43 protein-coding genes, 1 tRNA gene and 1 pseudogene are annotated in these 51,604 nt (G+C 63.1%); 23 read left to right on the top strand and 22 right to left on the bottom strand.

The genetic code is table 11. The features are described 5' to 3' along the window. Positions 1-275: pseudogene (locus tag U0L91_RS00725) on the top strand (hypothetical protein); the annotation flags it as partial. 26 nt (positions 276-301) lie between these two features. Here U0L91_RS00725 and U0L91_RS00730 read toward each other — a convergent pair. From U0L91_RS00730 to ppdK, 4 genes are all read right to left on the bottom strand, one after another. Continuing rightward, positions 302-1,039, bottom strand: coding sequence for an LEM-3-like GIY-YIG domain-containing protein (locus tag U0L91_RS00730; RefSeq protein ID WP_330044017.1), 738 nt, complete (start codon positions 1,037-1,039; stop codon positions 302-304). Positions 1,040-1,053: 14 nt separating this feature from the next. Next, on the bottom strand, positions 1,054-1,338 hold the full coding sequence (locus U0L91_RS00735; RefSeq protein WP_330044019.1) for a hypothetical protein: 285 nt from the start codon (positions 1,336-1,338) through the stop codon (positions 1,054-1,056). A 68-nt stretch (positions 1,339-1,406) separates the two neighbouring features. Beyond that, the gene (locus tag U0L91_RS00740; protein WP_481804511.1) at positions 1,407-2,096 is read right to left on the bottom strand and encodes a ParB/RepB/Spo0J family partition protein; all 690 of its coding nucleotides are present in this window, start codon (positions 2,094-2,096) and stop codon (positions 1,407-1,409) included. Positions 2,097-2,406: 310 nt separating this feature from the next. Continuing rightward, the gene (gene ppdK, locus U0L91_RS00745; protein ID WP_330044021.1) at positions 2,407-5,073 is read right to left on the bottom strand and encodes a pyruvate, phosphate dikinase; all 2,667 of its coding nucleotides are present in this window, start codon (positions 5,071-5,073) and stop codon (positions 2,407-2,409) included. Between the two features lie 286 nt (positions 5,074-5,359). On the opposite strand from ppdK, the gene U0L91_RS00750 reads away from it, so the two are divergent. Further along, positions 5,360-6,091, top strand: coding sequence for a UDP-N-acetylglucosamine diphosphorylase (locus tag U0L91_RS00750; RefSeq protein WP_330044023.1), 732 nt, complete (start codon positions 5,360-5,362; stop codon positions 6,089-6,091). 69 nt (positions 6,092-6,160) lie between these two features. Beyond that, on the top strand, positions 6,161-6,754 hold the full coding sequence (gene pth, locus U0L91_RS00755) for an aminoacyl-tRNA hydrolase (RefSeq protein WP_330044025.1): 594 nt from the start codon (positions 6,161-6,163) through the stop codon (positions 6,752-6,754). A 58-nt stretch (positions 6,755-6,812) separates the two neighbouring features. Here the strand turns inward: pth and U0L91_RS00760 are convergent, their stop codons facing one another. Continuing rightward, entirely contained in the window at positions 6,813-7,829 is a 1,017-nt protein-coding gene (locus U0L91_RS00760) for an acyltransferase family protein (protein ID WP_330044026.1), read from the bottom strand. 118 nt (positions 7,830-7,947) lie between these two features. On the opposite strand from U0L91_RS00760, the gene mfd reads away from it, so the two are divergent. Together mfd and U0L91_RS00770 are read left to right on the top strand one after the other, a co-directional pair. Beyond that, the gene (gene mfd / locus U0L91_RS00765; protein ID WP_330044029.1) at positions 7,948-11,406 is read left to right on the top strand and encodes a transcription-repair coupling factor; all 3,459 of its coding nucleotides are present in this window, start codon (positions 7,948-7,950) and stop codon (positions 11,404-11,406) included. Positions 11,407-11,490: 84 nt separating this feature from the next. Beyond that, on the top strand, positions 11,491-12,294 hold the full coding sequence (locus U0L91_RS00770; protein ID WP_330044031.1) for a YhfC family intramembrane metalloprotease: 804 nt from the start codon (positions 11,491-11,493) through the stop codon (positions 12,292-12,294). A gap of 55 nt (positions 12,295-12,349) precedes the next feature. Here U0L91_RS00770 and U0L91_RS00775 read toward each other — a convergent pair whose 3' ends face one another. Together U0L91_RS00775 and U0L91_RS00780 are read right to left on the bottom strand one after the other, a co-directional pair. Continuing rightward, on the bottom strand, positions 12,350-13,678 hold the full coding sequence (locus U0L91_RS00775) for a 2-hydroxyglutaryl-CoA dehydratase (RefSeq protein ID WP_330044034.1): 1,329 nt from the start codon (positions 13,676-13,678) through the stop codon (positions 12,350-12,352). A gap of 36 nt (positions 13,679-13,714) precedes the next feature. Continuing rightward, a complete protein-coding gene (locus U0L91_RS00780) occupies positions 13,715-16,654 on the bottom strand; it encodes an acyl-CoA dehydratase activase (protein ID WP_330044036.1) in 2,940 nt (979 codons plus the stop codon). A 328-nt stretch (positions 16,655-16,982) separates the two neighbouring features. On the opposite strand from U0L91_RS00780, the gene U0L91_RS00785 reads away from it, so the two are divergent. After that, entirely contained in the window at positions 16,983-18,143 is a 1,161-nt protein-coding gene (locus U0L91_RS00785; protein ID WP_330044038.1) for an MFS transporter, read from the top strand. Between the two features lie 87 nt (positions 18,144-18,230). Here the strand turns inward: U0L91_RS00785 and aroF are convergent, their stop codons facing one another. Continuing rightward, positions 18,231-19,253 (bottom strand): 3-deoxy-7-phosphoheptulonate synthase, encoded by a 1,023-nt coding sequence (gene aroF, locus U0L91_RS00790; protein ID WP_330044040.1) that lies wholly within the window; start codon positions 19,251-19,253, stop codon positions 18,231-18,233. 149 nt (positions 19,254-19,402) lie between these two features. Here aroF and ybaK point away from each other — a divergent pair, with 149 nt between their 5' ends. From ybaK to U0L91_RS00845, 11 genes are all read left to right on the top strand, one after another. After that, positions 19,403-19,897: a Cys-tRNA(Pro) deacylase gene (gene ybaK, locus U0L91_RS00795; protein WP_330044042.1), complete on the top strand. Its 495-nt coding sequence runs from the start codon at positions 19,403-19,405 to the stop codon at positions 19,895-19,897. Next, complete coding sequence (locus tag U0L91_RS00800; RefSeq protein ID WP_330044088.1) at positions 19,897-20,622, top strand: pseudouridine synthase; 726 nt, start codon at positions 19,897-19,899, stop codon at positions 20,620-20,622. The genes ybaK and U0L91_RS00800 overlap by 1 nt, the downstream gene beginning before the upstream one ends. 161 nt (positions 20,623-20,783) lie before the next feature. Next, positions 20,784-21,956: a LegC family aminotransferase gene (locus U0L91_RS00805; protein WP_330044043.1), complete on the top strand. Its 1,173-nt coding sequence runs from the start codon at positions 20,784-20,786 to the stop codon at positions 21,954-21,956. A gap of 25 nt (positions 21,957-21,981) precedes the next feature. Then, on the top strand, positions 21,982-23,022 hold the full coding sequence (locus U0L91_RS00810; protein ID WP_330044090.1) for a nucleotidyltransferase family protein: 1,041 nt from the start codon (positions 21,982-21,984) through the stop codon (positions 23,020-23,022). Between the two features lie 16 nt (positions 23,023-23,038). Next, a complete protein-coding gene (neuB, locus tag U0L91_RS00815; RefSeq protein WP_330044045.1) occupies positions 23,039-24,034 on the top strand; it encodes an N-acetylneuraminate synthase in 996 nt (331 codons plus the stop codon). After that, positions 24,024-25,214, top strand: coding sequence for a UDP-N-acetylglucosamine 2-epimerase (neuC, locus tag U0L91_RS00820; protein WP_330044047.1), 1,191 nt, complete (start codon positions 24,024-24,026; stop codon positions 25,212-25,214). The genes neuB and neuC overlap by 11 nt, the downstream gene beginning before the upstream one ends. Continuing rightward, the gene (locus tag U0L91_RS00825) at positions 25,211-26,191 is read left to right on the top strand and encodes a Gfo/Idh/MocA family protein (RefSeq protein WP_330044049.1); all 981 of its coding nucleotides are present in this window, start codon (positions 25,211-25,213) and stop codon (positions 26,189-26,191) included. The genes neuC and U0L91_RS00825 overlap by 4 nt, the downstream gene beginning before the upstream one ends. Positions 26,192-26,203: 12 nt before the next feature. Further along, positions 26,204-27,154 (top strand): Gfo/Idh/MocA family oxidoreductase, encoded by a 951-nt coding sequence (locus U0L91_RS00830; protein ID WP_330044051.1) that lies wholly within the window; start codon positions 26,204-26,206, stop codon positions 27,152-27,154. Next, the gene (locus U0L91_RS00835; protein WP_330044053.1) at positions 27,151-27,912 is read left to right on the top strand and encodes an acylneuraminate cytidylyltransferase family protein; all 762 of its coding nucleotides are present in this window, start codon (positions 27,151-27,153) and stop codon (positions 27,910-27,912) included. Before U0L91_RS00830 ends, U0L91_RS00835 begins: the two co-directional genes overlap by 4 nt. Beyond that, the gene (locus U0L91_RS00840; protein ID WP_330044054.1) at positions 27,905-28,663 is read left to right on the top strand and encodes a threonine/serine exporter family protein; all 759 of its coding nucleotides are present in this window, start codon (positions 27,905-27,907) and stop codon (positions 28,661-28,663) included. Before U0L91_RS00835 ends, U0L91_RS00840 begins: the two co-directional genes overlap by 8 nt. Beyond that, positions 28,660-29,142 (top strand): threonine/serine exporter family protein, encoded by a 483-nt coding sequence (locus tag U0L91_RS00845; RefSeq protein ID WP_330044057.1) that lies wholly within the window; start codon positions 28,660-28,662, stop codon positions 29,140-29,142. Before U0L91_RS00840 ends, U0L91_RS00845 begins: the two co-directional genes overlap by 4 nt. Positions 29,143-29,200: 58 nt before the next feature. Here U0L91_RS00845 and U0L91_RS00850 read toward each other — a convergent pair whose 3' ends face one another. The 4 genes from U0L91_RS00850 to U0L91_RS00865 all read right to left on the bottom strand — a co-directional run bounded on the left by U0L91_RS00850 (position 29,201) and on the right by U0L91_RS00865 (position 33,713). After that, the gene (locus U0L91_RS00850; protein ID WP_330044058.1) at positions 29,201-29,647 is read right to left on the bottom strand and encodes a hypothetical protein; all 447 of its coding nucleotides are present in this window, start codon (positions 29,645-29,647) and stop codon (positions 29,201-29,203) included. An 81-nt stretch (positions 29,648-29,728) separates the two neighbouring features. Then, positions 29,729-30,529 (bottom strand): GGDEF domain-containing protein, encoded by an 801-nt coding sequence (locus tag U0L91_RS00855; RefSeq protein WP_330044059.1) that lies wholly within the window; start codon positions 30,527-30,529, stop codon positions 29,729-29,731. 136 nt (positions 30,530-30,665) lie between these two features. Further along, a complete protein-coding gene (gene malQ, locus U0L91_RS00860; protein ID WP_330044060.1) occupies positions 30,666-32,351 on the bottom strand; it encodes a 4-alpha-glucanotransferase in 1,686 nt (561 codons plus the stop codon). 33 nt (positions 32,352-32,384) lie between these two features. Further along, positions 32,385-33,713, bottom strand: coding sequence for a hypothetical protein (locus U0L91_RS00865; RefSeq protein ID WP_330044062.1), 1,329 nt, complete (start codon positions 33,711-33,713; stop codon positions 32,385-32,387). A 139-nt stretch (positions 33,714-33,852) separates the two neighbouring features. On the opposite strand from U0L91_RS00865, the gene U0L91_RS00870 reads away from it, so the two are divergent. The 3 genes from U0L91_RS00870 to U0L91_RS00880 are packed head-to-tail and all read left to right on the top strand — an operon-like array spanning position 33,853 to position 36,724. Beyond that, complete coding sequence (locus U0L91_RS00870; protein ID WP_330044064.1) at positions 33,853-35,025, top strand: alanyl-tRNA editing protein; 1,173 nt, start codon at positions 33,853-33,855, stop codon at positions 35,023-35,025. Then, positions 35,025-35,768, top strand: a complete 744-nt coding sequence (gene trmB, locus U0L91_RS00875; RefSeq protein ID WP_330044065.1) for a tRNA (guanosine(46)-N7)-methyltransferase TrmB — start codon at positions 35,025-35,027, stop codon at positions 35,766-35,768. Before U0L91_RS00870 ends, trmB begins: the two co-directional genes overlap by 1 nt. Beyond that, entirely contained in the window at positions 35,765-36,724 is a 960-nt protein-coding gene (locus tag U0L91_RS00880; RefSeq protein WP_330044066.1) for a putative ABC transporter permease, read from the top strand. Before trmB ends, U0L91_RS00880 begins: the two co-directional genes overlap by 4 nt. Positions 36,725-36,774: 50 nt before the next feature. On the opposite strand, the gene U0L91_RS00885 is transcribed toward U0L91_RS00880, so the two are convergent. The 6 genes from U0L91_RS00885 to U0L91_RS00910 are packed head-to-tail and all read right to left on the bottom strand — an operon-like array spanning position 36,775 to position 44,419. Further along, positions 36,775-38,460, bottom strand: a complete 1,686-nt coding sequence (locus U0L91_RS00885; protein WP_330044068.1) for a hypothetical protein — start codon at positions 38,458-38,460, stop codon at positions 36,775-36,777. A 3-nt stretch (positions 38,461-38,463) separates the two neighbouring features. Further along, a complete protein-coding gene (locus U0L91_RS00890) occupies positions 38,464-39,297 on the bottom strand; it encodes an ABC transporter permease (protein ID WP_330044069.1) in 834 nt (277 codons plus the stop codon). Continuing rightward, the gene (locus U0L91_RS00895; protein WP_330044070.1) at positions 39,285-40,811 is read right to left on the bottom strand and encodes an FHA domain-containing protein; all 1,527 of its coding nucleotides are present in this window, start codon (positions 40,809-40,811) and stop codon (positions 39,285-39,287) included. The genes U0L91_RS00890 and U0L91_RS00895 overlap by 13 nt, the downstream gene beginning before the upstream one ends. 39 nt (positions 40,812-40,850) lie before the next feature. Then, a complete protein-coding gene (locus U0L91_RS00900; protein ID WP_330044071.1) occupies positions 40,851-41,330 on the bottom strand; it encodes an FHA domain-containing protein in 480 nt (159 codons plus the stop codon). Positions 41,331-41,343: 13 nt separating this feature from the next. Next, on the bottom strand, positions 41,344-43,047 hold the full coding sequence (locus U0L91_RS00905; protein ID WP_330044072.1) for an FHA domain-containing protein: 1,704 nt from the start codon (positions 43,045-43,047) through the stop codon (positions 41,344-41,346). A gap of 22 nt (positions 43,048-43,069) precedes the next feature. After that, the gene (locus U0L91_RS00910; RefSeq protein WP_330044074.1) at positions 43,070-44,419 is read right to left on the bottom strand and encodes a coiled-coil domain-containing protein; all 1,350 of its coding nucleotides are present in this window, start codon (positions 44,417-44,419) and stop codon (positions 43,070-43,072) included. 378 nt (positions 44,420-44,797) lie between these two features. On the opposite strand from U0L91_RS00910, the gene U0L91_RS00915 reads away from it, so the two are divergent. Both U0L91_RS00915 and U0L91_RS00920 read left to right on the top strand, forming a co-directional pair. After that, positions 44,798-45,481 carry a phosphatase PAP2 family protein gene (locus U0L91_RS00915; RefSeq protein WP_330044076.1) on the top strand — a complete coding sequence of 228 codons (684 nt, stop codon included), beginning with the start codon at positions 44,798-44,800 and terminating at the stop codon, positions 45,479-45,481. A 125-nt stretch (positions 45,482-45,606) separates the two neighbouring features. Then, positions 45,607-46,809: an FprA family A-type flavoprotein gene (locus U0L91_RS00920; protein ID WP_330044078.1), complete on the top strand. Its 1,203-nt coding sequence runs from the start codon at positions 45,607-45,609 to the stop codon at positions 46,807-46,809. A gap of 64 nt (positions 46,810-46,873) precedes the next feature. Here the strand turns inward: U0L91_RS00920 and U0L91_RS00925 are convergent, their stop codons facing one another. From U0L91_RS00925 to U0L91_RS00940, 4 genes are all read right to left on the bottom strand, one after another. Beyond that, the gene (locus tag U0L91_RS00925) at positions 46,874-48,118 is read right to left on the bottom strand and encodes a 5-bromo-4-chloroindolyl phosphate hydrolysis family protein (RefSeq protein WP_330044080.1); all 1,245 of its coding nucleotides are present in this window, start codon (positions 48,116-48,118) and stop codon (positions 46,874-46,876) included. Positions 48,119-48,154: 36 nt separating this feature from the next. Further along, a complete protein-coding gene (locus U0L91_RS00930) occupies positions 48,155-49,405 on the bottom strand; it encodes a GDSL-type esterase/lipase family protein (RefSeq protein WP_330044082.1) in 1,251 nt (416 codons plus the stop codon). 102 nt (positions 49,406-49,507) lie between these two features. Further along, positions 49,508-50,674, bottom strand: coding sequence for a hypothetical protein (locus U0L91_RS00935; RefSeq protein ID WP_330044084.1), 1,167 nt, complete (start codon positions 50,672-50,674; stop codon positions 49,508-49,510). Positions 50,675-50,695: 21 nt separating this feature from the next. Next, positions 50,696-51,040, bottom strand: coding sequence for a hypothetical protein (locus U0L91_RS00940; RefSeq protein ID WP_330044086.1), 345 nt, complete (start codon positions 51,038-51,040; stop codon positions 50,696-50,698). 473 nt (positions 51,041-51,513) lie between these two features. Here U0L91_RS00940 and U0L91_RS00945 point away from each other — a divergent pair. After that, positions 51,514-51,590: transfer RNA gene (locus U0L91_RS00945), tRNA-Asn, on the top strand. Positions 51,591-51,604: the final 14 nt, after the last annotated feature.

Genomic DNA, 51,604 nt, shown 5'->3' on the forward strand with positions numbered 1-51,604 from the left:
AAGTGATGCAGTTGGATGCCTATGACCTGGTGTCCGAGCTGCTGGCAGAAGAGGCTGGTGAGCCCTATGAGTTTGACCGAGAGAATGTGGCAGCCTATGATTTTCCGGTGATGGACCGGGAGGACCGGGACAGCACAGAGTTCCGCAACTACTGGCTCTATATGCCCCAGTTCCGGGTCTTAGATCAAAACGATTTTGTTACCACCATGGCCGTATTCCTTATGCTTTTCATACATTGTCAACATTGGAAGGCGTTCGACCGTTTGGCCAATTAGGCATGAATACTTACTTTTCCTGTTCACTAGTACTCATCTTGTCTCCGGCTATGATACAAGACCGGTGATGCCAACCCCTTTTTTCGATACCGTTCTGGGATTCTTTTATTCAAAAAGTACACCATTAACTCGTTCGGCGCCGGTTTGCCCACAAACTCCAAACGTCCGTCTGCTCTGCCCTGAGGTTTTCTCCAATGATCTACCGCAAATACCCCGCGGACAATCCCATGTACTACTCCCAATACTATGGGGTAATGTCTCACTTTTTCCATGCGAACTTTCCAATATCGGCGAACCGCGTCATAAACACTACCGTTATTTGCTTCCACGGATTCCTTGCTGACTTTTATGATTAAATAATCTAAATCTTCTCGCTCTTGGAACTCTTCGCAAGATAATTCTCTTTGGAGCACGTCCGCATTACATACTCCCCTGTCGTCTCCATGCCCTCGCTGTAAGTTTGTCAGCCCGGGGAAGCAGTCAATCAAGGCAGCTTCCACCTCATAGGCCTCTTTTTCAGTCAGACCAAAGCGCTGAATCACATGGATCACTGAAAGCCCTGCGGCATGAATATCTCGGATTTGCTGAATCTTAGCCGAGACCTCATCTTCCTCTTCTTCCCAGAATCCTTTTAGCGCCCCTTGCACATGGGCGAACACTCGGTTTCCCTTTCCCTTGCCAATATAAAATGTCTGGCCATTTCTGGGATCAATCAAGCGGTATACATAGTATTGCAGCTGTTGCTGTACATCCACTGTAAACATATTCTGATCTTCCTTTAGTCTTCGATATGCCAGATTTCCTTCAACCGCCGCACGGTAAAGTTCCATTTTTCCGTTTGTGGACGGCACACCGTATTTTGATTGCCAAAGAAACCAGTCTCCTTTACAGCCTTGGCAACTGACACAGTTTTCAGCCAATGCACTTTCACTATGTACTCTGCTTTTTCAGGGTCGCCAGCATTATATAGATATTGTCCCTTAAGCGGTAACTCTGCCACTCCTTTTTCTTGACCTTCCACCTGAAAGCGGATATCTTTTGCCAGAGCGGCCGGCTCATCCACGATACCTACACCTACAAACCCAGTTTGAGGAATGTTGACCCATACGCGGTCACCTGGTTCTAACATATTCAGTGTCTGACTGTACCAAGCGCCTCCGCCACCAGAGATAAAACCGTATTGCTGTGCATCTTCCCAACGACGGGAGCCCGCGCCGAAAGATACATAGTATGCTCCTCGGTCAGGTAGGAGATCTCCACCGCTGGATTGAAGGCGATCTGGTATTCGTCCACCATCTGGAGGATGGGAGGGATCAGGTAGGTCAAACGGATATATCGCTTTACTTGATTCCGGCTATCACCAGCCGCTTGTCCTACTATTTCACTGCTCAACCTCGGCCCAAGTTGGGCCGAAGTTAGCTCGGGCCTTTTGCCCTGATGTTTTATGGCTTCCATCTTCATCTTATAGGCAAACGCCTTTTCGCTGGGCAGAATATGCTCCCGCTGGATGTTGCTGTCCACCATCAGGATCACCGCCTCGTCGTCAGTCACATTCCGGACCAGCACCGGCAGTTCGGTGATGCCCAGAGCCTCGCAGGCGGCCTTGCGGCGGTGTCCGCTGACAATCTCGTAGCGGCCATCCCCACGGGGGCGGACCAGCAGCGGTGAGAGGACACCGTACTCCCGGATACTCTCCTTCAGTTGTTCCATCTCCTCGCCGCTGGCCACCCGGAAGGGATGCCCCTGAAAGGGTTCCAGCAGACTGGCTGAAAGAGCGATTACTTTTTCAGCCGGTGGTTTTTGGACTTGGTTTTCTGCCATGACAATACGCTTCCTTTCTTGGTAAAAATAAGGCTTGCAAGAGGCGTTTTGTGCCCAAAAATGTATACGAAAAACCGGGTACATTTTAAGAATTTCCAGATTTTCCGGTTCCAAAATCGTCTTTTGAACAAAAAGTAGGCATAAAAAATCCCCCTGCAACTGAAATCAGTAGCAGGGGGGATTGGCGTATTACAGGTAGATTTCCAAGTCGATATCACGCCATCGGCTTGGTTTTATCACGCTGTTGTGTGCTTTTTGAAATGCTTGCGCATCCTCTAAGCTGAGCGTGAGCTCCAAGAGTCCGACGGAATTACTTCCGAGGATTCTTGATTGCTGCCTGAGCAGCGGCCAGGCGAGCGATGGGCACACGGTAGGGAGAGCAGGAGACGTAGTCCAGGCCAACGTTGTGGCAGAACTCGACACTGCTGGGGTCGCCGCCGTGCTCGCCGCAGATGCCCAGACCCAGGTTCGGGTTGGTCGCACGGCCATCCTCGGCAGCCATCTTGACCAGGCGGCCAACGCCGATCTGGTCGAGGTGCTGGAACGGATCGCTCTCGTAGATCTTGTTGTCGTAGTAAGCGGTCAGGAACTTCGCAGCATCGTCACGGCTGAAGCCGAAGGTCATCTGGGTCAGGTCGTTGGTGCCGAAGCTGAAGAAGTCAGCTTCCTTGGCGATCTGGCCGGCGGTCAGAGCAGCACGCGGGATCTCGATCATGGTACCGATCTGGTACTTCATGTCAACACCGGCCTCGGCAATCAGCTTGTCGGCCGTCTTGACAACGACATCCTTGACGAACTTGAGTTCCTTGACTTCGCCCACCAGAGGAATCATGATGTGCGGGGTGATCATCTTGCCGGTCTCGGCAGAGACTTTCAGCGCAGCCTTGATGACGGCGTTGGTCTGCATCTCGGCGATTTCCGGATAGGTGACGCACAGACGGCAGCCACGATGGCCCATCATGGGGTTGAACTCATGCAGGCTGACAACGACGTTGGTCAGCTCTTCGGTGCTCATGCCCATATCCTTGGCCAGAGCCTCGATCTCCTCGGGCTTGGTGGGCAGGAACTCATGCAGAGGCGGATCCAGATAACGGATGGTCATCGGACGGTCGCCCATGATGCGGTACATGGCGGTGAAGTCGGCTTCCTGATACGGCTCAACCTTGGCCAGAGCAACCTTGCGCTCTTCCACGGTACGGGCGCAGATCATCTCACGCACGGCCTTGATACGGTCCTCAGCGAAGAACATATGCTCGGTACGGCACAGACCGATGCCTTCGGCGCCCATATCGACAGCGTTCTGCGCGTCGCGCGGGTTGTCGGCGTTGGTCAGGACCTTCATCTGGCGGGCAGCGTCGGCCCAGGCCATGAAGCGCTTGAAGTTGGCGTTCTCGGTGGAGGCGACGGTCGCGATCTGGCCTTCGTAAATGTTGCCGGTAGAGCCATCAATGCTCATCCAGTCGCCCTCATGGAAGACATGGTCATTGATGCTGATGGTCTTGGCATCGTAGTCGATGGCAACCTTGTTGTCGTTGCCGCAGCCGGAGACACAGCAGGTGCCCATGCCGCGGGCCACAACGGCCGCATGGCTGGTCATACCGCCGCGGACGGTCAGGATGCCCTGAGAAACCTGCATGCCGACGATATCCTCGGGGCTGGTTTCCAGACGGACCAGGACGACCTTCTTCCACTCGGGGTCCTTGACCTTCTCTTCGGCGTCCTCAGCGCTGAAGACGACACGGCCGCAGGCAGATCCCGGAGAGGCAGCCAGGCCCTTGCCGATTGCCTCGGCAGCCTTCAGAGCAGCGGCGTCGAACTGGGGATGCAGCAGGGTGTCGAGCTGCTTGGGCTCAACACGCAGCACCGCGGTGCGCTCGTCGATGACGCCCTCGTCCACGAGGTCGCAGGCGATCTGCAGAGCAGCCTGGGCGGTACGCTTGCCGTTACGGGTCTGGAGCATGAAGAGCTTGCCATCCTCGATGGTGAACTCCATGTCCTGCATATCCTTGTAGTAGTTTTCGAGGCGAGTGGCGATCTCCACGAACTGGTCGTAGACCTCGGGCATCTCCTCATGCAGCTTGCTGATCGGAGAAGGCGTACGGATGCCGGCGACGACGTCCTCGCCCTGGGCGTTGATCAGGTACTCGCCCATCAGCTTCTTCTCGCCGGTGGCGGGGTTACGGGTGAAGGCGACGCCGGTGCCGGAACGCATGCCGGAGTTGCCGAACGCCATCTGCTGGACGTTGACGGCAGTGCCCCACTCGTAGGGGATCTCGTTCATCTTGCGGTAAACATTGGCGCGGGGGTTATCCCAGGAGCGGAAGACTGCCTTGACGGCGCCGATCAGCTGCTCTTTGGGGTCCTGCGGGAACTCGGCACCCTGCTTCTCCAGGTAGATGGCCTTGAATTCCTTGACCAGTTCCTTCAGGTCATCGGCATCCAGCTCGATGTCCTGGGTGACGCCCTTGCGCTCCTTCATGGCGTCGATGCGCTCCTCGAAGAAGCTCTTGCCGAGCTCCATGACAACGTCGGAGTACATCTGGATGAAGCGGCGATAGCAGTCATAGGCAAAACGGGGGTTGGAGGTCTTCTTGGCCAGACCCTCAACAGCCTGATCGTTCAGGCCCAGGTTCAGGATGGTGTCCATCATGCCGGGCATGGACTGACGGGCGCCGGAACGGACGGAGACCAGCAGCGGGTTCTCGATGTCGCCGAACTTCTTGCCGGTCTGCTCCTCGAGAATGCCCATGTACTTGAAGATGTCCGCCTTGATCTCTTCGTTGATCTCGCGGTTGTCAGCATAGTACTGGGTGCAGGCCTCGGTGGTGATGGTAAAGCCCTGGGGAACCGGCATGCCGGCGTGGGTCATCTCAGCCAGACCGGCGCCCTTGCCGCCCAGAATGTTCTTCATGGTCGTCTGGTCGCCGCCGAAAGCATCATGGCCCTCTTTGAACAGATACAGATACTTCTTGCTCATAGGTTACCTCCAAAATTACGGTTTCTTCCCGGTGTGCCGCGCACACCCGCAAACAGAGTCAACATCTATTGCAAAGTCCATTATAACAGACTGCTGTCGGAATTTCCAGTGCATTGTTAAAAAAATAGTGAATGATTTCGCTGAAAAAGTGACGAAATTTTCCCATTCAGCTCTTGCACTTTGCCCAAAAAAGAGGTAAATTATAATGGGTAGAAAGTTTGGAAAAAATATAAAACCCGCTATTTTCACAACGTCCTGCGGGACGCGATCCAGGAGGGATTGTTCCATGTCTGTTGCAAAAGGAAACTATCTGGCAGCCAAAGCTGCTTTTGAGCAAACCTTTGAAAAGCACCTCGAAAACGGGGTGGAATTTCTCAGCGACAACGTCTTCATTGACCCCGAGGTCGTCATCGCACCGGGAGTGCAGATTCTGCCCGGGTGCATCCTGCGGGGCAAGACGGTGATCCACGAAGGCTGCGTCATCGGTCCCAACACGCTGCTTGAAAACACCGAGGTGGAGGCCGGCACGACGGTCAATGCCAGCCAGTGCTATGACAGCCATCTCGGCCCCAACAACAAGATCGGACCGTTCACCCATGTGCGCACCGGCACCGTGACCGGCGAGGGCGTGCATCTGGGCGCTTATGTGGAGACCAAGAACGCCAACTTTGCCGAGGGCAACACGGTGAGCCACCTGACCTACATCGGCGATGCCGAGGTCGGCAAGTACTGCAACTTCGGCTGCGGTACCGTCACCTGCAACTATGACGGCGAGGGCAAGTACAAGACCGTCATCGGCGACTATGCCTTCATCGGCTGCAACACCAACCTGGTGGCGCCGGTCAAGGTGGGCGACCACGCCTTCACGGCGGCCGGCTCGACCATCGGCCACGACGTGCCGGACGGTGCGCTGGGCATTGAGCGCGCCAAGCAGGTGGAGATTCCGGCCTGGGGCGAGAAGAAGCTTCAGAAATACATCGCCAAGAAGCAGAAGCTGGAAGCCGACAAGAAGAAATAATTCCGGGAGCAACGGTCTCCTGCGCCTGTCCCGCAACGTCCGGGCGCAGGAATGAGGGAAAGGGAACGTATGGGTATTTTTGCAGGGGGTTCCGGCGCCGAATGGCTGATTGCCGGCCTGGGCAACCCCGAAACCAAATACGACGGCACCCGCCACAACACCGGGTTTGCCGCGCTGGACAGTCTGGCCCGGGCCTGGGGATGCGAGATCTCCAAGTCCAAGTGGCAGGGGCTGTACGGCATCACCGAGGTGAGCGGTCACCGGGTCATGCTGCTCAAACCGCTGACCTACATGAATCTGAGCGGTCAGAGCATCGCCCCGGCCGCAGCCTTTTACAAGATCCCGCGCAGCCGCATCATCGTGCTGTGTGACGACATCGCACAGCAGCCGGGGCATCTGCGCATCCGTCCGTCCGGGTCGGCGGGCGGCCACAACGGCCTGAAAAGCATCATTGCCTCCACCGGCGGGGAGGACTTTTTCCGTATCCGCATCGGTGTGGGCGCCAAGCCGCGCCCCGACTACGATCTGGCCGACTGGGTGCTGGGCAAGTTTCCGCCCGAGGATGCCCGGCTGGTGGCGGACCGCTATTCCGATGTGGAACAGGCCTGCCGGCTGCTGATGGACGGCAAGCTGTCCGAGGCGCAGAACCGCTTCAATCACTGAATGAAAAAGGGGGAAACAGACACGGCCGTGCCGGACTGTCTCCCCTTTTGTATCATCGTCATCCCTGCGGCCGGAAGCGGGCTTCCAGATGCCGGACCGCCAGCGCATAGAGGGCGTAGCAGACCGTCAGACAGACGGCCAGCACCACCGCAAACCAGAGCCACCCGGTGCGGCCGTTGGGCAGCAGATCCAGCACCATCGGGTGGGCCAGATACAGCCAGAAGCTGCCCGCGCTGAGAAAGCGCAGCGCCCGCCCCGGGCGTCCCGCCGCTGCGGACGGCCAGAGCCCGCCGGGTGCCTGGGCGGCCAGCAGCACGAGCACGGTAAAGACGCCCTCATAGGCGCAGCGCTCAAACCCGAACAGTGCCGGCAGCAGCAGGCAGAATGCGCCGTAGAGGTACTGTCTGCCCTCCCGCAGAGCGGCAAAGGCCGCCATGCCGAAGAGGAAGCAGTAGAGCGTCATGGGCGGAATCCGGGCGCTGAATTCGCTGATGTCGGCGGAGGCCGGCCAGCCGGCCAGGCTCCGTTCCACCCAGCTGCCCAGCATTCCCTTGCCGGCCAGACAGACAAGCAGGCAGGCCATGGCCCCCCAGAACCGGCGGCAGAGCCTTGCCAGCAGCGGAGCAATCAGATAAAAGAAGGCAAAGGAACTCATCGTCCACAGCACATTGCGGTTGTTCCAGAGCATCCAGTCATCGCTGGGCAGCCACAGCTGCAGGAAAAAGACATACCGCAGATAGCCCGGCCCGCACGGACCGGTGAACACCTGGGCCGCCGTCATGCCGGAGGCCAGATACCGCACGGCGTCATAGAGGTACCGCAGGACCAGCACCAGCCAGTAGAGCGGCAAAATCCGCGCCGCCCGCCGTTTATAATAGGTGCGGGGGTCGGGATGGCGTTCCAGGCTGGCCGCCGTCAGGTATCCGCTGAGGATAAAAAAGAGGGTGACGCCCTGCGCCCCCACGGCGGTGATCCCGCCGAGTCCGGCTTTCTGGCCGGCATGGACCCCCAGCACCATCAGCGCTGCCAGGACACGCAGTTCTTCCAGCGCCAGATTTTTTGCATGTTCCTTCATTGTATCTCATCCATTGCGGGGGAAACCGCGGCCCCGGCGGGACCGTTCCCGTTTCCCCGATTCCTGTTTTGTAGTATATCACCGAATCCCCACAACCTGCAAGCATCAGGAGCTCATCATGTTTGAAGCACTTTTCGCCGCCAGCGGCGAATACAAAAAACTTACCAATGCCCTGTCCGGCAAGGGGGCCTGCGCGCTGTTCGGCCTGCCGGCCGTCGGCCGGGCCCAGGTCTATGCCGCGCTGTGCCATGCCATGGGGCGGCCGCTCTGCATCGTCACCCCCGGCGAGGCCGAGGCCACCCGGTTTGCCGCCGACATGAACACCTTCGGGGTGTCTGCGGCGGTGTTCCCGGCCCGGGACTATGTCCTGCGGCCCATCGAGGGCACCGCCCGGGAATACGAGTACCGGCGTCTGGCCGTTCTCGGCGATCTGGTGGGCGGACGGCTGCAGGCCGTCTGTCTGCCGTCCGAGGCGCTGACCCAGTACACCACACCGCGGGCGGAATTCTGTGCCAACACCCGCACGGTCCGTCCCGGCGACAGTCTGCCCCGTGCCGAGCTGCTCGCGCTGCTCTTCGGGGCCGGCTATGCCCGGCGTGCCCAGGTGGACGGTCCCGGACAGTTTTCAGTGCGCGGCGATATTGTGGACATCTACGCCCCCGATATGAAGGCCCCCGTCCGGATGGAGTTCTGGGGCGACGAGGTGGACACCATCCACCTGTTTGACCTGACCACCCAGCGCCGCGAGGAGAGCGTGGAGAAGGTTCATCTGAGCCCCGCGCGGGAGGTGCTGTTCGGCACGCCGGAGGACACCGCCCGCCGGATGCGGGCGTATCTGGACAAGCAGCGCGGCCGGAAAAAGACCGCCATGGCGGACTGCATGGCGGCCGACCTGGACCTGCTGGACGGCGGGGCCGTGCCGGTGGACCTGGACAAATATCTGGATGTCTGCTATCCCCACCCCGCCACCATCCTGGATTATTTTGAGGACCCGATCCTGGTGGCGGAGGAACCGGCCTCCATCCGGGAAGCCGACCGGGCCACGGCCTACCGCCGGGGCGAGGAGCTGAAACTGCTGCTGCAGGAGGGTGTGCTGTGCGCGGGGCTGGACAACCTGTACGCCGATGCGGGGTATCTCTGGACCCAGACCGGGCGGTACCGCACGATCTGTGCCGAGAACTTTGCCCGCAGCATGCCGGACCAGCCTCTCAAGGAGATCATCAACGCGCCCGCCCACACGCTGCCCGCCTGGAACGGCGAGGTGGCCGGTCTGCTGGAGGACCTGCGGCCGCTGTGCGAGGAAGGCTGTGCGGTGACGCTGTATGTGGGCACCGCGCGTGCGGCCGCGGGCCTGGCCCGCGACCTGATGGACAAGGGGCTGACGGTCTCGACCGACCCGGCGGCCCAGCCCGCACCCGGGCTGGTGCAGGTGCTGCCGGGGCATCTCTCGGCGGGGTGCCGGTATCCCTTCGCCCGCTGCGCTGTGCTGACCGGCCGGGCCTTCGGCGAGAGCCGGGACCAGAGTGCCGGCCAGAAAAAGCGCAAGAAGGTCAAGGACGCGCTGAACAGCCTGACCGAAATCACGCCGGGCGATCTGGTGGTCCACCAGAACCACGGCATCGGACGGTATGCGGGCATTCAGCGGATGGCCGTGCAGGGCGTGACGAAGGATTATCTGCGCATCGAGTACGACAAGAAGGATGTGCTGTACGTCCCGGTCACCCAGCTGGACCTGCTGAGCCGCTACACCGCGCCCGGCGATTCCGAGAACGTCAAGCTGTCCCGCCTGGGCGGCGGCGAGTGGAACAAGACCCGCAAGCGGGTCCGCGCCGCCACCGAGGCGATGGCCAAGGAGCTGATCGAGCTGTATGCCCGCCGCAAGCGGGCCCCGGGCTATGCCTTCCCGCCGGACGATACCTGGCAGAATGACTTTGAGCGCCGCTTTGCCTACGAGGAGACCCCCGACCAGCTTTCCAGCGCGGCGGAGATCAAGCACGACATGGAGCAGCCCTGGCCGATGGACCGGCTGCTCTGCGGCGATGTCGGCGTGGGCAAGACCGAAGTTGCGCTGCGGGCCGCCTTCAAGTGTGTGATGGGCGGCAAACAGTGCGCGATCCTGGCGCCGACGACCATCCTGGCCTGGCAGCACTTCAACACCGCGATTGCCCGGATGGAGGCCTTCCCGATCCGCATCGGGCTGCTCTCCCGCTACCGCAGCGCCAAGGAGCAGAAGGAGACCATCCGCGGCCTCAAGGACGGGACGGTGGACATCGTCGTGGGCACGCACCGGCTGCTGTCCGACGATGTGAAATTCAAAGACCTGGGCCTGGTCATCATCGACGAGGAACAGCGGTTCGGCGTCAAGCACAAGGAAAAGCTCAAGGAAAACTTCATCGGTGTGGATATGCTGACCCTGTCGGCCACACCGATTCCCCGCACGCTGAATATGGCTTTGTCGGGCATCCGGGACATGAGCACCATCGAGCAGCCCCCCTTTGAGCGGCAGCCCATCGAGACCTATGTGCTGGAATACGACGAGGGCATCCTGGCCGAAGCCATCCGCCGGGAGCTGGCCCGCGGCGGACAGGTGTACTACCTGTACAACCGGGTGGAGACCATTGAGCAGTGCGCGGCCAAGGTCGGCAAGATGGTGCCGGGCGCCCGCATCGGCATCGCCCACGGCAAGATGACCGAGGAGCAGATCTCCTCGGTATGGCAGCAGCTGCTGGACAACGAGATTGACGTGCTGGTCTGCACGACCCTGATCGAGACCGGCGTCGATGTGCGCAACTGCAACACCCTGATCATTGAGAATGCCGACCGGATGGGCCTGAGCCAGCTGTACCAGATCCGCGGCCGGGTCGGACGCAGCAACCGCAAAGCCTATGCCTATTTCACCTTCCAGCGCGACAAGGTGCTGACCGAGGTGGCGGCAAAGCGGCTTTCGGCCATCCGGGAGTTCACGAGTTTCGGGTCGGGCTTCCGCATTGCGATGCGGGATCTGCAGATCCGCGGCGCCGGCAACCTGCTGGGCCACAGCCAGCACGGCCACATGGAGGCCGTCGGCTACGAGCTGTATGTCAAGATGCTCAACCAGGCCATTGCGGCCGCCCGCGGCGAGCCCGCCGCACCGGACAAGAGCGACTGTCTGCTGGACATCACGGTGGACGCCTATCTTCCCGAGGAATACATTCCCGATGCCTCGGGACGCATCGAGGCCTACAAGCGGATTGCGGCCATCAACACCCGCGAGGATGCCGAGGATGTGCTGGACGAACTGATCGACCGCTACGGCGACCCGCCGCGCAGTGTCCAGGGGCTGGTGGATGTCTCGCTGGTCCGCGTCACGGCGGCCCGCGCCGGTATTGTCGAGATCGTCCAGAAGGGCGACCGGCTGATCCTCTACTCGGATGTCGTCGGCCCGACCCAGCTGGGCGGCATGATGGATGCGTTCCCCCACCGCGTGGTGTACAACGCCGTGGGACGGCCCTACATCAGCCTGCATGTCAACCAGGGCGAAAACCCGCTGGTCATCCTGCGCGATGCCGTTGCGACGCTGCCCGGGGCTTCAGCGTGAGCGGCAGGGTTGACAGGCCCGACGGCGGCGTGTATAACAAAAGAAAAGGAAGGCTGCCCCCGCAGCCGGAAATGAGGTTCTGGTATGCCCTTGACGGATCTTTCCCAGGCAGTGATTTCCCTGCCCTCCTACCTGTTTGCCCTGGCCAATCTGCTGATTCTGGCCGTGGCCATTGCCCTGCTGACCTTCTTCACGGTGCGCGGTCACCGGACGGCCTGGCGGTGCATCGGCATGGGCGCCGTCTGCTTCTTTGTCAGCGCGATGGTGCTCGAACAGCTGCTCCATTCGCTGGTGCTGGGGGCTTTCCCCGATCTGACCAGCCATCCGGTGGCCTACATGCTCTACGCATCGCTGGCAGCGGGCATCTTTGAGGAGACCGCCCGCCTGGTCGGACTGCGGCGGCTCTGCCGGGGTGACAACGGTCCCCGCACCGGCTTTGCCTACGGCATCGGCCACGGCGGCGTCGAGCTGCTGCTGTTGGGCGTCTACCCCGCCTGGCAGACGCTGGTAACCTTCTATGTGATCAACAGCGGCGAGCTGGCCAAATCGGTCTCCGGTCTGACCGATGCCCAGATGCAGACGCTGCTCTCCCAGGTTTCGGCCCTGCAGCAGACCGCGCCGGCGCTGTTCCTGCTGGGCGGCGTCGAACGGCTGATGGCAATGGGGATGCAGCTGGCGCTCTCGATGCTGGTCTGGATGGTGGTGACGGGGCGGCTCTCCCGCCGCTGGTTCGTAGGTGCCGTGGTTCTGCACGCTGTGCTGGATGTGCCGGCGGCGCTGTACCAGTGCGGTGTGCTTCCCCTGCTGACCTGCGAACTGCTGATTGCGGTGCTGCTGGTCGCCGCCGCAGCCCTGGTACTCCGCCTGTACCGCCGTACCGCTGCCTGAAGAAACGAAAAACGCCCGTTCCGGTGCTTTGCCGGAACGGGCGTTTTGTATTGTGTTACAGGGCTGCCGGGATGCGGGTCTCGACGGTGGGGGCACCGCCGGCCAGCTCCTCGGCGGTGACGGGCTGCGGCTCGACGGGATTGGTCAGCCGCTCCTTGGCCACCGCCAGCATCAGTTTGATGCGGTTTTCCTGGTTGACGCGGGTGGCGCTGGGGTCATAGTCCACCGGCGTGATGTTGGCCTGGGGATACCGGGCGCGGATCTGGTTGATCATGCCCTTGCCCACAATGTGGTTGGGCAGGCAGCCGAACGGCTGGGCGCAGACGATGTTGCCGTAGCCGCCCTCCACCAGCTCGATCATCTCGGCGGTGAGCAGCCAGCCCTCGCCCATCTTGGCACCCAGACTGATGATGCCCTCGGGCTTCTTCATCAGTTCGCGGAAGGAGCCCGGCGCATAGAAGCCATGGCTGCGCAGTGCGTCGTTCATCGAACAGCCGACCGAATCCAGCCAGCTGAGCAGGGCGTCGGTGGTGTGTGCCTTGAGCTTGTTGCCGCCGTACAGCGTCACATCCAGCGTCATGTTGGCGATGCAGTACTCCACAAAGCCCATCAGACCGGGCAGGTTGACCTCGCAGTCCTGGTTTTCCAGGAACTTTTCGAGGTCGTTGTTGCCCAGGGGCGAGTACTTGACGTAGATCTCCCCGACGACGCCCACCTTGACCTTGGGGACCCGGGTGACCGGGATGGAGGCATAGGACGCGCAGAGGATCGGGAACTGCCGCTTCATGTCGTGGGCGTTGTAGTTGATGCCGGAATGCATCCAGCCCTGGATCGTGGCGATCCACTTTTCGGTCAGGGCATCGGCGCTGCCGGGTTTGTTCTCATAGGGTTTGGTCTGGCTGCGCAGCGCCACGAGCAGGTCGCCGTAGAAGATGCAGGCAATGACCTTGCGCAGCAGCGTGAGGGTCAGCGGCAGACCGCTGTCCTTCTCGAGGCCGGAGAAATTCAGCGACGCCACCGGAATGTTGCCGTAGCCGGACTTGACCAATGCCTTGCGCAGCAGTTTGATGTAGTTGGAGGCACGGCAGCCGCCGCCCGTCTGGGTGATGAGCAGCGCCGTGTGGTCCAGATCGTACTTGCCGGAATTGAGGGCGTCGATGAACTGACCGATGACCAGCAATGCCGGATAGCAGGTGTCGTTGTGGACATATTTCAGGCCCAGCTGAGCCACCTCACTGCCGCAGTTGCCGAGGATCTCGACGTTGTAGCCCTCGCATTCCAGCGCCGCCTGCATCAGGCGGAACTGGGTCACGGCCATGTTGGGGATCAGGATCTTGTGGGTCTTGACCATGTCCTTGGTAAAATTCGGGGTCATGTATTCCATACAAAAGTCTCCCTGTTGTGTTGCAAGAAGAGGCGGTCACTGCTCCGCTTGGCGGGCGCGCTCCTCGCGCCGCTCCTCCAGGGCTGCGAACAGACTGCGCAGCCGGATATTGACGGCGCCCAGGTTGGTGATCTCGTCGATCTTGAGCTGGGTATAGAGTTTGCCGCCCTCCTGCAGGATCTCCCGCGTTTCGTCGGTGGTGATGGCGTCCAGGCCGCAGCCGAAGGAAACCAGTTGCACAAGGTCCATATCGGGCTGGGTCGTGCAGTACCGTGCCGCCGCATACAGGCGGCTGTGGTAGGTCCACTGGTTGAGCACCGAGGTGGCGAATTTTTCTTCGTAGCAGCTCACCGAGTCCTCGGTGACCACCGCGGCGCCCTGCCGGATGATCAGCTTGTCGATGCCGTGGTTGACCTCGGGGTCCACATGGTAGGGACGGCCCGCCAATACAATAATATGCCGGTGCTCCGCCCGTGCGCGGGCAATGATTTCGGCGCCCTTGGTGCGCACCTGGGTCATGTGGCGCTCATACTCCGCATAGGCGGCGTCGATGGCCGCATGGACTTCCCGCGCCGGGATGCCGGGGAAATACTTGTCCAGCATGGCCGGGAACCGCTTGGTGAAGTCCTTGCGGCGGGCCAGGTTGATGTACTCGTAGATGAACTTGGTGCCGGCCAGCTCGGGGCAGTTGCCGGCAAGGACTTCGGGATAGTAGGCGACCACCGGGCAGTTGTAATGGTTGTCGCCCAGATGCTCGTCAATGTTGTAGCTCATGCAGGGATAGAACACCGCATCCACGCCCATCTTGCACAGCTCGGCGATGTGGCCGTGGGTGAGCTTGGCCGGGAAGCAGGCGGTATCGCTGGGGATGGTCGCCTGGCCTTCCTGATAGATCTGCCGGTTGGAAACCGGGCTGACCTTGACCGTGAAGCCCAGTCTGGTGAAGAAGGTGTGCCAGAACGGCAGCAGCTCGTACATATTCAGGCAGAGCGGAATGCCGATTGTACCGCGGGACTGTTCGAGGTTTTCCGGCTTGTAGTCCAGCAGCAGTTTGAGCTTGTAGGCATACAGGTCCAGGTCCTCGTTGGTGGCCTTGCCGGTGACCGGCTTGTCGCAGCGGTTGCCCGAGATGAACCGCTTGCCGTCCGCAAAGGTGTTGACGGTGAGCTGGCAGTGGTTGCCGCAGCCGTTGCACTGGACGTTGCTGACCTTGTCGGCAAAGTTTTCCAGTTCCTCCTGATTGAGCAGCGTGCTGCGGGTGCCGGGCTTGGTGTGGTTTTTGCCGTACAGCGCCGCACCGTAGGCGCCCATCAGGCCCGCAATGTCGGGACGGATGACATGGACGCCCATCTCCTTCTCAAAGGCGCGGAGAACGGCCTCATTATAAAAGGTACCGCCCTGCACGACGATGTTGCGGCCCAGCTCCTCGGGGCTGGAAGCGCGGATGACCTTGTACAGTGCGTTCTTGACCACCGAGATGGACAGGCCGGCGCTGATGTTCTCGATGGATGCGCCGTCCTTCTGGGCCTGCTTGACGCTGGAGTTCATAAAGACGGTGCAGCGGCTGCCCAGGTCCACGGGGCGGTCCGCAAAGAGGCCCAGCGCCGCGAATTCCTTGACATCGTAGCCCAGCGCCTGGGCGAAGGTCTGCAGGAAGCTGCCGCAGCCCGAGGAACAGGCTTCGTTGAGGAAGATGTTGCTGATGGCGCCGTCCTCGATCTTGAAGCACTTCATGTCCTGGCCGCCGATGTCGATGATGAAGTCCACATCCGGCATGAAGTATTTGGCCGCCGTGAAGTGGGCAACGGTCTCGACAAGGCCGCGGTCACAGTGGAAGGCGTGTTTGACCAGGTCCTCGCCGTAGCCCGTCGTCGTGACGCTGGCCACCTGCAGGCCGGGATGCTCGCGGTAAATCTTGAGCAGCGTGTCCCGGACCAGGGGCAGCGGGTTGCCCAGGTTGGGCTGGTAGCTCGTGAAGAGGATCTGCTTGTTGTCGTCGATGACGACGAGCTTGATCGTCGTGGAGCCGGAGTCAATGCCGATATGGACCGGGCCGCAGTCCGCGCCGAAGGGCACGCAGGGCACCGACGCCTTCATATGACGGGCATGAAATTCTTCGTACTCCTGTTTGTTTTCAAACAGCGGCGGCAGGCTCACATAGGTGGCCGTGGCGCTGTACTCGTCCAGGCGCTTTGCCACGTCCCGCAGATCGAATTCCTGATCGGCGTAGAAGGCGGCGCCCATCGCCACATAGAGCAGGCTGTTTTCAGGGCAGACGCCCTTGACGTGGAGCGTCTCGTCAAAGCTGCGGCGCAGCACCGTCGAGAAGGTCAGCGGTCCGCCCAGATAGAGGATGTTGCCCTTGATCGGACGGCCCTGGGCCAGGCCCGCAATGGTCTGGTTGACGACGGCCTGATAGATCGACGCGGCAATGTCGCCGGGCAGCGCGCCCTGGTTGATCAGGGGCTGGATGTCGCTCTTGGCAAAGACGCCGCAGCGGCTGGCGATCGTGTAGGTACGGGTGGCCTTCTGGGCCGCCTTGTCCATCTCGTCGGCGCTCATCTTGAGCAGCGTAGCCATCTGGTCGATGAAGGCGCCGGTGCCGCCGGCACAGCTGCCGTTCATGCGGACCTCGGTGCCGTTGGTCAGGAAGAGGATCTTGGCATCCTCACCGCCCAGCTCGATGATGCAGTCCGTTCCGGGTGCCAGACGGTTGGCCGCCACGCGGGTGGCGAACACCTCCTGCACAAAGGGGACCTTGCAGCTGTCCGCCAGGCCCATGCCTGCCGAACCGGAAATGGCCAGCAGCGCCCGGCCGCCGGGGACATAGTCCTCGGCCACGCGGCGCAGCAGCTCCTGCCCCTTTTCCAGAATATGACTGTAATGGCGTTCGTATGTGGAATAAATGATCTGATCGGCGTCGTTGAGAACAACGCATTTGATCGTGGTGGAACCGATGTCCAGGCCGACTCTCATGCGGAAACCTCCCGGGTGGATCAACGAATGGGTCTTCCCATTCAGATAAGATTAAGATACAAAAAAGACAATTCGTTTTATTGTAGCGCTTTGGAGCGGAATTTGCAAGACGGCTTTCCTGAAAAGATTGCCGAAAATGCCCCATGATTAAGATACCATAAAGATTTGAATAATTTTTGAACGATTGCCGTCGAAAGCGCAACGGCGCAAGATTGATGCCATTGTCCGTCGATCTGGTCCGATTCTGACCGGGCTTGCCGGGGACATTCTTCCATTTTTCCCCTGCTATGGTATAATGAAGGTTACGTTGCCTTGAGGAGGTATGTTTATGGCATCTTTACTTCTGCCCATCATCTACCTGGCCTTCATCAGTCTCGGCCTGCCGGATGGGCTGCTGGGTGCCGCCTGGCCCAGCATGTACCCCACGATGGGTGCCGAGCTTTCCTGGGCGGGCGCCATCTCGATGATCATTGCGGCAGGCACGATTGTCTCGGCGCTGTCCAGCGACCGTCTCAACCTGCGGCTCGGCACCGGCGGCGTGACGGTCTGCAGCGTGGGTCTGACCGCCGTGGCGCTGATCGGGTTTTCGCTGTGCCGGTCCTACTGGCAGCTCTGTCTGTGGGCGTTCCCCTACGGTCTCGGTGCGGGCAGTGTGGACGCATCGCTGAACAACTATGTCTCGCTGCATTACAAGAGCCGCCACATGAGCTGGCTGCACTGCATGTGGGGCATCGGCGCCAGTCTGGGGCCCATCCTGATGGCCCGCGCCCTGGCCGGCCCGGGCTGGCAGAGCGGCTACCGGGTCATCGGTCTGCTGCAGATCGTGCTGACGCTCGTGCTGGTGGCCAGTCTGCCCCTCTGGAAGCGTCCCGACGGCGCCGCCGGCAGCCTGGACTTTGAGCCGGAACACCGGTCCCTGCCGCAGCTGATCCGGATTCCCGGTGTGCCCGAGGTGCTGATCTGCTTTTTCTGCTACTGTGCCATGGAATCGACGGCCGGCATGTGGGCGGCCAGCTACTGCACGCTGGCGCGCGGCATTGACGCCGGCACCGCGGCGCGGTGGGCCAGCCTGTTCTATACGGGCATCACGATCGGGCGGTTTTTCTGCGGATTTCTGACCATCAAGCTCAACGACCGCGGCATGATCCGGCTGGGTCAGCTGCTGATCGCCGTGGGGCTGGTGCTGATGCTGCTGCCGACGGGCAACACGACGCTGTTCCTGGGCCTGATCACGGTGGGGCTCGGCTGTGCGCCGGTCTTTCCCTGCATCATCCACGAGACGCCGGACAATTTCGGCCGGGCGCTGAGCATGTCGATGACCGGTGTGCAGATGGCCGCCGCCTACACGGGCAGCTGTCTGATGCCGCCCGTCTTCGGTCTGCTGGCCCAGCACGTCTCCCCGGCCCTGTTCCCCTGGTTCCTGGCCGTGCTGCTGGTTCTGATGACCGTCATGTCGGAGGCGCTGCACCACAAGACAGCCCGCCGCTGACTCATTCAAAAAAAGGCGCTTTCCCGCTGATGCGGGAAAGCGCCTTTTGGGATAGGAAAGAGAATGTCGTAAGAATTCGGTCCGCCCTCAGTTCAGCTTTTTGCCGAAGAATTCCAGTTCGGGGCGGATGGTGGCCATGAGCTCGTCGAACTGGTCGGGCGTCAGGCTCTGGGCACCGTCGCTCTTGGCGCGGGCGGGGTCGTTGTGGACCTCAATCATCAGGCCGTCCGCCCCGACCGCGACGGCCGCCTTGGCCAGGCTGGGCACCATGAAGGCAATGCCTGCCGCGTGGCTGGGGTCCACCACCACCGGCAGATGCGTCATCTTTTTGAGCATCGGCACCGCCGAGATGTCCAGCGTGTTGCGCATGCTGGTCTCGAAGGTGCGGATGCCGCGCTCGCAGAGCACCACGTTGGGGTTGCCCTCGGCCATGATATATTCGGCGCTCATGACGAGCTCCTCCAGCGTGGAGGAAAGCCCGCGCTTGAGCAGCACCGGAATCCGGGTGCGGCCCACCGCCTTGAGCAGTTCAAAGTTCTGCATATTGCGCGCGCCGATCTGGATCATATCCACACCGTCCTGTTCAAACAGCGGGATATGCTCGTTGTTCATCAGCTCGGTCACAATCGGCTGACCGGTCACGGCACGGGCCTCGGTCATCAGGGTCAGGCCCTCGGCGCGCAGTCCCTGGAAGCTGTACGGCGAGGTGCGCGGCTTGAATGCGCCGCCCCGCAGGATGCTGGCCCCCGCCGCCTTGACGCGCTGGGCCACCATCGTGATCTGCTCCCGGCTCTCGACGCTGCACGGGCCCGCCATCACGGCAAAGTGACCGCCGCCGATCCTGACCTTGCCGCCCACTTCCACCACGGTATCGTCGGGATGAAACTTGCGGTTGGCTTTCTTGTACGGCTCGGACACCCGCCGGCAGGTCTCGACGACGGGGTTCGCCAGCACCCAGCTCTCGCTCAGCGCTTTGGTGTCGCCAATCAGTCCGAGGATATGGGTGTCATGTCCGACCGAGTCGTTGATTTCAAATCCCATTCCCCGCAGTTCCTGACAGAATTCCTTTACCTTGGCCTCGGGTGCCTGCTGTTTCAATACAATAATCATGGTGGATCTCTCCTCTTTCCCACAGTGTTTTGTCCTCTTGCTGCCGTATAGTTTAGCACATTAAAGCATTGAAGTCAATGATTATTTTGACATTCTTTTTCCGCGGGCCTATAATAGGCACATCCTAAGCGGAAAAGAGAGGAATTCAGATGTCGAAAGAAGCCAAGACCAACGCGATGCGGATGCTGGAGCGGGCCAAAGTCAGCTACCAGTCCCACGAATATCCCCACGAGGAGGGCACCGCCGTGGACGGTGCCTCGGTGGCCCGGCTGACCGGGCAGGACCCGGCGCGGGTGTTCAAGACGCTGGTCACCCAGGGGGCAGACAAGGCGTTCTATGTGTTTGTGATTCCGGTGCTCGCGGAGCTGGACCTGAAAAAGGCCGCCCGCAGCGTCGGGGTGAAGAGTGTGGCGATGATTCATGTGGCGGATATCAACCGGGTGACCGGCTACATCCGGGGCGGCTGCAGTCCGGTGGGCATGAAGAAGCAGTTCGTCACGGTGTTTGACGAGAGCTGCCTGGCACAGCCGACGATGCTGGTCTCGGGCGGACGGATCGGGACCCAGATTGAATGTGCGCCCGCCGATCTGCTGCGGGTGACCCGCGGCAAGACCGCCGCCATCACGGCCGGCGGTGACGCATGATGCGGCTGGACCGCTACCTGGCCGAGCGGCTGGGCATAACGCGGGGCGAGAGCCGCAAGCTGGCGGCCTCGGGCCGGGTGACGGTGGACGGCGCCGTCTGCCGCAAGGCCGACACCCGTCTTGAGGAGTCCGTGGTCCGGGTGGCGGTGGACGGCCGTCCGCTGGCGGGGTCCTACCGCAAGTACGTCTACCTGATGCTCAACAAGCCCCAGGGGGTTGTGAGCGCGGCGCAGGACCGGCGGGACACAACGGTGGTGGATCTGGTGCGGGAGGACTTTCCGCGGCGGCAGCTCTTTCCTGCCGGACGGCTGGACAAGACCAGCACCGGGTTTGTGCTGCTGACCGACGACGGCGCCTTTGCCCATGAGATTCTGGCGCCGGGGCGGCATGTCTCCAAGACCTACCTGGTCACGCTGGACACCCCGCTGACCGAAGCGATGTGCCGCGGCTTTGCTGCCGGGGTCACGCTGGCGGACGGGCAGACGCTGGCCCCGGCGGAAGTCCGGCCCGCTGACCCCGACGACCCCTGCCTGGTGCGGGTGATTCTGCACCAGGGGGTATACCACCAGATCAAGCGGATGTTCGGCGTCTACGATGCCGGCGTGAACGGGCTGCACCGGGAGGCCATCGGTCCTGTCTCGCTCGACCCGGATCTTGCGCCCGGCAGATGGCGCGAACTGACCGAGGCGGAAGTCCTGGCACTGCAGGACGCCGCCCGCAGATAACCTGATTCCAGGCGACGCTTTCCATAAAAAGGAAGCGTCGCTTTTTGTCTGTCCGGGCGGCGGAAAGCGCCGGGTGCACGGCAAGGTTTCTCTTGCCGTTTGTGCGGGAATGTCGTATAATATTGGGGAATATAAGAAAGTGATTTCCGGGAGGTTTTCAAATGTCTGGTTTCATCCCGTTGTCGGTGCCGAACTTCGGCGCCAAAGAAGCCGCCTATGCCGCCGAGGCCATCACCTCCGGCTGGGTCTCCACGAGCGGTGCCAAGGTCGGCGAATTTGAAGAGGCTCTGGCCCGCTATGTGGGCATGCCCCGTGCCGTTGCTTCCAACAGCGGCTCTTCCTCTCTGCATCTTGCCGCCATGGCCGCGGGCATCCGCCCCGGCGAGGAGGTTCTTGTTCCTACCCTGACCTTTATTGCCGCCGTCAACCCGCTGACCCGCTATGTGGGCGCCGAGCCGATCTTCATCGGCTGTGACGATTCGCTGTGCATCGACCCGGACGGCGTGGAGGATTTCTGCGCCAACCACTGCACGCTGCGGGAGGACGGCCTGTACAACAACCGCACCGGCGCCCATGTGGCGGCGCTGGGCGTGGTGCACGTCTTCGGCAACATGGCGGATATGCCCCGCCTGCTGGACATTGCACGGCGCTACAAGCTGACCCTGATCGAGGACGCCACCGAAGCGCTGGGCACCCGCTACACCGCGGGGCCTCTGGCCGGCAAGTTTGCCGGCACGATGGGCGACATCGGCTGCTACAGCTTCAACGGCAACAAGATCATCACCACCGGCGCCGGCGGTTTTCTGGTCTCCAACCATCCCGACTGGGCCGAGCATGCCAAGCATCTCTCGACCCAGGCCAAGGCCGACCTGCTGCAGTTCCTGCATGACGAGGTGGGCTACAATTACCGGATGACCAACGTCCAGGCCTGTCTGGGTCTGGCACAGCTGGAACGGCTGGAGGACTTCATCACCGTCAAGAAGGCCCGGTACGACCAGTACCGCAGCGCGCTGGACGGCTACCACGGCCTGCGCATCCTGCCCTTCAAGGAGGAGGCCGACGGCGTGCGCTCCAACCACTGGTTCTACAGCCTGTACCTGGAGGACACCCCGCTGGAGCGCGACAGCGTGATCGCCGCCCTGCAGGCCAAGCAGATCCAGACCCGTCCGGTCTGGGCGCTGATCCACGAGCAGGCGGATTATCCGCGCAATGAGGCCTATGATCTGGACAAGGCGCTGGCCTACCGCCGCTACATCGTCAACCTGCCCTGCTCCACCAACCTGAGTGAGGAGGACTGTGACCGGGTCATTGCAGCGGTCAAAGAACTGATCTGAAAGGGGGCCACCGCCCTTGCTGAAAGTGGAAGAACTCTTCATCCCGGAGTCCTGCACCGTGCTGGATGCGATGAAGCGCCTGGATGAGACGGGACGCCGCATCCTCTTCATTGCGCCGGAAGGCCGGCTCAAGGCCGTTGTGACGGACGGGGACATCCGCAAATGCATCCTGCGCGGCGAAGGTCTGGACGCGCCGCTGACCTCGGCAGCCAACTACAAGCCGAAGAGCCTTTCGGTGTCGGAGCGCGGCCGCGCCAAGGCCGAGCTGGAACGCTGGGGCATTGACGCCCTGCCGATTCTGGACCGCGAGGGCGTCATCACCGACATTGTGTTTGCCGGCGGTCTGGATGTGGACAACCGCAAAAAAGTGGACATCCCCGTTGTGATGATGGCCGGCGGTCTGGGCACCCGGCTGTACCCCTACACCAAGATCCTGCCCAAGCCGCTGATCCCCGTGGGGGAACAGCCCATCGCCGAGCTGATTTTTTCGCGGTTCCGGGAGTTCGGCTGTCATCATATGACGATGATTGTCAACTACAAGCGCGGCATGATCAAGAGTTATTTTTCCGACCTGGAAAAGGACTATACCGTCGATTTCATCGACGAGGACACCTTCATGGGCACCGGCGGTGGGCTGTGTCTGCTCAAGGGCCGGATGGATTCCCCGTTTTTCTTCACCAACTGCGACACGCTGCTGGACATTGATTTCGGGGATCTGTACCAGTACCACCGCAAGCACGGCAACCTTGTGACGATGGTGTGTGCTTTCAAACATTACACGGTCCCGTACGGGGTCGTTGAGCTGGGCGAGGACGGCGGCATTGCCGCGATGCGGGAAAAGCCCGAGCTGAACTTTTTGACCAACACCGGCGTCTATGTGGTGGAGCCGCGCGTCGTGGAGGAGATGCCCAGCGGCGTCAAGCTGGGATTTCCCGACGTGATCGAGCATTACCGCCGCGCCGGCGAGAAGGTGGGGGTCTACCCGATCAACGAAAGCTCCTGGATGGACATGGGCCAGATGGAGGAGCTGGAAAAAATGCGCCGCAGACTGGACGGCCAACAGTAAAGCAGGAGGTTTGGATATGCCCGTTACCATCATTGCCGAGGCCGGCGTCAATCATAACGGCGATCTGGAGATGGCGAAGGAGATGGCCCGCGTTGCCAAGGAATGCGGCGCCGACATCGTCAAATACCAGACGGCCGTGCCCGAGCTTGTGGTAAGCCGTTTTGCCGATAAGGCAGCGTATCAGAAAGAAACGACCGATGCTTCGGAGAGTCAGCTCGACATGATCCGCCGGCTGCATTTTTCCTTTGAGGGGCATCGTGAGCTGAAGGAGTACTGCGATTCCATCGGCATCCAGTATCTCTCGGCCCCCTTTGACATTCCGAGCGTGCGGTTTCTCGGCACGCTGGGGCTGCCGCTGATCAAGATTCCCTCCGGCGAGGTGACCAACCTGCCGTATCTGGAAGAGATTGCCCGGCTGCATACGCCGGTGCTGCTCTCGACCGGAATGTGCAATCTGGACGAGATCACCGATGCGCTGGGCATCCTGGACGACAACGGCTGTCCCGAAGCCACGATTCTGCACTGCAACACCCAGTACCCCACCCCCTACTCCGACGCGAACCTGACCGCGATGGTGGAACTGTTCGAGCAGTTCGGGCTGCCGGTGGGGCTGAGCGACCACACGCCGGGCTGGGAGTGTGATGTGGCGGCCGCGGTGCTGGGCGCCCAGGTCATCGAAAAGCACTTCACGCTGGACAAGAACCTGCCCGGTCCCGACCAGAAAGCCAGCCTGGACCCCGAAGAGTTCCGGGCCATGGTGCGGGCCGTGCGCAACACCGAGGCCGCGCTGGGCGACGGGCACAAGCATCTGACGGCCAGCGAAGCCCCCAACAAGGCCGTGGCCCGCAAGAGCATCGTCGCCGCTCGGGCCATCCGGGCCGGCGAGGTCTTTACGACGGACAACCTGACCACCAAGCGTCCCGGCGACGGCATCAGCCCGATGCGCTGGTACGAGGTGCTGGGCCGGACCGCGGTGCGCGATTTTGCCGAGGATGAAAAAATTGAGCTGTAACCGCACGATTGCCCTGGTCACCTCCACCCGGGCGGAATACGGGCTGCTGCGTTCGGTGGCCCGGCGTATTCAGGAGGACGAGGATCTCCGCCTGCGCCTGCTGGTGACGGGCGCGCATCTGGAACCCCGGTTCGGCTGCACTGTGGAGGAGATCCGGGCCGACGGGCTGCCCATCGCGGCCTGTCTGCCCATCTTCACGGCGGACCCCGACGAGCCGACGGCCCGGACGATGGCCCGCACGATGGAGGTCTTTGACGAAGAATTTGCGGCCCACCGCCCCGACGCTGTTGTGCTGCTGGGCGACCGCTTTGAAATTTTTGCCGTGGCGGCTGCCGCCGCGGCGCGGCATATTCCCATCGCCCACATTTCGGGTGGGGATGTGACGCTCGGTGCGGCGGACGAGTATTACCGCCACTGCATCACCGAGATGGCCTCGCTGCATTTTCCGTCCTGTGCCGACAGTGCCGCCCGTCTGCTGCGCCTCGGCCAGCCGCCCGAGACCGTCTTCAACGTGGGCGGTCTGGGGGACGAGAACATCCGGACGATGCCCAAGATGAGCCGGGAGGAACTGTGTGCTTCCACCGGCTTTGATCTTTCCGGGCCGTTTGCCCTGGTCACCTATCACCCCGAAACCGCCGCCGGTGCCGGCGACCCGGCCGCCCAGGCCGAGGCCCTCTGCACGGCCATGGAGGCGATTCCGGGTATTTTCTGGCTGATCACGGGTTCCAACGCCGATGCGGGCGGTGCCGTCTGCACGGCGCGGATGCAGGCCTTTGCCGCCGCCCATCCCGACCGCGCGGGTTTTGTGGCCAGTCTGGGGCTGCGGCGCTATCTGTCCGCGATGGCCTGTGCCAGTCTGGTGGCAGGCAACTCCTCGTCGGGTGTCGTGGAAACCCCCAGCTTTGGCGTTCCCACCGTCAACATCGGCAGCCGGCAGGCCGGACGCGCCATCTGCCGCAACGTGCTGTGCTGCGAGGCGGACGCCGCCGCCATCGAGGCGGCCATCCGCCGGGCGCTGACGCCGGAGTTTGCCGCCCTGGCCCGCACGGCCCGCAGTCCCTACAACGGCGGGGCCACCAGTGCGCGGATTGTGGAGATCCTCAAGCATTTTCCCTTTGACAGGCCGAAATATTTCTATGACGGGCCGTTTCCCGACCCGCAAAAAGGAGACTGTTTATGAAGCTTCTCATTGTCGGTCTCGGCAGCATGGGCAAACGACGTGCACGGCTGACCAGGGGCATTGATTCTTCCTTCCGTCTGGCGGGCGTGGATACCGCCGAAGCCCGCCGGGAGGAGGCTGTCCGGCTGGGTCTGATCGACGCGGCCTACCCGGACATTGCCGCAGCCATTGCCGCCGAACATCCCGACGCGGCCCTGGTCTGCACCGCACCGCTGACCCACGCCGCCATCATCGGGGAACTGCTGGACAACAACCTGCCGGTCTTTACCGAGCTGAACCTTGTCAGCGACGGCTACGAGGAGAACCTGGCCAAGGCCCGGCAGAAGGGGCTGGTCCTCTTCCTCTCCTCCACGATGCTCTACCGGCGCGAGACCCGGTTCATCCGCGATCAGGTCCGGGCGTTCGGCAAGCCGGTGCATTATCTGTACCACATCGGCCAGTATCTGCCGGACTGGCATCCCTGGGAGAACTACAAGAACTTCTTTGTGGGCAACGCCCGGACCGGCGGCGTGCGGGAGATCTTCGGCATTGATCTGCCGTGGCTGCTGGACGCCTTCGGGGATGTGACCTCGCTGACCGTCCAGAGCGACAGCATCAGCGATCTGGGTCTGCCCTACCCCGACTGCGTGACGCTGCTGATGCGCCATGCGTCGGGCGCGCAGGGTGTGCTGGCCGCCGATGTGGTCAGCCCCAAGGCCGTGCGCAACTTTGAGTGCTTCGGCGACGGGCTGCACCTGTTCTGGGAGGGCAATCCCAAGGCGCTGTACCAGTGGAAGGACGGCGAGAAGCAGTTTGTCGATACCTACACCTCCTTCGAGCATGACAGCCGGTACAGCGACAATGTGGTTGAGAACGCCTATGTGGACGAGCTGACCAACTTCTTTGCCGTGCTGCGCGGGGAGGAACAGCCCCGCTGGAGCTTTGAACGCGACCTCGGCGCCATCGCCCTGATGGATGCGGCCGAGGCTGCCAGATAAGGAGCGGGTTTCATGCAGACTGTCACAGCCCTGATGATCGGACTGGGTTCCATCGGAACCCGCCATTTGAAGAACCTGGCCGCCCTGTGCAGCCGGCGCGGTCTGACGCTGCAGGCGGACGCCCTGCGCAGCGACCTGTCCCGGCCGCTGCGCCCCGGCGTGGAGGAGCTGCTGCACGCCCAGCTGACCGACGCGGACGCCCTGGGCCACTATGACCTGGCCTTCATCACCAACCCCACGAGCCTTCATGCCGACGCGCTGCGCCGGGTCTACGGCAAGGCGGATGCGCTTTTCATTGAGAAGCCGATCTTCTCGGCCGAGCAGACCGGCGAGGATCTGGACGCCCTGCTGGCCCCCGGTCAGAAAGCCTATGTGGCGGCGCCGATGCGGTGGTGCGGCACGATGCTGGCCCTCAAGCGGCACCTGCCCGAGCTGCATCCCTACTGCGCCCGGGTCATCTGCTCCTCCTATCTGCCCGACTGGCGCCCCGGCGTGGATTACCGCACCGTTTACAGCGCCCACAAAGCCCTGGGCGGCGGGGTGACCATTGACCTGATCCACGAATGGGATTATCTGGTGGATCTGTTCGGCGTGCCCGAGGAGATTTACAACTTCAAGGGCCATTATTCCGAACTGGAGATTGATTCCGACGATGTGTCGGTCTATATTGCCCGGTACCCCCATCTGCTGGCCGAGGTCCACCTGGACTATTTCGGCCGCGGGTACCGGCGTGCCATCGAACTGTTCTGCCCCGCGGGGAGCTGCGTGGCGGATTTCGGTGCCGGGACGCTGACGCTCCCGGACGGCACGGTGGAACACTGCGAGGAGGAGGTCAACGAGCGCTATCTGCGCGAGATGTCCTACTTCCTGGACTATGCGGCCGGACCGGCCGGGCCGAGTGTGAACCCGCCCGCCACGGCACGCGATGTATTGAAACTGACACTGGGGGAACTGAATTCATGAAAAGACTTCTCATCACGATCTGCGGCCGGGCCGGTAGCAAGGGCTTCAAGAACAAGAATCTCAAGACTTTCTGCGGGCATCCGCTGGTTTACTATTCGCTGAGCGCCGCCGATCTGTTCATCCGCAACCATCCCGAGCTGGAGGTGGACATCGCCCTCAACACGGACAGCCAGGCGCTGGCCGACCTGGTGGCGGCCAAATACCCCGAGGTGGTCTATCTGCCGCGGGGCGCCGAGCTGGGGGGCGACAAGGTCCCCAAGGTGGAGGTCTACAAGGACAGCTTTGCCCGGATGGAGGCAAAGACCGGCCGGCCCTACGACGCAATGCTCGATCTGGACATCACAAGCCCGCTGCGCACCGAGCAGGACATTGAAAACGCCTTTGCCCGCGCTTCGGAGCGTCCCGACCTGCAGATCATCTTCAGCGTCTGCGAGGCCCGCCGCAATCCCTGGTTCAATATGTTCAAGATTGTGGGCGACCATGCCGAGATGGTCATCAACAGCAATTTCACCGGCCGTCAGCAGGCGCCCGAAGTGTACGACGTCAACGCCTCGATCTATCTGATCCGCCGCAATTTCCTGGTGGACAACGACGACCCGATCCTCTGGCACAGCAAGTTCGGCGTCAGCGTCATGATGGATACCGGCATCATCGACATTGATTCGGAACATGACTACCTGCTGATGGAGGCCATTGCCAACCATCTGTATGCCCAGTACCCCGAATTCCGCGCTGTACAGGAGAACATCCGTGACTGATCGTGCCATGAATCTGGTGATGGAGTGCGGCAAAGAGATGCTGGCCAACGGCGGCGAAGTGTTCCGCGCCCAGGATACGATGGAAATCATGGCCCGCAGCCTCCGGATTGAAGATTTTCACGTCTACGTCCTGACCAACGGCATCTTTGCGTCGGCCAAGGGCGGAACCGTCAATGCGGTGCGCCATGTGCCCAGTGTCTCGATCCAGCTGGCCCGGGTGGAGGCGATCAACTCCCTTTCCCGGCGGCTGGCGGACGGCAAACTGGACCTGGACGGGGCCGAGCAGGAGCTGCGCCGCGCCCAGCAGATTGAAGGATTTTCGGTGCGGCGGGTGCATCTGGCCAGCCTGCTGGGCAGCGCCTGTTTTGCCCTGCTGTTCGGCGGCGGCCCGGCCGAAATGTTGGTGGCCGCCATTGCCGGCCTGGTGGAATCCGTCGTGACCCGGCGGTTTGCCCAGCACGGCATCAGCCGGATCTTTACCGACATCCTGGCCGCCACGCTCTGCACGCTCGCGGCGCATCTGGCACACCGCGTCTATGCGCCGCTCAACGTCAACGTCACGATCATCGGCGCCCTGATGGTGCTGACGCCCGGTGTCTCGCTGACAATGGGCATCCGCGACATCATCAACGGCGACTATCTGTCCGGCACGATCCGCCTGTTCGACGCGCTGCTGGTGGCGGGCTGTCTGGCCTTCGGCGTGGCGATGGGTTATCTGCTGATGCAGGCTCTGATGGGGGTGATTCTATGACGCTGGACTCCCTGCCCGTGTGGGCAAACTATCCGCTGCAGTTCCTTGTCTCGATGATTGCGACGATGTCCTTCGGCATCTCCTTCCAGGTGCCGCGCCGGCATCACCTCGCCTGCGGCGTCGTGGGGGCCGTGGGCTGGCTGGTCTATGTGCTGGCCCAGGCGGCGGGTCTGACCGCCCCGGCTGCCACACTGCTGGCCGCCCTGCCGCTGACGGCGTTCGCCCGGCTGTTTGCCATCACCCACAAGGCGCCCGTCACGCTGTTTCTGCTCTGCGGCATCTTCCCGCTGGTGCCCGGCGCCGGCATCTACTACACCGCCTACTACTTTCTGCGCAATGATCAGCGGCTGTTCACCAACAAGGGGTTTGAGACCCTCAAGGTTGCGGTGGCCCTGGCACTGGGCATTGCGCTGGTCTGTTCGCTGCCGCTGCCCCGGTCCATCAGCCGGCAGCAGTACAACGGCCCGCGCCACAACTGAAACAAACCGGCCCTTCCCCGCCGTCTGGCAGAGGAAGGGCCGGTTTTTTCATCCGGGATCAGACAAAATTGCGCCAGGTCTGTTCCGCGCCGGTCTGGAAGGCGCAGAGGTCCTGCATCAGTTTGTGCGCGCCGGGTTCCGCCCCGGGATAATCCGTCTCGGCACGCTTGCAGTCCAGGGCGCCCTGGCCGGTGCCCTCGGCCAGCATCGTGGCCAGGTTGCGGGTGCTCTTGTCCAGCATCGTGCGGGTCCGGATGCCCATGCTCATGCTCATCTTGGCCGCCGCACTCTGGCCCTTGGCCTCCACACCGATGGCCGCCAGCGCCGAGTGGGCCTGCTGGTTGAACTTGTGATAGATGGTTTTCTGACGCTGCATCTCTTCCTTGAGTTTCTGGTCGTGGGTCAGGCCCATCATCTCGTCCAGCGTGTTCTTGCCGGCCTCGGTGTTCTGCACGATCTCCTGGAGCATCGCTTCGCTGTCGCTGTTGTAGCTATCCATTGCCATAAAAAAATCCCCCTTGTGTACCATTTTCGTCCGGGATCTCTCCCGGAGTTAGTATGGCACCGCAAGGGGGTTTTATTCGGTTCAGTGGTTGCCAAGGCGCTGTTCGGCCAGTGCCATCATCAGCTCCCAGTTCCCGGCCTCGGCCCAGTCGGCAGAGCCCAGCGTCACGGTGAACTCACCGCGGCGGGACAGCGACAGGCTGAAGCATTTGCGTCCGCCGTCGATGGCTTTGCGCAGGATGCCTTCCATCCGGTCCGCCGTGGACCCCACCGCGACAATCAGAAAGACGCCGTCCTCCAGCCGGACCACCGCGTTCTCGCTCTCGTCCTGGCTGACGGCAAGCTGCAGGATACCGGCTGCCGCATTCAGGCAGCAGTCCGCCGCCGTCGCGCCCTCGTTGCGGATGAGGTCACCGAACTCGTTGACGCGGGCCATGACCATGCAGACCGGCTTGCCGCTGCGGGCCTGCTCCGCCACATAATACCGGTACTCGGTATCCAGGAAGCTGCGGTTGTACACGCCGGTCACATAATCCCGGCGCAGATCCTCGCGGTACTGCTTGAGCATCCGCTGCAGGGCGTTGGCCTCACGGTCATTGACCGAAGGTCCGTCCGGCATCGTGTAGGTCAGCTGCAGCACGCAGGGACGCCCGCCCGCCACAACGGCCTGATACAGTGCAAAGCCGAACGGGCCGCTCATCAGCGGTTTGGCCGCACGGCCCCGCTCGTCCAGTTCCGGCACGGGATCTGCCGTTCCGGCAGGCTCCATCGTCGCGGGGTCCAGCAGGACAGAGGCGCGGGGGTCGATGACCTGGACCTTATCAAAGACATTGCGCAGCGCAGCAATCTGTGCGCCGAACTGTTCCAGAGTGTATTCCTGCATGGTCGTCACTCCTTATGTAGTAAAACAGGCTGAAACGGAATTACAGTTTGCCTCTATTTTATCACATCGCATAATTTTTGCCCATACCCGCGTTATACAAAGAATGGTTCTGTTTTTTCTGGATTACTGTATAAATTCACTTTTTGCGCGCTGCGGAAGTGCCGGGTTCCTTGCCGGTTTTGCTGCGAACCGGGGCAGATTTTTCAGCCTTGGACAGTTGTTTTTCCTTGGGCGATGCCGCGGCGGCAGGCTGTGTTTTTTTGCATTCCGCGGCGCTGTCGGGTTCCTCGGCCGCAGGCCCGGGCAGCGGCTTGGCGCGGAAATACCGGACGCAGAGCGTGCGGATCTCGGCCGCCAGTTTCGGCGAGCAGGCGCCCGCAACGGCGCGCCACTGCCAGTTGCCGTCGGCGCGGCCCGGCATGTTCATCCGGGCTTCGCTGCCGGCGCCCAGCCAGTCGGCCAGCGTGACGACGGTCAGGTCCGCCGGGCTTGCCAGCACGCCGCGCAGCAGACCGCGCAGTTCGCCTTCGGTCTCGGTCAGGGCAAGGTATTCCCGTGCCTGGCGGCGCTGGGCAGCGGTGGTTTCTTCGGTGAACCAGCCCCGCAGCGTGTTGTTGTCATGCGTGCCGGGGTAGGCCACGCAGCGGTGCGGATAGTTGTGGGGCAGGTCGGCGCTGTCGGTGCCGTCAAATGCAAACTGCAGCACCTTCATGCCGTGGAAGCCGCTGTCCTTGAGCAGCTGCCGGACCGAGTCGAACATCTCGCCCAGGTCCTCCGCCACGATGGGCAGGTCGCCGAGGGCGGTGCTCAGCGTGCGGAACAGCTCCATGCCGGGGCCCTTCTCCCACTTGCCGCCGCGGGCGGTGGGCTGTCCGGCCGGGATGGCCCAATAGGTATCGAAGCCGCGGAAATGGTCGATCCGCACAATGTTGTAGATGTTCATCGCATGGCGCACCCGGCGGATCCACCAGGCATATCCGGTGCGCTTGTGGTAGTTCCAGTCATACAGCGGGTTGCCCCACAGCTGACCGTCCACGGCGAAATAATCCGGCGGGCAGCCCGACACACGGCGCGGATGCCCTTCGCGGTCCATCTCGAACAGTTCGCGGCCCGCCCAGGCATCGGCGGAGTCCGCCGACACATAGATCGGAAGATCGCCCATGATGGAGACTCCCCGCTCATTGGCATACTGCCGCAGGGCACGCCACTGTTTGTCGAACTCGAACTGCAGGAAGGCCCAGAACCCGATCTCCTCGGCGTGCTCGGCGCGGAAGGCGTCCAGGGCATCGGGGTCCCGCAGACGAAGGTCATCCGGCCAGGCCTGCCAGTCCTTCATGCCGTTGGCTTCCTTGATGGCCATGTAGAGGCAGTAGTCCGGCAGCCAGCCGTCCGACAGAAAGACAAAGCGGTACCAGTCATCGCTGTACGGCGTGTCGTAGCCCGGGACCGGACGCTGGTCGAGGAAACGGCGGTACGCCTTGCGCAGCACCGGATAGCGCTTTTCATACAGCAGGGCGTAGTCGCACCGGGCAGGGTCCTTGCCCCAGGATTCTTTGCGGTACTCCTCGGGTTTGAGCAGCCCCTCCTCGGCCAGCAGGTCCAGGTCAATGAAATAGGGGTTGCCGGCAAAGGCGGAACAGCTCTGGTACGGGCTGTCGCCGTAACTGGTCGGACCGATGGGCAGGATCTGCCAGACGGCCTGGCCTGCCCGGACCAGAAAATCCACAAAATCGCGGGCGGGCTTGCCCAGCGACCCGATTCCGTACGGGCCGGGCAGGCTGGAAATCGGCATCAGAATGCCGCTGCTGCGTTTAAAATCCATTGGTGTTTCTCTCCTCTTCGCCAAATTTTCACATCAGGTGGTACCGCTGAGCGCCGCCACCGCCAGCTGTCTCCAGCTGTCGCGCAGGGTTTTGTCCCAGGTGGAGGCACCGGCAAAGGAATCGGCATGGGCCTGGTGCAGTGAACTGAATGTTGCGTACGAGAGCGTGACGCCCGGCAGGATGCCCGCGTTGAGCTGGTTGATCTGCATGGCGCCGGGGGCCGTCTTGTCGCTGGCAGTGTTCCAGGGTGTGACAAGGCAGAGCTCCTCGCTGAGCGTCCTCTCCCCCGCCTCGCTGGAATACAGCCACAGGATGGCCGAGGCCGCTGCCTGGAAGCCCTCGGCATCGGCAGAGGACGGGATGGCCAGCCAGGCCGGCACCGAAAAGACCGGGTAGTTCATGAGGCCGGTCAGATTGTATTCCTGGGTAGCGAGATCTTCCTCGACAAAATCGCACTTGAACGGCACCATCACCAGCCGTTCGGCGGCGGCATCGTCCAGCGCGGCGACCATATCGCTGAGGTACCCGCGGCAGAACAGCGCGTTGCCGTCCCGGAGCAGGTCGCCGTCATACCACACCTCCCGGTCGGGTTCGGGTGCGGCACGGTTGGCGGCCTCCAGTGCCAGGGCGCTGTACAGACCGTTGAGCGGTCCGGTCAGGGTATCGACGTTGCGGTCCGTCCCGGCGGCCAGCAGCGCACCGGTATACAGCGCGCCGTAATCGTCCTGCAGGTAGGCGTCCCCGATGGGGTCCGGGAAGGCGAACACGCCGTTGAGGGAGAGCGCTGCCTCCCCCCGTCCGGCCGGCAGGGCGTAGTCCTTGCCGTTGAGGGTGACCACCGTCTCGGACGGGGCATCCAGCCAGCCGTCCACCGCCTGGACAAAGGCGGACCACTCGGCCCAGGAGGCATTCTGCAGGTCAGCGGCCGCACCGTCGCCGAGCAGCGACTGCAGGACCGCGCTGTCCGCCCAGTAGGCATACAGGCTCTTGCCCAAAGGCAGCGCCGTCACCGGCGTGTCGGTGTTCATTCCCGCCCGGGAGGCCGCCGCGGAAAGCAGCGTATCCGACGCGAGATTCTGCCAGCTGCCGTCATCCTGCGGGGCTTCGGGCAGCACGACGAGGTCGGCGTCCGCGAAGTCGCCTTCGTTGTATTGCAGCTCGACGCCCTGTGCCTCGGCATAGGCTTCGAGGGCCTTGGCGGCCGCGGTCGAGCGTCCGGTGGCAAAGCTGACCGTCAGCGTCTGCGGCGCGGCCGTGGGCACCGCCGCATCGGCGTTTTCGGCGGTCGCAGTCTGTCCCGCCGGGCCTGTACAGCCCGCCAGCAGGCAGGCGCTCAACAAAATTCCCAGATAACGCTTCATCCGCAGTTCTCCTCTCTGTGTTCGGCACTTCCGCGGCACATTGTCAACTAAATTTCATTATAACGGATTCGGATGGTTTTTTCCACTGTCGTTTTATGATATAATAAAAAAACTTCAGGACAAAGGAGCCTTTACTGTCATGGGCCGGACTCTCAAACAATACGAAATCCATCCCGATCTGCGGGAATTTTCTGCCGTGGTCGTCGGCTGCACGCCGCTGGAACAAGGCTATGCCGTCGAGCTGGATCAGACCGCCTTCTACCCCGAGGGCGGCGGCCAGCCCTGCGACACCGGCATCCTGGGCGGGGTGCCGGTGCACGAGGTCCACGAACGCGGGGGCTGCATCCTGCACTACACCGATGCGCCGCTCGAAGTCGGGCGGCGGGTGGATGGTTTCGTGGACAATGCGCGCCGCCGGGACCACTGCGAACAGCACACCGGCGAGCACATTCTGAGCGGGACGCTGCACCGTCTGTTTGGGGCCGAGAATGTGGGCTTTCACATCGGATCGCCGGCCGTGAGGATGGATATGAACCTGCCGCTCACCGCGGAGGAGCTGGCCGAGGCCGAGGCCCAGGCCAATGCCGCCGTCCGGGCCGACCGTCCGGTGCGGTGCTGGTATCCCGAGCCGGAGGAGCTGGCGCGGCTTGTGTACCGCAGCAAGAAGGAGATTGACGGTCCGGTCCGGCTGGTGGACGCCGGCGGAGCGGACCTGTGCGCCTGCTGCGGGACCCATCTTGCCACGACCGGCCAGGTGGGGGCGATCAAGATCCTGAGCGCCCAGCATTACAAGGGCGGGGTGCGGCTGGCCGTGGCCTGCGGCGGCCGGGCACAGCGGGCGATTGCCGAAACCTGGCAGGACGCCGAGCAGGCCGGCACGCTGCTGAGCGCCGGGCCGGGGCGTCTGACGCCGGCGGTCCGCACCGCCGTGCAGGGGCAGGACCTGCTGCGCCAGCGTCTGGCCGCCATGCAGAACGACCTGGCCGAAGCGCTGGCTGCGGCGGCGGTGCCCGGCCGTCCCTGCGTGCTGTACTGCGCGGGGGCCGACGGGGACGGGCTGCGGCGGATCTGCCTGAAGGTGGCCGAACACACCGGCGCCGTCACGGCGGTGCTGGCCCCCGGCGGGCAGGGCCTTGCCTACGGCATCACACTGCCGGGCGGCGATGTGCGCGGGCTCTGCCGGGCGCTGAACCAGGCCTTTGCGGGCCGGGGCGGCGGCAAACCGGGATTCTGCCAGGGAAGCCTGGCACAAGGCGAGGAAGCGTCGGTCCGGGCGTTTCTGACGGAAAAAATCAATGAGGTGCAACCCTGATGAGAATGCGTTTTAAACCCTATGCACGGCCGGAACTGCTGGCCTGCGATTTTCATGTACACGAACCGCTGACCCATGCCGGCCACTGGCATGAACTGTTTGCGCGGCCCGAACAGCCGCTGCATCTGGAGCTGGGCTGCGGCAAGGGCGGATTTCTGAGCCAGCTGGCGCCCCGCCATCCCGATATCAACTATCTGGGCATCGACATCACCGACAAGGTGCTGATCCTGGCCAAGCGCAAGGTGGAGGCAGCGTATCTGGCCGCCAACCTTCCCACCGACAATGTGCGGATTGCCTCGCTGGACATCGAGCGGATGTCGGGGGTGTTCTCGCCCGCCGACACGGTGGAGCGGATCTACATCAATTTCTGCAACCCGTGGAGCAAGAATGCCGGCAGCAACAAGCACCGGCTGACCCATCCGCGCCAGCTGCTGCAATACCGCGCCCTGATGCCCCAGGGAGCCGAGATCTACTTCAAGACCGACGATGACGACCTGTTCCGGGACAGTCTGCAATACTTCCCCGCCGCCGGGTTTGAGATCACCTGGATGACGCGGGATCTGCACCGCGACGAACCGGACTGGAACATCCGCACCGAACACGAGGGGATGTTCAGCGAACAGGGCATTCCGATCAAGGCGCTGATCGCCCGCAAAGGCCCCGACGAGACGGTGACCTGGGTGGAGCCCAAGGAACTGGCCCGGCGCTCCGAGGCGGACGCCGGAGAAGGTGACGCTCTGTGAGTTCCTACGGTTTTCTGCACACGGTGTTCCTGTTTTTCCTGTATTCGTTTCTCGGCTGGTGCGTTGAGGTTGCCTATGCGGCGATCACGACCCGCCGGCTGGTCAACCGCGGCTTTCTCAACGGACCGGTCTGCCCGATCTACGGCTGCGGCATGACCGTCATGATCTTCCTGCTGGGCCGGTTCAGCATCCCGATGCCCGGCGCCGCCGATCCCTGGTATGTCCGGCTGATCGCGGTGTTTTTCGGCGGCATGGTCATCACCACCCTGACCGAACTGGTGGGCGGATACCTGCTGTACAAACTGTTCCACACCCGGTGGTGGGATTACTCCGCCTACCGGTTCAATCTCGGCGGATTCATCTGTCCGCAGTTCAGTCTGCTGTGGGGCATCGGCAGCGTGATCCTGATGCTGTTCGTGCATCCGCTGCTCAACGGGTCGTCGGCCCATATCCCGCGCCAGGTGCTGCTGGGTGTTGACCTGACCGTCGGGCTGCTGTTTGCGGCGGATCTGGCGGCATCGGTCGTGCAGGCGGTCGGACTGGGCCGGCAGCTGGCCCGCATCGACGATGTGCGTGCCGGGCTGCGCCGGGTCAGTGACGCGCTGACAGGCGTGATCGGCACCGGCGCAATGACGGTGGACACCCTGCTGGATGAGCAGAAGCTGCAGCTGACGCTGGGCGCCATGGAGGGCCGCGACAATGCCGCCGAGCTGGGCGGTCAGCTCCGCGACCTGGCCGACAAGGCCCGGGAAGTCCGCCGCGCCAGCGTGCAGATGAGCCGTCAGAAGTTCTTCGGCACCGGGCGTCTGCTCCGCGCCTTCCCCGACATGGTCCCCGACCGCCGCGAAGCCATGGTGGCGCTGCGGGCTGCCCTGTCGCGGGCAGCCTCGGCGGCACGGCAGGCGGTTTCCGACAACGTGCAGGACTGGAAGGACGGTCTGCGCAAGGATCGCTGATCTTTCCAACCAAAAAGGACGCTTCCCCGCGGGGAAGCGTCCTTTTCTTGTCAGGGGTCGGTGGTCAGCCGGTAGACCGTCCACCAGCTGCAGCCGTCGACGGCCTCAGCCCGCACGGTCAGTCCGAGGCGCTGGGCCAGCGCGTCGCATTTGTCCTGGACGCCGGCGAAGTCCACAAAATAGACCCCGGGATTGTCCACGGCATCGAGCAGCGGCGCGGTCGGGTCCAGGCCGGAGGCGCGCAGCGACGCGCCGTACAGCGGGCTCTGGGCCGCCCAGCCGCCCAGAAAGGCCAGATGGTCAAAGGCACCGGCCTGCCGGGTATGCCAGACATCCTTGCCGGCCAGATCATCCTCCAGCGCTGTGGAGACCACATACAGATGTTCCTTGTCGTCGAGCAGCGCCTGGATGGCCTGTTCCTTCTCGTTGCCGGGCAGATGGTCCGCCCGGAACTGGCAGGCGGAGCGCCAGGTCTGCCGCAGCGTACCGAAGCTGACGGTGGCGCACAGCACCAGGGCTGCGGCCGCCAGCCGCCGGGAGGGGCGCAGGCCGGGATTCCACAGCGCGGCCAGCAGCACCGCGCAGGACATGAGCATCAGGTACTGGGTGCGCCAGGGGGTCCGCCCGCCCAGCACAAGCCAGTATACCCCGGCGGCAAAGACGGCCAGTGTGGCGAGCCCCGCCAGCTGGACGGCGCGGCTGTGCCGGCAGCCGGCCAGCCAGCCCAGCAGCGCCGCCACCACCGCCCAGCCGGGCAGCGTGGTCAGCAGCCAGTCGGGCAGGGCCAGCAGGGTTTCCCGCACGGCATTGAGCGGTGTGCGGTGCGGCAGGGTTTCGGCGAGCGTTTGCAGTTCGTCCAGCGGGTAGAGTGCAGTGTCGCCGTAATCCCAGCTGTCCAGCAGCGCATAGTCCGCCGCACTCAGGCCGTAGTCCGCCGCGCCGTCGGCGCTGAGATACTGCAGCCGGTGGTCGCTGATCTCGGTGCGCACGGTATTGTAGCGCTGCCAGGCATTCCAGTCCGGGTCCAGCTGGTAGGCCCACCGGTCGGCCTGCCACACGGCCAGGCAGAGTGCCAGCGGCAGCAGGAACCGCCAGGCCGTCCGGCCGCGGCGGGGTGCCGGGGTCCGGTACCAGGTCAGCACGAGCAGCGGTGCCGCCATGGCCGTGACGGCGGCAAAGGACTGCCAGCGCAGGCAGGCGCCGGCGAGCAGCAGGGCGCAGCCCGCCACAACCCGGCTGCGGCGGGGTGACGGCGACGCAAGCAGCAGCCAGCCCGTCACCGCAAAGATGGCGGCGTTCTTGGTGTACTGGAAGGCATGGAGGGCATCCACCCCGACCAGCAGCATACCGCACCCCCACAGGCAGAGCCCCGGCAGCCGGCCGAACCGATCGACCGCGCCGCGACAGAGCAGCACGGCGCAGCCGAACAGGCCGGCCACGCTGAACAGGACATACCAGTTCCACCCGGGCAGCAGGGTATAGAACGGTTTGAGCAGCCAGCCCACCAGCAGATTGACATAGCACAGATGAACGGTATCGTCGCCGTAGGCCCCTGCCGCGATGCAGGAGATCAGCGCGTCGTCGTTCACCTCATACCGGACGCCCAGCAAGAGCAGTACCACCGCAAAAGCTGCGGCAGCCGCTGCCGTGCAGAGCAGCGCATCACCGGTCCGGTTCCGGCGTCGGGGCGCCCGGCGCACCGAGGGTGCGGGGCGCAGTTCCAATGCGGCGGGCATGGGTCAGGCCTTTCTGCGGCGGAAGGCAAGGCGCAGGACCAGCCAGGCCGCCGCGGTGCTGACCACAGCGATCAGCGCCAGCATCTGCCAGCAATGGACAAGGTTGGGCACGGTGGGGTCGTACATCGGACTGTCCAGCCCCGCCTTGAGCCATTCCAGACGATCGTTCAGGTCGGTGGAGGCGCCCAGGGCGCCCATGCCCCACCGGCAGACAATCAGGTTGCTGATGACGGCCATCACCCCCGTGACGGGGAACATGGCGCCGCTGAACACCACCTGGCCGATGACCAGCACCAGCACAAAGAGAATCGCGGCCTCGCTGCTCCTGAGCAGTGCCGAGATCAGCAGCCCCATCGCGGAGGAAGCTGTCAGCATCAGCAGCACGGTCAGAAACACCTCCCAGTCGGTGTCGAAGAGCAGGTGATTCTGCGGGATATGGATGATGTGCAGGAAGCCGAAAGTCAGCACGCCCCCCTGCACCACCTCGACCAGCAGCAGGGTCAGGTACTTGCTGAGCACGGTGGCCAGCAGCGACACCCCGACGCTGGCTTCGCGGAAGATGATCTCGCGTTCCCGGCAGATTTCGCGGTAGGAGTTGAGCAGCCCCATGAAGGCCGACACCGCGCAGAGCACAAACAGGATGGTGCGGCTGCCGATGTTGATGAGGTTGGAGGTGAAGCAGTCCGGCTCGCCCACAAGTTGGATGACCAGCACCATCAGCGGCGCCTGGAGCAGCAGGCTGGCGAGGGTGAGTTTCTGGTTGAGGATCAGCCGGAAATTGCGGCGGATCAGCACGCCGAGCTGACGGAAGAATTTGCCGGCTTTTACGGTCTGCATCGCTCGTTCGCCTCCTTGGCCGCTTCGGGGAATTGCGCCGCCAGACGGTTGAATTCCGGCGTCGTGAAGTATTTCTGACGGTAGAACTCCACCTCCTCGGGGCGGCGGAGTTTTTCAAAAATGTCGCTGGTCAGTTCCACATCAAAATACTCGTCCAGCTTTTCGGGGGTACCGTAGTAGCACAGCACGCCGCCCGTCCCGAGGAAGGCAATCTTGTCGCAGAGGTTGATGTTGGACATATTGTGGGTGACCATCAGGACCGTGCAGTTTTCGTGGCTGAGTTTGCGGCACAGCTCCATCATGCTGCGGTCCAGATCGGGCGAAAGGCCGCTGGTCGGCTCGTCCAGCACGAGAAGCCGGGGCCCGGCCAGCAGCTCCATCGCGATGGAAACCCGCTTTTTCTGGCCGCCGGACAGGTTGGCGATCATGGTCTTTTCGCGGCCGTTCAGGTCGACGGCCCGGATGGCATGGGCCACGGCGGCCTTGATCTCGCCGCCGGTGGCGTCGTGGGCAATGCGCAGTTCGGCGGTGTAGGTCAGGCTCTGCTCGACGGTCAGGCTGTCGTGCATGATGTCCCGCTGCGGCACATATCCCAGCACCGCATCAAAGGCGTTGCGGTTGCCCTTGGTGTCGATGCCGTCAAAGCAGACGCGGCCCGAGGTGCAGGGGGCCGACCCCGTGATGCAGGTCAGCAGGCTGGATTTGCCGGTGCCCGACCCGCCCACCAGCACGACAAAGCTGTTGGGCTCGATGGCCAGGCTGGTGCCGTCCACCACGTTGATCAGCCCGCCGGTGTTGCGGTCGTGGACGGTCTTGCTCACGCTGAGCAGCTCGATGCTGATGCCGACGCGGTGTTCGTGATAGTGCAGGATTCCGCCCGAGAAGGCGAACACCTGAGTGGGCACGTTGATGACGCCGCCGTCGGTCAGCAGTTCGCGGGTGATGCGGCGTCCGTTCAGATAGGTACCGTTGGTGGAGCCCAGGTCATGGACTTCGCAGTGGCCGTCGCGGTAGACCACCTCGCAGTGATGGCGGGAGATCCGGTCGCTGGGCAGCTGGATGTCGCAGTCCTCGCCCCGGCCGATCAGCACCCGGCGCTTGCGGCGCAGGTCAATCTCCCGCAGCACGGCGTCGGCATCGGTGTTTTCGCGCTGCAGGCCGACGGCGCCCTCGGCCTGGCGGATCTCCTCGACGCGGAAGGTGATTTCCTGGGTGCTGCGGTCGGCGTTGGTATCCAGCCCGATCACATCGCCGGGCTGGAGCGGTACGGTCTCCCCTTTGCCGAGATAGCGGTTGTTGTACCAGGTTCCGCACCCGGCGGCGCCTTCGTCCCGCAGCAGCCAGGCGCCCCCGCGGAAATCCAGCGAGAACTGCCGGTCCCCCACGTTGTTGCGGCGCAGCACATAGCTGCATTCCCGCCCGCGGCCGAACAGGCAGGGCACGCCGGCGCTGGACAGGGTAATCCGCTGCCGGTTGCGCTGTTCACGGATAATCAGAATGATCTCGCTGGCCAAATCCACACGACCTTTCGGGTTTTGTATTGCCGGACGGGGTCAGGTCCAGCGGAATTCCTCATCACAGAAGGGCACGAACCGCAGCACGGCCCCGCCGAGTCCGATCCGGTCCCCCGCACGCAGCGCCCGCCGTTCCAGCAGGCTTTTGCCGTTGAGGGTGCACAGCTCGTTGGAGGAGCCGGGCAGCGCAGACCAGCTGCCGTCCTGGGGGTCATAGACCAGGATTCCCTGCCGCACCCCCAGCGGGCTGTCGGCGCTGAGCACAGCGGGCAGACCGCCGGTGTCCAGTCCCAGGAAGTTCCTTCCCTCCCCCAGCCGCAGATCCCGGCCGCGGGCAGGCCCCTGCAGCACCACCAGCCAGCCCGTGACGGGGCCCTTCGGCGCGTTCTGCACCGACGCCGTCAGCGTGGTCTGCTCGACGATCTCGCCTCCGTCCTGCAGGTCCCGGTTGCAGTAGGGACATTCGGAAGATTTGTCGGCATCATAAAAGTGGCCGTTTTCGCATTTTGTCAGCTTCATGGTCCGCTCCTTCTCACAGCACCAGCCGCAGCGTGGTGCGGCCAAGCCGGATTTCGTCATCATTGTGCAGCCGATGGGGGTCGCCGATCCGTTCCCCGTTCACCCGCACCACCGCATCCCCGAGCGCGCGGATTGTGACCTGGTCCTCCTCGACGGCCAGCACCGCGTGCTGGGCCCGGACGCGGGGGTCCGCAAGGCAGTAATCGCACTGATCGGGGTCACTGCCCAGCAGCAGGCTGCCGCGCACCTCCACCGTGGTGCGGACCTCGGCAATGCTGCGGCGCGGCCGGCAATAGAAGGTGATCCGCCGCACCGGCAGGTAGTCCCGGGCACTCCGGGAGGCATCGGACAGCAGATGCTCGGCCTCGGCCTGTTTTTCCGCCGCGCGGTCCCGGCGGCGCTGGACGGCATTTGCCGCGGCCAGCACCGCAACCGCAAGCAGCATAACCGTCACCGGCAGGCGGAACCGGGCCAGGTAGAATGCCCGGTCCCGGGGCCAGCCGTCCACCTCGAACCGGAACACCACCTCATCATCGCTGAGATTCGCGGGCGTGATGGCGCTGGGCAGTTCGTCCAGGCGCAGGGTGTACCGTCCGTCATACAATGGATCGGTGGTCAGCACGGCGGTGCGGCCGTCGGCGCTGAGCTCGGCCTGTGCCACCCCGACGTTCCAGTTCCAGATATCCTCACTCCGGATTTCATAGCAGCGGGTCCCGCCCTGTCCCACGGCCTGGTTGAAGGTCACGGTGAGCCGGTTGCGGCCGGTGACCTCGACCCGCTCCACGGCGGGCGGGGTGAGCCGGTGCCCCATATAGACCGCCGCCGTGGCCCGGACCGCGCTGCCCAGCGAAGGCACGCTGACCGTGACGACATCCAGCTTTTCCCCGTAGAGTGCGGGGTCCACGGCGGTCTTGATCTCGAGTGCCGACGCCAGCTGCCGCTGGTCCTCCAGCATGGCTTCGGCCAGTTCGCTCTCGGTCAAGAAGCGGATTTTTCCGGCCGAGAGATCGGAGGGCAGCAAAGAGAGCGGGTCGGTGTCGGTGCGGGTGGCATAGACGGTCAGCGGCAGATTGAGCCGGTCGAGGGAATTGTCGGCCACGCCGCCCAGCACCGCCAGGCTGGCCAGCGTCCGGTAGGCCGGCGTACAGACCAGCAGCACCTTGCGCGGAGCCAGGCTCTGGAATCCGTCGTTCACATCCTGCGCCACCAGGGCCGCCGCGCCGAGCAGGTCAGAGCTGCCCTCGTCGGGCTGAATGGCGCGCAGTGCGGCCAGCGCCGCCCCGGCATCGGCGGTGGCGGGCAGCACGCAGGCAGCTTCTGTCCCCGTGGTGTAGAGCAGAATCTGGTCGCGGTCCTGTTTGGCGCGGATCAGGCCGCTGACCGCGCTGCGGTAGGCCTGCAGGGTTTCCTCATCGGCGGCGTTGTCCAGCACCAGGAGATAGCAGATCGGCTCGTTGGCCAGGGCAATGTTGCCGGTGGGAACCTGGGTGTCCCCCACGCGGACCTCCACCCCGGCCGCGCGGACCAGCGTGGGGTCGATCGTGCTGCCCTGCGCCGTCTGTACCTGCAGGAAGATGTCCATCTCGGGCACGTTCAGATAGACCTGCTCGATGGAAAAGCCGGTCAGCGTATCGGCGCGGGCCGCCGTGGCCAGCAGCAGGACGGTCAGGCATAGAAAAAGGGCGTGCCGGATTCTCTGCACGGTCCTGCGGTTCATCCGGAACACACCCTTTCTTTTGTTATTTTTCCAGCCGCTGCTGCATCTGCTGCAATGCACGCAGCGCGCGCAGTGCCTTGCGGCGGGCCTCATCCTGCCGTTTTTCGGCGGCGGACGGTGCCTCGACGGCCGGTTCGGGGTCCTCCTCGTCATCCTCAAAGTTGGGCATCACCGGCACCCGGGGCTGGGCGGCCGGCGGGGTCTCGTCCTTCTGGACATCCGCCTGCCGCACAATCGGCGAGGAGAAGATCGCGCCCGGCACCTCGGTCAGCGCCGGTCCGGTCTGGTGGTTGGGGTCCCCGGTGGGGCGCTGCTCGTCCGGCGTCGGCGGTTCCGCCGGCTTCTCGGGTTCCGGCTCGGCGGGCGAGGCGGCCGGGGTCTCCTCGGCGGGCGCTTCCTCCTCGTCGGGGTCGGCGGCAGCCTGGGCACGCAGCTCATCCACCGCGCGGGCCACCACCTCGGGGCTCAGATCCAGCTTGGCATCCGGCGTCGGCACGGTGTGCAGCTCGGGCAGCTCGCTTTCCAGCGCCCGGGAACTGTTGTCCGCCGCTTCGGCCTCGGCCACGGGGTCATGGGCGACGGCCTGGTTGTGCAGTTCCTCCAGCTTGTTGCTCATGAGGCCCAGATACTCGATCAGCGCCGCCCGCTGTGCCTCCATCTCCCGCACCTCGGCGCGCAGGTTGTTCAGCCGCAGCTGGTGGGCGTTCTGGATCTCGTTGGCTTCCGCGGCGGCCGCATCCACAAGCTTCTGCGCCTGGGCCTTGGCCTGCTCACGGGCGGCCGCGTCGACGGCACGGGCCTCGGCACGGGCGTTCTCCTCAATCTGGGCAGCACGCTCCTGCGCCGCCGTGACGGTCTGGCCGGCTTTCTGTTCGGCCTCCTCCATCACCTTGCGGCGGCTCTCCTCCAGCGCGTTCTTGGCATCCTCCAGCGCGCGGCCCTTGATGCGCAGCTCCGCCTCGGCCTGCTCGGCACGCTCCTTGTATTTGTCGGTTTCCTTCTGCAGATCGCTGTTTTTCAGACGCAGCACCGCAATCTGGTCACTCAGCGAATGGTTGCGCTCGGTCAGGCTGGAAACGCGGGAATCCAGGTCCTGCTTCTGACGGGAATAGGTTTCGCTGCTGCCTGCCAGCGCCGCGTTCTGGCCCGAAAGCCGCTGATTCTGCGCCGTGAGGGACTGGCAGTGCTGCTGCAGGGCCGCGTTCTCCTGGGCGGCTTTGCGGGCGGCCGCCTCCGCCTTGCCCAGACGCTGCTCGTACTCGACACAGAGCGCCTGTATGGCGGCGCGCACATCCTCCGGCTCATAGCCGCCGAACCGTGCCTTGCGCACACCGCTGGCTTCGATATATCTGCTGACATCAATTTTCGGCATGGGTCGTTCCTCCCGACGGAAAAGTACAATGATTAACAATATTATATCAATTTCCCGCGGGCAGCGCAACAGAAATTCCCGGTTTTTGCGTTTTCCCAACTTTTTGGGGACAGGATGCAAAATGACCGGGTCCTGACTCGTATTCATCAGCACAGGGACCTCCGGAAACGCCCGGTTCCGACAGTTGTGAAAGGAGTTCACATCCTGCCGGAGCGAATTGGCAGAGCTGCACAAAAAACGACGTTTTTTCTTGGGAAACCTTGGAGGTGTCCGGACTTGTTTTGGAAACATCTGTGAAGTATAATAAAAAACCTTGTAAGGGAGTTTTTCCCTTCCGTTTCCCGCCTTTCGCAGGAGGGATTTTCAAAGGAGCTGCCTATGCGTATCTGGTGTAAAGACCATCCCATTCAGTTCATGGCCTGTTATCTGGTATTTTATCTGGCGTTTTTCACCCTTCTGGAGCACAGCATCGTGGTGCCGGATCTGGTACTGCACTGCGCACTGGATGACATGATTCCTTTTTGTAAATATGCGATCATCCCGTACTATCTGTGGTTTGCCTGGATTCCCTGCACGCTGTTCTATCTGCTGTGGTTCAACGACCGCCGGGAATTCTGGCGGCTCTGCCTGCCGCTGTTCGCCGGCATGACCCTGTCGCTGCTGTTCTGCGCCATCGTTCCCAACGGCGTCAACCTGCGGCCGGCGCACCTGTACGGCAACGACATATTCACCCAGGCGGTCCGCAATCTGTGGAAGACCGATACATCCACCAACGTTTTCCCCTCCATCCATGTCTTCAACTCGGTCACGCTGGCGCTGGCGTATCATCGCTGTGCCCGGCTGCGCGCCCGCAAATGGCTGTGGGTCAAGCTGGCCGCCGACCTGCTGTGCGGTTCGATCATCCTGTCCACGCTGCTGCTCAAGCAGCATTCCGTCATTGATGCCACGGCCGGCATTGTGCTGGCCCTCTTCCTGGACACGGTGGCCGACGCGGTGGCGCGCCGCACCGCACCTTCGGTGGCGTATCAGCACGACCATCACCCTGTATTCCAGAATACCTGATTCCGACCGGCCCCGCCGCGGGGCCGGTTTTCTATTGCAGTCAGACAAAAAATGTGGTATGATGCAGGCAGAGCTATGCCGATTGGCACAGCACCTGTACATAATAAATTTGGGAGGATGCCCGTATGTTCAATATCCAGACCGTAGCCGAGGGAATTGTCTACGTCGGCGCCAGCGACCGCCGGCTTGCCAAGTTCGAGAACCTGTTCCCGATTCCCCGCGGCGTGAGCTACAATTCCTATCTGATCGTGGACGACAAGACCGCCCTGATGGACACCGCCGATGCCGGCGTGGGTGCCCAGTTCCTTGAGAACGTGACCGCCGCCCTGGCGGGCCGTGCCCTGGATTACCTGGTGATCGACCACATGGAGCCCGACCACGCCGCCATGATCGAGGCCGTGCTGCTGCGCTGGCCCGGTGTGCAGCTGGTCTGCAACGCCAAGACGGTGCCGATGCTGCGGATGTACTTCCCCGCCGGTGAGGAGAAGATCGCCAACGCCCTGCTGGTCAAGGAAGGTGACACGCTGGAGCTGGGCCATCACACCCTGAGCTTTGTCATGGCGCCGATGGTGCACTGGCCGGAAGTCATGATGACCTACGAGAGCACCACCGGCACCCTGTTCAGCGCCGATGCCTTCGGCACCTTCGGTGCGCTGGACGGCGCGATCTTCGCCGACGAGGTGGAGTTTGAGACCCGCTGGCTGGACGATGCCCGCCGCTACTACGCCAACATTGTGGGCAAGTACGGTGTTCAGGTCCAGGGCGTGCTGAAGAAGGCCGCCGCCCTCGACATCCGCACCATCGCCCCGCTGCACGGTCCGATCTGGCGCAAGGACCTGGCCTGGTTCCTGGGCAAGTATGATCTGTGGAGCCGCTGCGAGCCCGAGCAGAAGTCCGTCACGGTGCTGTACGGCAGCATGTACGGCAACACGGCCAGCGCCGCCAACGCCCTGGCTGCCCGGATTGCCGCCAAGGGTGTGCCGGTGGCCGTCCATGACCTGTCCTGCATCGACAACAGCGAGGCCGTGGCCGAGTGCTGGCGCTCCGCTGTGATCGTGCTGGCCGCTCCCACCTACAACGGCGGCATCTACCTGCCCGCCGAGCAGCTGCTGAGCGACCTGAAGGCGCTGGGCCTGCATGACCGCACCTTCGCCCTGGTGGAGAACGGTTCCTGGGCTCCGATGTCCGCCAAGCTGATGGCCGCCAAGATCGGCGAGCTGAAGAACTGCACGGTTCTCGAGCAGAAGGTCACGGTCCGCGGCCGTCTGACCGCTGCCCAGGATGCCGAGCTGGACGCCTGCGCCGAAGCCGTCGCCGCCAGCCTGTAATCCGATCAACGAACATAAAAAACCGCCCCCTCCGGTCCGGCCGGAAGGGGCGGTTTTTGTGTTGTCACAGATGGAGCTGTGGGCCGCTGCCGTCGTCTGTCAGACCGTCGGCGCGGAGCATGTTCTCCATCACATCAATATCGGTGGAAATGTCGAGGGCATCGGCCTGGAAGAGCTTGTCCAGCTGGTTTTCAAAGGCGCTGACCAGCGTTCCCATGGCCTGCTCGATGCGGCGTTTGGATTCCGAGATATTCTCCCCCTCAATGCCCTGCGCATCCAGTTCGGCGTAGGTCTTGAGCAGTTTGAGGGAGGTCGGCAGATAATAGTCGAGGAATTTGCGCATCTGGGGCAGCTTGTCGGGATTCTGCTCCGCCTGCCGGAAAATCTTGGCGCTGACCGCTTCCAGGCGGCTGATCCGGTCGCTCATCTCATCGTCGGGGATCGCTTCATTCAGCGCCCGCAGCTGTTGCAGAATCGCGGTGTACCGGCTGTTGTCCCCCGTTTCGGGTTCCGGCTTAGCGGCAGGCTGCTTGTCGGGCGCGGCTTTGGGCTGCGGCGGGCGGCCGCGGACCACCAGCGCACAGCTGCGCATATCCAGATAGGCGTCCTCGCCGAACACCCCGTTGTCAATGCAGTCTTCCAGATAATCGCAGCACTTTTCGTAGCTGCAGGGGATCGAAGCGGCAATGTCCTGGATGTACATATGCGACGCACTGCCCACAATGTTGTCGATCTTTTTGCGCATCCGGCGCATCGTCTTGAGGCGGTGGGACGCATAGAGCATGGCAATGCCGCCGCCCAGCGGAATGGACCCGGCCAGGATATCCTCGATGAACAATGAGGCATACCCGCCCGGGATTCCGTAGGCAAACAGTTCGGTCACCGGCTGGGGCAGGATCAGCAGACCCAGCACCGTGGCAATGATGCCGGCCACCAGCAGGATGGATTCGCTGCGGGTGCCGGACGATGCTTTGGCCTTGGCGGTCTTGGCAGGTTTGCGGTCGGTCCCGCTCTTTGCCGCCGGTTCGGAGGCGGGCGTCGGAGCGGCCTGCGCATAGACGGGCCGGGCTTTCTGGGGATTGTACCGGCTGCGCGGCGGCTGCCCGGCCTCGTTGTTCAGGAACCGGTTCAGAAGGATCAGGATGATGGAGACCGGCCAGGCTCCTATAAAAAAGGTAATCAAAATGACCCACCAGGGAATCAGAAAGGAACCGCTGCGGGCGGGCCGGGAGGTGCGGCGGTGGTCCGTCGCCTGATACGGGGAATACCGGTCACTGCGGTCCTGGTCTTCGCGGTAGGGATTCGGCATAGAACTTCCTCACTCTTTGCACATACGCCAACGGATTCAGGGCAGATCTGCAATCCGTTGTTTGAGTTCATCCGTCAGGTACCAGGTACTGCCCTGCTGGTACGGATTGGATTTGTTATACGGCAGATGGGTACACAGATAGTCAATCCACTTGTTGTAACCGCTGACGGTCAGATGGATGCCGTCGGTCTGGGCATACTCCGCCGTCAGATACCCGTCCTCGCCGGTGAAGGCCTCGGTCAGGTTCAGATAATAGCAGCCCTTCTCGGCGCACATCTGCTGAATGGACGCGTTGATGCTCGCCAGCCGGTCCGGTGCCAGGCCGGGGGCCTTCTCGACCGCCTCGGGCCGGACGTTGAGCACCGACTGCACAAAGATCATCGCGTTGGGCAGCGTGGTCTTGAGCTCGTCCAGCATCCGTCCATAGTAGGCAAGGAACCCTTCATCGTTGCCGGTGCCCGTCAGGGCATTGGTTCCCAGCAGCACATACAGTTTGGCGGGCTGGCGCTCGGCCAGGATGTCCAGCGGGACCTGCTCCTCGCCGTCGTTGTTGGTCAGCGTGGTGCGGTTGACAATCTGGTTGGGGCTGGTGCCCTGGTATCCCAGAACCAGCGCGCCGCCCACATTGATTTCATAGTAGGCCAGGCCCTCGGTGAGGGAATCCCCCAGGAAGGCGGCATCGGAAAACCAGTCCGTGGTGACCCGGCCGCACTCGGGGACTGCGGCGGGCTGCGCGGGCTGGACCGTATAGGTAATGTTGTCGGTCTGGCGGACCGGGCCGATCGTGCCCCAGTTGATGGCGGGCACGGCCGCGGTGCCGTCGCTGCCCTGGGTCCCCGCATAGGGGTCCGGCGCAATCAGACGGTCGGCCAGGGCGGTATCCTGGCTGCCTTCCGCCGTGACGGGTCCGGTCTGCGGATCAGCGCCGGGCAGCAGCAGCGTGATGATGCCGGAAAGCAGAAGAATTCCGGCGGCGGTGGCAACCACAAACAGCCGCCGGTTGGCCCGGCGCTGCCGGCGTCGGACCGGCCCGGCGTTGCCGGGGCGGGACGGTGCGCGGTACGGCACCCGACGCTGGGTGATCTCCTCCGGCCGAACCCAGTCGGATTCCAGCCGGCTGTCCGGCTCCTGCGAAGCCGCCCGGCGCGGTGCGGTGCCCCGCAGTTCCGCCGACGGATTCACGCCGCGCCGGACGTTGCCGCTTCCCGGCGCCCGGACCTTGCGCCCGTCCCTGGGCGGCCGGGTCTGACGGCTGTAACCGCCGTATCCACCTTCTTTGTTGGGCATCTTCGCACCTCCCCTGTCCATTGCCTGTTGCATCTGTTTTTTCATTATACCATATCCCGGCAAGCAAAAACAGAGGGCACCGTGCATTTTTGCAAAAACCTCTCACGCAGCGGCAACCTGCACAGCGGCCGAAGTCTGCCGGGTCAGTTCACGGCAGACCCCGGTTCCCACGCCGGATGCCGGATTGTCCGACCGCAGGGTGACGGTGACGGTGTACCGTGTGTCGGATGTCGGGGCAGGCAGATCCGCGGGCAGCGGGGTTGTCCACTGTCCGGCCGTCATCACCGCCCCGGCCGGCACCGTAAAGACGCCGACCGGATGCCCTGCCGTGTCCTCCACCGTATAAATCACGGTACAGCAGGCGTTGTTCTGACCGTCCGGCCGCTGCCCGACGCCTCCGTCCGGCGGGTTGAGCATATATCCGAAATTGACGGTCTGACCCGGCTTCAGCGTCTGGGTGCGCGGGGTATACCGGCAGCGCAGCGGCAGGTCCACTGCGGCCGACGGGAACACGGCGGCGAAGGTTCCGTCCTCCCTGCCGGAAAGAACGCCGCCCTGTCCCATCTCCGCGCCCTGCCCGCCGAAGGTGTCCTCACTCTCCCGCAGGCCGGTGACCCGGATCACCAGTTTGCTTCCGTACTCGGTGCGTCCCTCCTCTCCCAGCCGCGGCGTCTCACTCACCCGCGCCGCGGAAAAATCAAAGCCGGATACCGTCAGAACCTCCTCCTGCAGGGTCGTACAGACATCCGGCACATTCTTTTTGACCTGACTCCATCCGGCGTGGGTCTTGTCCACCGACCAGATCTGGACATGGGCCTGCGAGGTATCCAGCGCCCCGGAAAACCGATATTCCAGCACCGCATCCCGGTCCGCGGTGGTCCAGGCTTCCAGCCGCAGCGTGTAGCCGTCCTCCTCCCAGCCGGCTTCGCTGCAGAGCTGCCAGTCCTGCGCCCCGGAGGTCTGCTGTCCGGCAAACGCGGCCCGGACTCCCAGCCGTTCCAGCGTCATCTGGACGCTGCGCTGCTGCGCGTCATCCAGCTGCTCCCACAGAGCCTGCTGCCGCGGCTCGGAAAAACAGCTCAGATAACTTTGCAGTGTGGCGGCATCCTGGGCGGCCAGGATGGACCGCCAGAAGCTTTCCGCCTCGCCGGGCTGTACGGCGGTGTCGCCGGGTGCCGTGGTCGGTCCCAGTGCCGGGACCTTCTGGGCACTCAGGCAAAAGAGCAGCGCCGCCAACAATCCGAACCAGCATCGGCAATGCCTTCCCATGTCCTTCCCCTTTTCTGTATGTCATTCATGAACGGATTCTGCCGGGTCCGCTCCGGGCGGAGCGCAGGGACCCATGACCATGACGCGGGCGGGCAGCGTTCTCAGCTGCCGTTCAAGATCCGGAACGCAGGGCGCACTCTGGCGCCATTGTATGATGGGATGTGCCTCGGTGACCGATTCGGTATGTACCGCAGATTCCGCCGTTTCGGGCACAAGTGCCACCGGTTCCATCACGCCCAGGGCCGCCGTCTGCACCACCGCGCCGGCCGCTGCCCGCAGCCAGGCGGTCAGCGCGGCGCCCGCCAAGCAGCAGGCCACCAGCACGACCGAAACCGCACCAAACACAAATCTTACTTTTTCCTTCATTGCAGTTTCCCCCTTTCAGCATCACCGCTCCAGCGCGGTGTTCCCCCTCCTGATCGGACCTTCCATGTTTGCCGGGCGGGCGTGTGCGGCGCCCTGCGCCTTTGCCCCCCGCCGTAACCGCAGCGGTCCCGTGTCTTTCCTGCCTTGGTGCGCCGGTCCTTGCGGCCGCGCAGATGTATGTACAGGGGTACTGCAGGATGCAGGACCAGTGTCGGGCTGCGGAACGTGCGGGCCGGGGCCTGAATGGGCTCCGCCCGGCTGCTTGGGAGATGCGGCCCCGTACGCCGGCCGCGCCCCCTTTGCGTGAATAGATCATACACCTGCCCCGGTGCGGAAATTGCCAAAGCGTGTCACCGGTGCCCGGGAATCGCTCGGCAAAAGCCGGCAAAAAAAGTTGAACTTTTTTTGATTTAACCCTTGACATTCCCAGGTACCGGCGCTATAATAAAAAAGCTGAATCAAGCAAGACACATTGCCCCATAGCTCAGTTGGTTAGAGCACCTGACTGTTAATCAGGGTGTCGTCCGTTCAAGTCGGACTGGGGCAGCCAACAGACGGTAAAGC

It is taken from the genome of Gemmiger sp., from assembly GCF_036306485.1.
GTDB lineage: Bacteria > Bacillota > Clostridia > Oscillospirales > Ruminococcaceae > Gemmiger.

What these genes read in the sequence shown, in the direction of transcription:
- U0L91_RS00730 (WP_330044017.1), bottom strand. Translation starts at nt 1,039, where the DNA reads ATGTTTACAGTGGATGTACAGCAACAGCTGCAATACTATGTATACCGC.
- U0L91_RS00740 (WP_481804511.1), bottom strand. Translation starts at nt 2,096, where the DNA reads ATGGCAGAAAACCAAGTCCAAAAACCACCGGCTGAAAAAGTAATCGCT.
- ppdK (WP_330044021.1), bottom strand. Translation starts at nt 5,073, where the DNA reads ATGAGCAAGAAGTATCTGTATCTGTTCAAAGAGGGCCATGATGCTTTC.
- U0L91_RS00750 (WP_330044023.1), top strand. Translation starts at nt 5,360, where the DNA reads ATGTCTGTTGCAAAAGGAAACTATCTGGCAGCCAAAGCTGCTTTTGAG.
- pth (WP_330044025.1), top strand. Translation starts at nt 6,161, where the DNA reads ATGGGTATTTTTGCAGGGGGTTCCGGCGCCGAATGGCTGATTGCCGGC.
- U0L91_RS00760 (WP_330044026.1), bottom strand. Translation starts at nt 7,829, where the DNA reads ATGAAGGAACATGCAAAAAATCTGGCGCTGGAAGAACTGCGTGTCCTG.
- mfd (WP_330044029.1), top strand. Translation starts at nt 7,948, where the DNA reads ATGTTTGAAGCACTTTTCGCCGCCAGCGGCGAATACAAAAAACTTACC.
- U0L91_RS00770 (WP_330044031.1), top strand. Translation starts at nt 11,491, where the DNA reads ATGCCCTTGACGGATCTTTCCCAGGCAGTGATTTCCCTGCCCTCCTAC.
- U0L91_RS00775 (WP_330044034.1), bottom strand. Translation starts at nt 13,678, where the DNA reads ATGGAATACATGACCCCGAATTTTACCAAGGACATGGTCAAGACCCAC.
- U0L91_RS00780 (WP_330044036.1), bottom strand. Translation starts at nt 16,654, where the DNA reads ATGAGAGTCGGCCTGGACATCGGTTCCACCACGATCAAATGCGTTGTT.
- U0L91_RS00785 (WP_330044038.1), top strand. Translation starts at nt 16,983, where the DNA reads ATGGCATCTTTACTTCTGCCCATCATCTACCTGGCCTTCATCAGTCTC.
- aroF (WP_330044040.1), bottom strand. Translation starts at nt 19,253, where the DNA reads ATGATTATTGTATTGAAACAGCAGGCACCCGAGGCCAAGGTAAAGGAA.
- ybaK (WP_330044042.1), top strand. Translation starts at nt 19,403, where the DNA reads ATGTCGAAAGAAGCCAAGACCAACGCGATGCGGATGCTGGAGCGGGCC.
- U0L91_RS00800 (WP_330044088.1), top strand. Translation starts at nt 19,897, where the DNA reads ATGCGGCTGGACCGCTACCTGGCCGAGCGGCTGGGCATAACGCGGGGC.
- U0L91_RS00805 (WP_330044043.1), top strand. Translation starts at nt 20,784, where the DNA reads ATGTCTGGTTTCATCCCGTTGTCGGTGCCGAACTTCGGCGCCAAAGAA.
- neuB (WP_330044045.1), top strand. Translation starts at nt 23,039, where the DNA reads ATGCCCGTTACCATCATTGCCGAGGCCGGCGTCAATCATAACGGCGAT.
- U0L91_RS00825 (WP_330044049.1), top strand. Translation starts at nt 25,211, where the DNA reads ATGAAGCTTCTCATTGTCGGTCTCGGCAGCATGGGCAAACGACGTGCA.
- U0L91_RS00830 (WP_330044051.1), top strand. Translation starts at nt 26,204, where the DNA reads ATGCAGACTGTCACAGCCCTGATGATCGGACTGGGTTCCATCGGAACC.
- U0L91_RS00835 (WP_330044053.1), top strand. Translation starts at nt 27,151, where the DNA reads ATGAAAAGACTTCTCATCACGATCTGCGGCCGGGCCGGTAGCAAGGGC.
- U0L91_RS00845 (WP_330044057.1), top strand. Translation starts at nt 28,660, where the DNA reads ATGACGCTGGACTCCCTGCCCGTGTGGGCAAACTATCCGCTGCAGTTC.
- U0L91_RS00850 (WP_330044058.1), bottom strand. Translation starts at nt 29,647, where the DNA reads ATGGCAATGGATAGCTACAACAGCGACAGCGAAGCGATGCTCCAGGAG.
- U0L91_RS00855 (WP_330044059.1), bottom strand. Translation starts at nt 30,529, where the DNA reads ATGCAGGAATACACTCTGGAACAGTTCGGCGCACAGATTGCTGCGCTG.
- malQ (WP_330044060.1), bottom strand. Translation starts at nt 32,351, where the DNA reads ATGGATTTTAAACGCAGCAGCGGCATTCTGATGCCGATTTCCAGCCTG.
- U0L91_RS00865 (WP_330044062.1), bottom strand. Translation starts at nt 33,713, where the DNA reads ATGAAGCGTTATCTGGGAATTTTGTTGAGCGCCTGCCTGCTGGCGGGC.
- U0L91_RS00870 (WP_330044064.1), top strand. Translation starts at nt 33,853, where the DNA reads ATGGGCCGGACTCTCAAACAATACGAAATCCATCCCGATCTGCGGGAA.
- trmB (WP_330044065.1), top strand. Translation starts at nt 35,025, where the DNA reads ATGAGAATGCGTTTTAAACCCTATGCACGGCCGGAACTGCTGGCCTGC.
- U0L91_RS00885 (WP_330044068.1), bottom strand. Translation starts at nt 38,460, where the DNA reads ATGCCCGCCGCATTGGAACTGCGCCCCGCACCCTCGGTGCGCCGGGCG.
- U0L91_RS00890 (WP_330044069.1), bottom strand. Translation starts at nt 39,297, where the DNA reads ATGCAGACCGTAAAAGCCGGCAAATTCTTCCGTCAGCTCGGCGTGCTG.
- U0L91_RS00900 (WP_330044071.1), bottom strand. Translation starts at nt 41,330, where the DNA reads ATGAAGCTGACAAAATGCGAAAACGGCCACTTTTATGATGCCGACAAA.
- U0L91_RS00905 (WP_330044072.1), bottom strand. Translation starts at nt 43,047, where the DNA reads ATGAACCGCAGGACCGTGCAGAGAATCCGGCACGCCCTTTTTCTATGC.
- U0L91_RS00910 (WP_330044074.1), bottom strand. Translation starts at nt 44,419, where the DNA reads ATGCCGAAAATTGATGTCAGCAGATATATCGAAGCCAGCGGTGTGCGC.
- U0L91_RS00915 (WP_330044076.1), top strand. Translation starts at nt 44,798, where the DNA reads ATGCGTATCTGGTGTAAAGACCATCCCATTCAGTTCATGGCCTGTTAT.
- U0L91_RS00920 (WP_330044078.1), top strand. Translation starts at nt 45,607, where the DNA reads ATGTTCAATATCCAGACCGTAGCCGAGGGAATTGTCTACGTCGGCGCC.
- U0L91_RS00925 (WP_330044080.1), bottom strand. Translation starts at nt 48,118, where the DNA reads ATGCCGAATCCCTACCGCGAAGACCAGGACCGCAGTGACCGGTATTCC.
- U0L91_RS00930 (WP_330044082.1), bottom strand. Translation starts at nt 49,405, where the DNA reads ATGCCCAACAAAGAAGGTGGATACGGCGGTTACAGCCGTCAGACCCGG.
- U0L91_RS00935 (WP_330044084.1), bottom strand. Translation starts at nt 50,674, where the DNA reads ATGGGAAGGCATTGCCGATGCTGGTTCGGATTGTTGGCGGCGCTGCTC.
- U0L91_RS00940 (WP_330044086.1), bottom strand. Translation starts at nt 51,040, where the DNA reads ATGAAGGAAAAAGTAAGATTTGTGTTTGGTGCGGTTTCGGTCGTGCTG.